Consider the following 54,309-nt stretch of genomic DNA (forward strand, 5'->3'; position numbering starts at 1 on the left):
CGTCAAGGACGTTACTCGCCGGACAGCCGGCCCGTGCGACAGCCGGGGACCGTCGATCCCTGGATAGGACGACCCTGGGTGGCGGTCGGCGACCGATCCAGGCTTGTCCACGACCGATGAGGGACACCGCCGACCTGGGAGTTGTTGTGCTCGACCTGACCGTTCCGGACCTGACTGGAAAACTCGCCGTCGTGACCGGCGGCAGCGACGGCCTGGGCCTCGGCCTGGCCACGCGGCTGGCGCGCGCCGGGGCCGAGGTGGTGCTGCCGGTCCGCAACCCGGCCAAGGGCGCCGCCGCGCTGGACGTCATTCGGGCCGCCGCGCCGGGTGCGGTCGTCTCGACCCGGAAGCTGGACCTCGCCTCGCTGGACTCGGTGGCCGCGCTGGCCGACACGCTGCTCCGCGAGGGTCGACCGATCCAGATCATGATCAACAATGCCGGCGTGATGACGCCGCCGACCCGGCACGCCACCGCCGAGGGCTTCGAGCTGCAATTCGGCACCAACCACCTCGGGCACTTCGCGCTGACCGGGCGGCTGCTGCCGCTGCTGCGGGCCGGCCACGCCCGGGTCACCACCATGTCGAGCAGCGCCGCCCGCTCCGGCCGGCTCGACTGGGACGACCTGCAGAGCACCCACCGGTACGCGGCGATCCGCGCGTACAACGCGTCCAAGCTGGCCACCCTGCACTTCGGCTTGGAGCTGGACCGACGGAGTCGGACCGGCGGCTGGGGCATCGTCAGCAACGTCGCCCATCCGGGCACCACCATGACCAACCTGTACGCGTCCGGTCCCAACCTGGGACGCAGCCGACCATCGCTGCACCACTCGATCATGAGCCGGCTGGCCCGCTGGGGCATCCTGGTGCACTCGGTGGATGCCGGGCTGCTCCCCGCCCTCTACGCCGCCACCAGCCCACAGGCGCGCGGCGGCCGGTTCTACGGCCCGGACGGGCTGGGGCAGTTCACCGGCAAACCGACCGAGCTGGCCGTCTACCGCTCCGCGCACGACACGAGTGACGCCGCACGGCTGTGGACCGTCTCGGAACGGCTGGTGGGTGTCGAGTTCGTCGGCAGCTGACCGGCGTACGCGTCCGCGTGAACGCGGCGTCAAGAATTGGTGGTGGCCCGTCGAAACGGCGTATCGGCGGGCGCACCGCCGCCCCACGGTGGTGACGATGGACCCATGAGTCCTTGGCGGATGACACGCTGGGAACGCGGAGACCTCCCACCCGGCAGCGACACCGACGGCGGCCCGGATGCGCCCGGCAGTTCCGGCGAACCGGAGCGCCGGCACGAGGCGCTGGTGAGCGTCCGGCTGGGGCCGTCCGCGCCCGGCAGTCACCTGGTGGAGTACCTGCGGCACGAGCCCTGCGCCGTCGACGCGTGGTGGATCGCCGCCGACATCGACGCCGTGGTGCGACTCTCCGCCGACAGCAGGACGGTGCTGCACCGGGCCGTGGCCGACCTGCGCCGCCGGGCCGGGGTGGAGGTGGCCGCGGCCAACTACATCCTCCGCGCGCTCGACCTGACCACGCAGGCGGAGCCGCGTACCGGGAAGGACGCCCCGGCGTGGGCGGTGTCCGCCGCATGAGCCGCCCCGCCGTTGACCGCCGGATCGTGGTGGGCGTCGACCGGTCGTTCGCCGGAATGCAGGCCCTGCGCCGCGCGATGCAGCTCGCCCGCCGCGACGGCGCCCAACTGGACGCCGTACGTGCCTGGGTCTTCGCGCCGACGTGGCGGCCCGGCACCCTGACGTGGCGTTGGCAGGACGAGTGCGACCGGGCCGCGGTGGTCTACCTGCGTGGCGTCTTCGACGCGGCGCTCGGCGGCATGCCCCGGGACGTGACCGTCCGTTTGGTGGCGACCCAGGGGTACGCCGGGCAGGTGCTCGTCGACCATGCGCACCGGGAAAGCGACCTGCTGGTCGTCGGCAGCCCGGAACGCGGGCGGTTCGGCCGGTCGCGTGGCCACGTCACCCGGTACTGCGTGACGAGGGCGGCCGTGCCGGTCGTCGCGGTGCCCGCGCCGTCCTGGGCGCGGGCCGCGACGATCCGCCGCTTCGCGCACGACCTCGAACGTTTCAGCCGATGACCTCTTCTCCCACCGCTTTCGAAAGGACCAGCCCCACCATGGACGAGGCCCCGATAATTTACGCCGTTCCGGTGCGCGACCTGCCGGGACGGCTGGTGCGGACGGTGCGGACCGGCCGTTCGCCGCAGGGCCAGCGGCTGGGCATCGCCTTCACCCGGCCGGAGCTCCTGGCCGCCGCGATGGGCGTCGATCAGCACTGGGAGGAGTTGTGCGAGTCCGCGTTGCGCGGCATGCTGCGCCCTCTCGGCATCGACGTGATCCAGGTCGACCCCCTGCTGGTGGCGCCGCCGCTGGATCCGAAGACCGTCGCCCGTCCGATCAGTCAGGCGCGGACGAAGCGCACCGCGTCCGCGACCACGTGGCCGTCGGTGTCCTCGGTGCGGATCAGTACGCTCCCGTCGGTGCCCGCCGTGAACGGGTAGGTGCCCAGCGGCACCCACTGGCCGCCGGCCTGCCGCTGGTCCACCGTGCGGGTGACCAGCCCGCCGGAGTATTCGATGTCGACAGGCACGTTCGTCGCCCGGTTCGCGTTGGCGGTCCAGCGCAACTGCACCGTCCACGACCCGGCGGCGGGCAGCGTGGGGCGGAACCGCAGCCGGTTGACGCCCTTGGCGGTGTTGCCGTCGTGCTCGTAGTCCGGGCCGTAGAAGCCGCCGACGCTCGTGCTGCGCAGCCACGTGCCGGCCCGGGTGATCCCGCTGCTCGCGGCGTTGTCCAGGATCACCTCGCTCGTCGAGCCCCACTCCAACACCGCGCCGTCCTGCCGCAGCCGAGACTGGAGGGTGGGCACGGGCACCTCCTGCACGGCGAGGTTTCCGGCGAGCGCCAGCGACGCGGCGGTGGCCGCCGCCTGCCCGAGGATCATGAACACGGGTTCCATCCGGATCGAGCCGTACGCGATGTGGCTCGCCGAGAGGCAGACCGGCACCAGCAGGTTGGCGCACTGCGCCCGGTGCGGCACGATCGCCCGGTAGCTCACCGGGTACGGCGCCGGCACCCCGATCTGCACGTCCCCCTCGTTGCGCACCTTGCCGTCGACCACCACCCGTTGACAGTTGTGCGAGTCCATCGTGTAGCTGGCCAGGCCCACCGAATCGGTGGCGCGTACCCGGCCCCGGCAGTCGGCCTCGGTCATCACGTACGCGGAGACCATCCGGCGGGCCTCGCGGATGTAGAGCAGCGGTGGCCAGCCGCCAGTGCTGGTGAACTCGTCCACCGGCAGCCCCCAGCGGGCCGTCGAGTCGCGGACCGACGCCGGCAGCCGGGGGTCGTTGGCCAGAAACCACATCAGCCCCTGCTGGTAGGTGCGGTGCTCGGCGACGATGCTCTCCCGTACGGCCCAGCTCGCCGTCGGGTACGCGTGGTTGAAGCCGATGTGGTCGGTCGACACGGCGCCGTTGTTGTTGGAGTCGGTCTTGCCGCCGCCGACCGAGTGCGTGGTGAAGTACGGCCCGGCGTAACCGGCCTGGATGTGACGCAGCAGCAGCTCGTAGCGGATCGGGTCGTAGCCGGACGGTCTGCCGAACGGGATCCGGTTGGCCGCCTGGGTCAGGCACATCCGGAAGCAGTACGCCTGGATCCGGTCGTCGGCGCTGCCCTGCGGGGCGAGCGGGGTGGCGGAGATACCCGGCAGCAGACCGCTGGTGGGCGAGCCGGCCGTCACGTACGGGTCGACGGGGTAGACGAACTGGTGGGTGTTGCGCGACTGCACCCCGTTGATCGTCTCGCCGTAGGTGTCGTTGGACTCCCGCCCGACGGTGAACCCCACCCCGGCCAGGGCCAGCAGGTCGCCCTCGTAGGTGGCGTCGACGAACATCCCGCCCCGGTAGATCGAGCCGTCCTCGGTGCGCAGCTCCGTGATCCGGTCGCCGGCGCGGCCGAGGCTGCTCAGCCGGGCGTCGACGATCACCGGCACGCCCGCCTCGGCCAGCATCTCGGCGAAGACGGCGGCGGCGACGCGCGGTTCGAAGGTCATCCGCAGCGGCGACGTCGGCGTGAGGGTTCCGCCGTGGTACTTCACGTACACCCGGCGGTAGAACTCGGCGGCGAGGCCGCCGATGGACGCCTGGACGCCGGTGTCGGTGGCGCCCAGCCCGGCGGTGCTCAGCCCGCCGACGTGGCTGGTGGGTTCCACCACCACGGCGGTGCGACCGAGTCGGCGCATGGTGATCGCGGCGGCCAGCCCGCCGGAGGTGGCGCCGTAGACGACCAGGTCGGCGGTGGTGACGGCGGCTCGGGCGGGGCCGGCGCGGAACGGGTCGGTGAGACCGGCCAGGACGAGGCCGGCGCCGCTGGCGGTCAGCAGCCGACGACGGGACAGGGGCATGGACACGGCGGGACTCCCGAGGGGTAACCGGTGGAGGGGACGGTTACAGAAGCACGCCGCTGCCACTGCTAGCGAAATTCTTCAATCTCTGCCGGCGGGTGTCAACGGGTCAGGGGCGGTAGCGGTAGCCCATTCCCGGCTCGGTGATGAGGTGGCGGGGGCGGGCCGGGTCGTCCTCCAGCTTGCGCCGTAGCTGGGCCAGGTACTGCCGCAGGTAGTTGGTCTCGTTCTGGTATTCCGGCCCCCACACGTCCTGGAGGAGCTGACGCTGGCTGACCAGCTTGCCGGGGTGGCGCAGCAGCTTCTCCAGCACGCTCCACTGGATGGGGGTCAGCTTGACCTCGGTGCCGTCGTCGCGCCGCACGCGGTGGTCGGCCAGGTCGACGGTGTGTTGGCCGATCCGCAGCGCAGGTACCGCCTCGCTGGGGCCGCCGAGACGACGGGTGACGGCACGGATGCGGGCCAGCAGCTCCTCCACCCCGAACGGCTTCGTCACGTAGTCGTCGGCGCCGGCGTCGAGGGCGGCGACCTTGTCCTCACTGCCGGCCCGGCCGGAGAGCACGATGATCGGCACGGTGGTCCAGCCGCGCAGGCCGCGGATCACCTCCACGCCGTCGATGTCGGGCAGGCCGAGGTCCAGCACCACCAGGTCGGGCGGGTGGCTGGCGGCGGCCTTCAACGCGGCGGCCCCGGTGTCGGCGACATCCACCTCGTACCGGCGGGCGCGCAGGTTGATCCGCAGGGCACGCAGGATCTGCGGTTCGTCGTCGACGACCAGGATGCGCGTCATTCCCGCGGCCCCTCCGAGCTGGTCTGGGCGGCGGCTGGCAGCCGCAACACCATGGTGAGCCCACCGCCGGGGGTGGTCTCCGGGGTGATGCTGCCACCCATCGCCTCGGCCAAACCCCGGGACAGGGCGAGTCCGAGACCGACGCCGGTCTGGTTGTCCCGGTCACCGAGGCGTTGGAACGGCAGGAAGACGTGCTCCCACTGGTCCTCCGGGATGCCCGGTCCCCGGTCGATCACCCGCAGTTCCACCTGGCCGGCGTGCGCGCTGGCGGTGATGGTGGGCGGTTGGTCGGGCGGGCTGTAGCGCAGGGCGTTGGCGATGATGTTGACGAGCACCCGTTCCAGCAGGCCCGGGTCGGCGGTGGCGGCCGGCAGGTCGGCCGGGATGTCCGTGCCGACCGTCGCGGCCGCCGGGCCAAGTTCGTCAAGCGCCAGGGGTACGGCGTCCTCCAGGCCGATCGCCGTCGCGGAAATGCCGAGGACACCGGCCTGGAGACGGCTCATGTCCAGCAGGTTGCCGACGAGCCGGGCGAGCCGGTCCAGCGACTCCTCGGCGGTCTCCAGCAACTCCTCGCGGTCGGACTCGTCGAACTCGATGTCGTGGCTGCGCAGGCTGGTCACCGCCGCCTTCGCCGAGGCGAGGGGCGTACGCAGGTCGTGGCTGACCGCGGCGAGCAGCGCGGTACGCATCCGGTCCGCGGCCGCGAGGGGCCGGGCGGTGGCGGCCTCCTCGGCGAGCCGTTCCTGGCGCAGCGCGACGGCGGCCTGGGCGGCGAACGCCTCGACGATCCGCCGGTCGGCGGCCTCCAGCCGTCGGCCGCTGAGCACGACGGTGATCCGCTCGTCGACGGGTACCGCCGTCTCGCCGCCGTCGGGCGTGCACGCCGGCTGGTCGCCGACGCTGGCCACGACACACCAGGCGTGCTCCTCGCGGGCGCGCTCCGGACGCCCGCTGGCCTCCTCGGCCAGCTCCAGCACGCTCACCGCGCGCAACCCGAACGTCTCCCGGAGCTGGTCCAGCAGGGCGGGCAGCGGGCGTTCGCCGCGCAGCACGCCACCGGCCACCGCGGCGAGGGTCTGCGCGTCGGCGGCGGCCCGCGCCGCTTCCCGGGTCCGCCGGGCGGCCACGTCGACGATCCAGCTCACGGCGAGGGCCACCCCGACGAAGACGGCCAGGGCGAGCAGGTTGTCCGCCTCGGCGATGGTCAGCGTCCGGTACGGCGGGGTGAAGAACCAGTTGAGCAGCAGCGACCCGCCGAGCGCGGCGACCAGGGCCGGCCACACCCCGCCGACAAGCGCGACCCCGACGACCCCGGCGAGGAACAGCAGGATGTCGTTGGTGAGCGTCAGGTCGGGCAGGGTCTTCAGCAGCAGGGTGAGCAGCGGCATGCCCAGCACCGCCAGGCCGAAGCCGAGCAGTCGGCGACGGCGGGACAGCGCCGCCGGCACGGCCGCCGCCCGACGGCCCTTGCCGGCCTGCTTGTGGGTGACCAGGTGCACGTCGATCGAGCCGGAGAGCGCGGTGGTGGTCACCCCGACGCCTCGGGCGAAGATCTGCGCGAGGCGACCCCGCCGGCTGGCGCCGAGCACCAGTTGGGTGGCGTTCACGCCCTGGGCGAAGTCCAGCAGCGCGGCCGGCACGTCGGTGCCGAGCACCTGGTGGTACGTGCCGCCCAGGCTCTCCACCAGCACTCGTTGCCGGGCCAGTTGGGCCGGGTCGGCGCCGGCCAGGCCGTCGCTGCGGGCCACGTGCACGGCGAGCAGGTCGGCACCCTTGCTGCGGGCCGCGACCCGGGCCGCCCGGCGGATCAGCGTCTCGCCCTCCGGGCCACCGGTCAACGCGACCACGACCCGTTCCCGGGCCTCCCAGGTGGCCGCGATGCCCTGCTGACTGCGGTAGCGGTCGAGCTGCTCGTCGACCTTGTCGGCCAGCCAGAGCAGCGCCAGCTCGCGCAGCGCGGTGAGGTTGCCGACCCGGAAGTAGTTGCCCAACGCGGCGTCGATCTTGTCGGGTCGGTAGATGTTGCCGTGCGCCATCCGCCGGCGCAGCGCCTCCGGGGTCATGTCGACGAGCTCGACCTGCTCGGCGGCGCGGACGATCTCGTCCGGCACGGTCTCCCGCTGGGTGGTGCCGGTGATCTGGGCGACGACGTCGTTCACCGACTCCAGGTGCTGCACGTTGACCGTGGACAGCACGTCGATGCCCGCGTCCAGCAGCTCCTGGACGTCCTGCCAGCGCTTGTCGTGCCGGGAACCGGGCACGTTCGTGTGCGCCAACTCGTCGACGATCGCGATCTCGGGCCGGCGGGCCAGCACCGCGTCCAGGTCCATCTCGGTGAACTCGGCGCCCCGGTAGTCCATGGTGCGGCGGGGCACCTGCTCCAGATCGCCGAGCATCCCGGCGGTCTGTTGGCGGCCGTGGGTCTCCACGAAACCGATCACCACGTCGGTGCCGCGCGCGGCCCGCCGCTGGGCCTCCTCCAACATGGCGTACGTCTTGCCGACGCCGGGGGCGGCCCCGAGATAGATGCGCAGTTCTCCGCGTGGCACGGGACCATCCTCCCTGGTCAGATCGGCGGGCGGGGCCGCGCCGGTCGGCACGGCCCCGCCCGCGACTGCGCTCAGCGCGCGGCGAACTGCTTGTCGAGGGCGATGTTGAGTTCCAACACGTTGACCCCGGGCTCGCCCATGAAGCCCAGCCCACGCCCGCCGGTGTGCTCCTGGACCAGCTCGCGGACCGCCGCCGGGTCCGCGCCGCGCTCGCGCGCGACCCGGTTCACCTGCAACTCGGCGTACGCCGGGCTGATCTGCGGGTCGAGGCCGCTCGCGCTGGCGGTGACCGCGTCGGCGGGGACCGCCGGGTCGGCGGGCGCGTCGCCACGGATCGGGGTGACCACCCCGCCGGCGGCCACGTAGTCCTCGCCCGGCTGGGCCGGCTCCACCGTCACCCCCTGGTACGAGGAGACGAACGGGGTGGCCGGGGCGGCCTGGTTGACGCTGACCACCCGGGTGACCCGGCCGGTCAGACCGTCGGCGCGGAAGACCGCGAGCACCGCGCCCACCCCGTCCTCGGTGCAGTACGGGCGTCGACCGTCGACGCCGTTCAGCTCGCCGACCGACTTGCTGCGCCCACAGACCTGGGTGAGCAGGCTCTCGCTGGACTCCTCCGGGTCGGTGGCGATGGTGTCGACGACGCTCTCCGGACCCAGGTTGCTGGCCGAGGTGGACGTCGGGTCGTAGCCGTCGCCGGCGGCGGAGGGGCGGGACTGGAAGTAGCGGGCGATCGGGTTGCCGTCCGCGTCGGTGAAGGACTGGCCGATCAGCGCGCTGCCGACGGTGTTTCCGCCCGCGGTGATCAGCGAGCCGTCGGCCTTGTCGTCGAGGCCGGGCAACTTGCCGACCGCTACCAGGGCCAGTGGGTAGACGAGGCCGAGCAGCACGGTGAAGACGAGTACGGCGCGCAGCGCGGCGAGGTGTTGGGCGATCCAGGTGGGTAGACGCATCACGAAATCCCCGGGATGAACTGGATGAGCAGGTCGATGAGTTTGATCCCGATGAACGGCACGATGATGCCGCCCAGGCCGTAGACCAGCAGGTTGCGGCCGAGCAGCTTCGACGCGGCGGCCGGCCGGTACCGCACGCCCCGCAGGGCGAGCGGGATCAGCGCGATGATCACCAGGGCGTTGAAGATGACCGCGGACAGGATCGCCGACTCCGGGCTGGACAGCCGCATGATGTTCAGCGCGTCCAGGCTCGGGTAGAGGCCGGCGAACATGGCCGGGATGATCGCGAAGTACTTCGCGATGTCGTTGGCGATGCTGAACGTGGTCAGCGCGCCCCGGGTGATCAGCAACTGCTTGCCGATCTCCACGATCTCGATCAGCTTGGTCGGGTCGGAGTCGAGGTCGACCATGTTGCCGGCCTCCTTGGCGGCCGACGTACCGGTGTTCATGGCCACCCCGACGTCGGCCTGGGCGAGCGCCGGCGCGTCGTTGGTGCCGTCACCTGTCATCGCGACCAGCCGACCACCCTCCTGCTCCCGCTTGATCAGCGCGAGCTTGTCCTCCGGCGTGGCCTCGGCCAGGAAGTCGTCCACCCCGGCCTCGTCGGCGATGGCCTTCGCGGTGCGCGGGTTGTCGCCGGTGATCATCACGGTCCGGATGCCCATCCGGCGCATCTCGTCGAACCGCTCCCGCATGCCGGACTTGACGACGTCCTTGAGGTGGATGACGCCCAGCGCGCGGGCGGGCGCACCGTCGACGTGCTCGGCGACCACGAGCGGAGTGCCACCGGTGCCGCTGATCGCGTCCACGATCTCGCCGACCTGCTCGGTCGGGTGGCCGCCGTTCTCCCGTACCCACTTCATCACCGCTGCGGCGGCGCCCTTGCGGACCCGGCGGGCCGTGCCCACCGCGCCGCCGTCCACGCTGCCGTCCGGCGTCAGGTCGACGCCGCTCATCCGGGTCTGCGCGGTGAACGGTACGAACGTGGCGTGCGGCATCACACCGGGCTCACGCTCGCGCATCCCGAACTCGTTCTTCGCCAGCACCACCACCGAGCGCCCCTCCGGGGTCTCGTCGGCCAGGCTGGACAGTTGCGCGGCGTCGGCGAGCGCCGCGGGGTCGACCCCCTCGACAGGTACGAACTCGGCGGCCTGCCGGTTGCCGAGCGTGATGGTGCCGGTCTTGTCCAGCAGCAGGGTGTTGACGTCACCGGCGGCCTCGACGGCCCGGCCGCTCATGGCCAGGACGTTGCGCTGCACCAGCCGGTCCATACCGGCGATGCCGATGGCGGAGAGCAGCGCGCCGATGGTGGTGGGGATCAGGCAGACCAGCAGCGAGATCAGCACCACCCCGGTGACGCCGGAGCCGGTGATCGCACCGCTGTCCGGTGCGGCCGCCTGGTACGCCTTGCTGAAGATCGCCAGCGGCTGGAGGGTGACCACGGCCAGCAGGAAGATGACCGTGAGCGCGGCGAGCAGGATGTTCAGCGCGATCTCGTTCGGTGTCTTCTGCCGGTTGGCGCCCTCGACCAGGGCGATCATCCGGTCGATGAAGCTCTCGCCCGGCTTCTGGGTGATCTTGACGATGATCTGGTCGGAGAGCACCTTGGTGCCGCCGGTGACCGCGCTGCGGTCACCGCCGGACTCCCGGATCACCGGAGCCGACTCGCCGGTGATGGCCGACTCGTCAACGCTGGCGATGCCCTCGACGATGTCGCCGTCGCCGGGGATGATGCCGCCGGCCTCGACGAGCACCACGTCGCCCTGGCGCAGCTCCGGCGCGGGCACCGCCTCGTCGCGGTAGGTGTTGGCCCGCGCGCCCGGCTTCCAGTCGATCAGCCGGGTGGCGATGGTGTCCTTCTTGGCCTGCCGCAGCGTGGCGGCCTGGGCCTTGCCCCGACCCTCGGCGACCGCCTCGGCCAGGTTGGCGAAGACCACCGTCAGCCAGAGCCAGACGGTGATCGCCCAGGCGAACACCGACGGGTCGAGCACCGCCAGGACGGTGGTGAAGGCCGCGCCGACCTCGACGATCAGCATCACCGGGTTGCGCCACAGCGTGCGGGGGTCGAGCTTGCGTACCGCGTCCGGCAGGGACCGGACGAGCTGCTGGGGGTCGAGCAGGCCCCCGCCGATCCGGTTGCCCTGGGTGGCGGGCGTGCCGGGGAGTTGCTCTGTTGGGGCGGACGTGACGGACATGTCCTCGTTCCTCATGATGGTCAGAGCCCCTCTGCCAGCGGACCGAGCGCGAGCGCGGGCAGGAAGGTCAGCGCGACGAGGACCACCGTGACGCCGACGACCATGCCGATGAACAGCGGTCGGTGGGTCGGCAGGGTGCCCTCGGACGCGGGGGTGGGTGCCTGGCGGGCCAGCGAGCCGGCCAACGCGAGCACGAAGATGAGCGGCAGGAAGCGGCCCAGCAGCATGCACAACCCCAGCGCGGTGTCCCACCAGGTCGTGTTGACGGTGATGCCGCCGAAGGCGGAGCCGTTGTTGTTGCTGGCCGAGGTGAACGCGTACAGCACCTCGGAGAGGCCGTGCGGGCCGACGTTGAGCGCCGTGGAGTTGTTGCCGGTGGCGAACGCGGCCGCCGTACCGACGAGCACCAGGATCGGCGTGATCAGGAAGTAGAGCGAGGCGAACTTGATCTCGCGCGACCCGATCTTCTTGCCCAGGTACTCGGGGGTGCGACCCACCATCAGGCCGGCCACGAAGACCGTGATCACCGCGAGGATGAGCAGGCCGTAGAGACCCGAACCGGTGCCCCCCGGCGCGACCTCGCCGAGCATCATGTTGACCATCGTCATCATGCCGCCGAGCGAGGTGAACGAGTCGTGGAACGAGTTCACCGCGCCGGTCGAGGTGAGCGTGGTGGCGGCGGCGAAGGTGGCCGAGTTCGACACGTCGAACCGCACCTCCTTGCCCTCCATCGCCGCGCCGACCGCCTGCGGCACCGTGCCGTGGCCGGCCAGCTCGAAGATGTTGGTGATGGCGACGCTGAGGAACGCGAGGATGCCCATCACCGCGGCGATGGCGTAGCCCTGCCGGTTCTGCCCGACCATCCGGCCGAAGACCCGGGGCAGACTGAACGGGATCAGGAAGATCAGGAAGATCTCCAGCCAGTTCGTCCAGGTGGTCGGGTTCTCGAACGGGTGCGCGCTGTTGACGTTGTAGAAGCCGCCACCGTTGGTGCCCAACTCCTTGATCACTTCCTGGCTGGCGACCGGACCACCGGTGATGGTCTGGGATCCGCCGGTCAGCGTGCTCACGTCGGTGCCGCCGGAGAGGTTCTGCACCACGCCGCCGATCATCAGCGCGATCGCGCCGAGCACGGCGATCGGCAGCAGGATCCGCAGCACGATCCGGGTCAGGTCGACCCAGAAGTTGCCGAGCTGCCCGGTGCGACTGCGGGCGAAGCCGCGGACCAGCGCCACCGCCACCGCGATGCCGACCGCCGCCGACACGAAGTTCTGCACGGCCAGACCGGCCATCTGCACCAGGTGGCCCATCGTCGACTCACCCGAGTACGACTGCCAGTTGGTGTTCGTCACGAACGACACGGCCGTGTTCCACGCGCCGTGCGGCACCACCGGGTCGAAGCCCAGGGACAGCCACAGGTGGTTCTGCACCCGCTGGAACACGTACAGGAACAGGATCGAGACCGCGGAGAACGCCAGCACACTGCGGGCGTACACGCCCCAGGTCTGCTCGGCGGCCGGGTTGACCCCGACCAGTCGGAAGATCCCCCGCTCGACCCGGGACTGCTTCGTGCCGGCGACCGCCCGGAACATGTAGTCACCGAACGGCTTGTAGACGGCGACGAGAGCCGCCACCAGCGTCACGATGAAGATGACGCCCGCTGTTGTCATGGTCATCAGAAGCGCTCCGGAAACAGCAGGGCGAACACCAGGAACGCGCCCAGGACGATCGCGAGCACCAGACCGACGGTGTTTACCGCGTTCACAGCTTCTCCACCGCCCGGACCACCAGGGCGAGCACTGCGAACAGCACCACCGTCAGGACCACGAACACCACGTCAGACACGCTGACTCCTCTTACCGGAAAGGTTCGTCGCGACCGCCTTCCGGTCGCGCCGGGCAATCAAAGCCCCAGACCCGCCGGACGGCAGGGGTCATAACGCGACCATGACGGAGCCGAACCTTTTCTTGACGTGGTTTTCACACCCGCCCACTGAACAGGTGAAATGCGGCACAGACCCCGCGCTTGTCCGGGGGTGGAGGCCATTGCGGGACCGTCCGCGGCCCGGAGCGGGCGGCGGCGCGATGCAGCGCGGGCGGAGGCGCGGGGCGGGGTCCCGGGCGGGCGGAGGTGCGGGGCCGGGTCAGGCCGGGCGGCGGGCCACCAGCACGTCGCGCATGATCGACTGGTCGACCCGGTGCCGCAGCGCGCGGTAGGGCTCGGTGTCGACCACGGTCAGGCCGGCGTCGGCCAACGCCGCCGCCGCGTCCTCGCGGCTGGCGACGTGGGTGTTCCAGGAGATCCCGAGCGCCCCGCCGGGACGCAGCAGCCGCGCCCAGACCGGCGCGGCGTCCGCGAGCAACGCCAGCGGATCGCGGGTCAGGCCCTTGTCGGCGGTACGGCTGCCGTGCTGCACGCCGTACGGCGCGTCGGCGACGACCAGGTCCACGGTCTCCGGGCGGAAGAACTCCGCCGAGCGGGCGGTGTCGGCGTTGACCACGTCCAGCAGTTGGGTCTGGCCGGCCTTGTGCTCCTCGCGGGTCGGAGCCAACTCGATCCGCACCCGCCGGCCGACCACCTTGCGCTCCCGCCGTACCGGTCCCGACTCCAGCACCCGGTGCTTGACCCGCTTCTGCTTCAGCCAGGTGGTGATGAACGCCCGGTACGCCTCGACGTCCTTCTGGTCGCGCTCGATGCCGGCGGCGTCGAACCCGTACATCAGGGCCTGGTTGAGGGTGGTGCCCCGGCCGCAGAGCGGGTCGAGTACCCGGAACCGACGGGTGGTCAGCTCGGCGGCCCAGTCCGAGGCGAGCAGGGTGACGTTGAGCAGCAGTTTGGTGAACTGCTCGTTGGTCTTGCCCGGGTACTTCTGGATGGTGAGCAGGTCGTCGTCGTAGCGGTCCAGTCGACTCCACTCGATCGGCCGCAGCAGCTCACCGACGATCTCGAAGAGCGCGTACCCGGCGGAGAGGTTGCCCAGGGCGGCCAGGTCCCGCTCGGTCAACCCGTCACCGGTGAAGGTGACGTAGGACGCCCCACCGACCACCTCGGTGTCCAGCTCGCCGATCTGGCCGTCGAGGGCCGAACGGCCGAAGATCTCCAGCTCGGCCCGGGTGAGGTCGATGGCGGAGCGGGCGTACACCCGGTTGGTTGCGGGCAGGATCAGCAGGCCGTAACGCGTCATGATCGGGCGAGTATTCCACAACAGCCTCCGGTCGCCGGGAACCGGAGCGCCTGCCGGAGCGACTACCGGTACATGGGGTGTGAGCAGTGGCGGGAGGTCCTGTCCGCGCAGTTGGACGGAGAGGAGACCGCCGCCGAACTGACGGCGGTGCAGGGACACCTGGACGGGTGTGCCGATTGTCGGGCCTGGTTCACGGCGGCGGCCGCGGTGACGCGTCGGGTTCGTACCCGATTGGTGGCCGATGTGCCCGACCGGACGGCGGCGATCCTGGCCGCCGTCGCGGCTGAGCCGGTCCGCCGGTCGTGGTGGCGACGCGCTGGCTGGGTCGCCGGGCTACGCGCGGCGTTCGGGCGCGCCGGGTTGGTCGCCGGGCTACGCGCGGCCTCCGGGCGCGCCGGGTTGGTCGCCGGGCTGCGCGCGGCGCTCGGGCTGCTCGGCGCGGTGCAGTTGGTGCTCGGGCTGGCCCAGGTGGGCCGGGGCGCGACCGCCGATCACCTGCACCCGGCCGGCCAGCACCTGTGGCACGAGTCGGCCGCGTGGAACGTGGCGGTGGGTGCCGGGTTCCTCTTCGTGGCGGTCCGCCGCAGCCCGCCGGCCGGGCTGCTGCCGATGCTCAGCGCGTTCGTCGGCACGTTGCTGCTGCTCTCGGTCAATGACCTGGCCACCGGATCGGTGGGCGGGGAGCGGCTGGTCAGTCACGGGTTCCTGGTGGTCGGCTACCTGATCACCGTGTTGCTGTCCCGGCCCGGCCTGCGCCCCGGTGGACCTTCGCCGCAGCGGCAGCCAGCACCGTCACGTTGGCGGTTCGGCACCGACGAGGTGGACCGGCCGCTGCGGGTGGTCCGCCCCGGGTCGTACCCGGCGCAGGCCGCCGACCGGTACGCGGCCCCGGCGGCGCGTGCTGATCATGCCGCTGCGGCGGCGCGTGCCGAGCGCGGTGGGCGGGCCGGCGGACGCCGCGCCGCCTGATCGCCGGCGGCGTCGACCGGCGCGTCGCCAGCCCGGCGCGGGCAGGTCAGTCCGCCTGCCGTAGGCGCGCGCGGTGGGCGCGCAGGTTGCTCGGGTACCCGCAGACGCGGACGGAGTGCCAGACGCCGCTGTTGTTCCGGGACCGGTCGTAGAACGCCACCTGGCAGCGTGGATTGCGGCAGGTCTTGATCCGACGCCCGGTGTCGGCGAGTTGCGCCTCGAACAGCGTCGCGAGCACGAGCGAGATCAGCAGTTCCGCCCCGACCCCGGCGGGGTCGAGCTGGACGGACCCGTTCCGGTCGAGTCGCAGTGTGGCACCGGCGGAACGCAGCCCGGTCGGGGCCGGCTCCTCGGCCGGGGGGAGCCCCGCTTCAGCCGTGGTGTGGACCCGGGAGTGGATCTCGTCCCGTAGGTCGTCGCGAAAGGTCCGTAGCGCCCGGAGTCCCGCCGCGTCGAGGGCGACTGCGGGCGCCGAACGCCCGGTGGTCGTCGACCATCGATCGGCGGCGTCGCGTGCCCACGCCGTGGCGCTGGTCAGCTCGTCGAGAAGGTCCGGCTGCCTCGGCGCACCGGCCGAGATCGTGTTGAGTAGATCCTGGACCAGACCGAGGCCACCCGGGGCCTGGTCCAGGTCGTATCTCGCGGTGGCGGGCCACAGCGCGGGGTGCGGTGCCGAGGACATGATCGGATCACTTGCCGATCAGGCCGAGCGCCCCGTACCACGCGGGCCCCGGGTTCACCCAGTCCGGATAGAGGCTCGTCAGCTCGTCGAAGAACTCGCGGGCTGTCGACTTCTCGGCCAACAGCCGCTCCACGTTGAGCAGGTACTGCCGGGTCTGGTCGATGCTTGCCGGATCGTCGGGCAAGTCCCGGTTCTTGTGGCCGGCGACGACCGCGCGAGGTGCGAGCGCCTCCACGCGATCGAGAGCCTTCAGCCACTCCCGCAGGCCGCCGTCGACGGTCTCCAGGAGGTACTGGTGGACGCCGTTGTAGACGACGTCACCGGCCACCACCAGGCCGATCGACGGCACGTGCAGGACGGTGGTCCGGTCGGTGTCGGTGTGCCCGGTCTCGACCGGCTGGACGAGATTGCCCTCCAGCAGGAAGCCCTCGGCCGGCACGGGCACGGCGACGACAGGCGTTTCCGGGATCAGGCCGGGGAAGACCCGGTCGAACAACTCGCTCCGCCCGACGGTGGCCTGCTGGTGCATGACCTCGATGGTGCCGGGCGTCGCGTAGCTGACGGCGTCGGGGAAGCGCTTGAGCAGCTCCCCGGTGCCGAACCAGTGGTCGCCGTGGCCGTGGGTGGCGTAGATGTAGGTCAGCCGCCGGCCCGACCGTGCGATCCAGTCACCCACCTTCGCGATCTGCTCATGGGTGAACGGCGGGTCCACCAGGAGCGCCTCCTCGGCTCCGTAGATCAAGGTCGACGAGATCGGGTTCCAGTGGATCCGCGACCCGTCCGGCATGCGCTGGTCCCCCGCCCGAACCGGGCCTTCCGAGACGAGAACGTCGTAGGACAGGGCAGATGTGCTCATGTCTCCTCCTCAGCTGGGTCGCCGCACCTTGCGACCACTGAAATAACCATAGCGCGTACGCCTATTTCAGCGGGTCTATTCTTCGGTGCTCCGCGTCACCCCCCAGCGAGATCCCGGTCCCGGGCTCCCCCGCCTCGTCGGGCTGACATTCGGGGTCGTGGGCGGCGTAGAGCAGGGTCAACTGCCGGTGAAGCTGGCGCCGTTCGTCCTCGGCGAGGGGAGCAAGAAAATCGTCCTCGGTCCGGCGCAGCACCGTGAGGGCTTCCGACAAGGTGGCCCGGCCGTCGGCGGTGACGCTGATGAGCTGCTTGCGGCGGTCGTTGGGGCTGCGTTCGCGGCGGACGTATCCGTTGCGCTCAAGTTCGTCGATGACCGCGACCATCGTGGTGCGGTCGAGTCCGGTCCGCTGACCCAGGTCGCGCTGGGACGACTCCCCGTCCGCGACGAAGGCCAGCACCCGCAGATCCCGACCGCGCAGGTGGAAGGGCAACAGCGCCTCTTCCATCCGGGCGCCGGCGAGGCCGGCCAACTTCAACAACAGGTACCCGGTGGCGGAGGCGATGGTTTCGGATGAGCGCATCACCGCAGCCTAGTCTTCCGGATCGCTGATTATCAGCTACGCTGACGATCAGCGATCCGGTCGTACTTGGAGAGCCCCATGAAGATGCGCGTCATCCTCTGCGTCGTCGGCGTGATCACGGCGACGCCCGCACTCGCCCTGCTGTGGCCGCAACTGCTGACCAGCAGCTACGGACTGACTCACCCCGACCCCATGACCACCGCGCTGCTCCAGCACCGGGGTCTCCTGCAGGCGGCTCTCGGCGCGGCCATCATCTGGGGAGCCTTCCACCTGCCGGCCAGAGTGCCGGCGGCGGCGACCGCCATCGTCACCAAGTCGGCGTTTCTCGCCCTGACCGTCGTCGACGGCGGCATGCGAGCCGACATGAACCTCATCTCGCTGGTGTTCGACCCGATCGCCATCGTCATCCTGGCCGTCGTCATCGTGCTCCAGCTCCGCGAGTCGACCCCCGCCGCCGCGCAAGTCTGAAGCCCGGCACCGGCTGCGTCGGCGGGTGGCCCGACCAACCCGACCAGAGCGGGGTCGGCCAGCTCAGGCCGGCGGCGCTGGCCGGGTCGGGCCGGCGATGGCCTGCGGGATGACCTGCTCGACGATGGTCAGCAGTGTGGTGGTGAGCAGCAGGTGCACCTGGGCGCGGGTCAACGCCCCGCGCTGGAGCCACTCCCGGGCGGTCGACGTGGCCAGCCCGCCGTACGCGCGAACCATGGCACGCAACTCCTCCCGGTGCTCGGCCTCGCCGGCCAGGCCGACGGCGACGAGCATGCGGTCCGCGGCGACCTCCTCGGCTTCGGCGAGCACCTGTTCCACGTCCGCGTCGCCGCCCATCCCCCGGGCGGTGACCGCGGCCAGCCAGGAGGTGCTGTGCCGGGACACCACGTCGAGAAACCAGGAGACGCTGGCGTCGACCCGGGTCCGCAGGTCACCCTTGGGCAACCGTTCGAGGGCCACCTCCGGAATGGTCACCATGACCCGGACGACCTCCAGGTAGAGGTCCTTCTTCGCACCGAAGTAGTGGTTGACCAGACCACGCGCGACACCAGCCTCGCGGGCGACGTCGGTGGTCGACACGTCCGCGTACGGGCGGTCGCCGAACAGCCGGACCGCACAGGCCAGGATCTGCCCGCGCCGGGCGTCCGGCTCCAGACGGCGGCGGCGCGGAGCCGTCTCGACACTCATCTGCCCGACCCTATCGACCGCTCCGCCTTCGGCCACCCGCCCTCACCTTGATCAACGGATCGGTCGTCGACGCCGAACCAGATGCCGGGCGACCTGCCCCAGGTTTGACGTCTCGGAGTAGAGCGCCGCGTTGATCGCGCCGAGGGCAACCCCGGGCGCTCGTTGCACCCGGTCCACGTCCTGAACCACCCGGCCGATCAACGTCAGGCGACAACGGAGATCGAACAACTCCCTCCGTGCGCAGCGCAACGCCGTCTCCAGTCCCCCGACCCGCTCCCGCAGCCACGCCAACTCCGTCGCCTGATCCATCGGGCTCTCCCATCACTCGCGATCGCTGCCAGGCAGCCCGGACCCCATTGGCCGGGACCGTCACCTTCACCCTCACCCATTCGAAAGGACTGCGCAAGTAGGTAGACGCAATTAGGCATGCCTGATCGCCCTACCGTCAGGTCATGGGTGAGGTCCCGGGTCCGCTGGTCGGTCCGCACGAGCTGCAGGATCTGCTCGGCGTGAGCCGGACCCGAATGCGTCAGCTCATTCGCTACCCAACCTTCCCCGCACCGTTCCAGCGCCTGCACGGCACCACGGTGTGGCTGCGCGCGGACGTGGAGGCGTGGATCGCCGAGCATCGCCCGCCGCGCCCCACGGACGGCGACGAGGCCGAGTAACGCGCCCGGCACGGGTCGGATCAGGACAGTCCCGGGACGGGGTACGCCGTTCGAGCGGCCTGCGGTGATCCACCTTCTGCTCTACCCTTGCCACGCATCAGTGACAGTCCGACCAGTGCGGCCGAAACGTCCATGCCATCGGACCGGATCAACTGGGTAAGGGAGCGAAGCCTTGGTTTCTCGACGTCGATTGTTGTCTGGCGCGGCCGGTGCGGCTGTCGGCCTCTCGGCCGCCGGCACGTTCGCCGGGTCCGCGACGGCGGCACCGTCCACCTCCACCGTGACGTCGCCGCTCGCGGCCCGCCGTGGTCGACTGATGAGCCGAACGGTGGTGACGTCCCCGGCCATCCCGTTGACCCACCTGTCCGTGGCGCACAGCGGTCCGGCGGCGGCGGTGCGCCTTCGCACCGGCAAGGGGTGGAGCGACTGGCTGGAGATCAGCGCGTGCCCGAGCGGTCGCGACGGTCGGGCGGTGTCGGCCCAGTCCGACATCGTGGTCGTCGACGGCGCCACCGGGTACGAGGTCCAGGTCGCCGATGGCTCGGCGGCCACCGTCGTCGAGCTGAACATGGTCGACGGGGCACGGCGGACGGTCACGAGCGCGGAGACGAACAACCTTCCGCTGCCGCCCGGCACCAGGCGGAAGCCGACGTACCTGCCCCGGTCCGGTTGGGGAGCTGACGAGTCGCTCCGGCTCGCCCCGAACGGCAGCCAGCTGTGGCCGACCGAGTTCTTCCCGGTGCAGACGCTGACGGTCCACCACAGTGGGGTGTACCAGCACAACGAGGACCCCGATCCGGCGGCCACGGTACGCGCCATCTACTACGACCAGTGCGTACTGCAGGAGTTCGGCGACATCGGCTACCACCTGTTGATCGACGAGGCCGGGCGGGTCTACGAGGGTCGCTATTCCGACCCGGGGCCGCAGCCGGTCTACGGCCCGGGTTTCGGCAGCGACGGTCGGCCGCTCATGGTCAACGCGGCGCACGTGAGCGGCTACAACGCGGGAAACATCGGCGTCTGCCTGCTGGGCCGGTACACGTCCCGCCTGCCCAGCCCCGCCGCACAACGGTCGCTGGCTCTCGTCCTGGCGGGTCTCAGCCTCACGAGTCGACTCAACCCCACCGGCCGGACCGGATACGTCAATCCGGTGAGCGGGGTGGGTGGCAACGTGGCAGTCATCTCGGGCCACCGGGACTGGGCGAGCATCGGGGCCGGTGCGACCGAGTGCCCCGGCGACTACTTCCACCCGTACCTCGGCCAGCTACGCCAGGACGTGGCCACGCTGGCCGGCATGCGCCCGACTCCGCCGCCGCGGCCGCCGAGGCGCTAGTTCGCAGCCCTGTCCCGCCGCCCTCCAGTCAGCGCGCCCGCCGCGCTGGTGGGGGGCGGCGTCGCATCATGCCCGCGGCGCCTCCGGGGCCGCTGATCGCGACTTATTGACATGCTGCCAACAGCGCGCGAGGGTGGTGCACATGCCGACGCCCGACGGTCCCCCCTCGCCCTGGCGCGAACCGGAGCACGACGACCTCGCCGACCTGGCCCGCGCCTTCTTCACCAAGGAGGTGCTGCCGCACACCGACCGCCTGCTGGCACAGGGCCACCCGGACCGCGAGCACTACCGCCGCGCCGGCGAGCTGGGGCTGTTGGGCCTGTCCGTCCCGGAGGAGTACGGCGGCGGGGGCGGCGGGTTCACCCACGAGGCCGTGCTGCTGCACGAGCAGGCGTACACCGGGGAGAGCAGCCTCGGGTTGGCCGTCCACAGTGGCATCGTCACCGGCTACCTGGTCGCGTACGGCAGCGAGGAACAGAAGCGGCGGTGGCTGCCCGGCCTGTGCAGCGGTGAGCTGGTCGGCGCGATCGCGATGACCGAGCCGGACGGCGGTTCCGATCTCCAGGCGATGCGCACCCGGGCGGTCCGCGACGGAGACGACTACCTGATCACCGGCGCGAAGACGTTCATCACCAACGGCGGCCTGGCCGACCTGGTCATCGTGGCCGTGAAGACCGATCCCGAGCAGCGGGCGGCCGGAGTCTCGCTGCTGGTGTGCGAGGTGGGCGGCGATCCGGAGGGCTTCCGTCGGGGCCGACTGCTGTCCAAGATCGGGCTGCACGCCAACGACACCGCCGAGCTGTTCTTCGACGGGTTCCGGGTGCCGGCGGCCAACCTGCTCGGCGACGCCGAGGGGCTGGGCTTCGTCCAGCTCATGCAGCAGCTCCCCCAGGAACGGCTGGTCATCGGCGTCGGCGCGGTCGCGGCCATGGAACGGGCGGTCGAGCTGACCGTCGCGTACGCCAAGCAGCGCACCGCCTTCGGCAAGCCACTGATGGGCCACCAGAACACCCGGATGGTGCTCGCCGAGTGCGCCACGCGTACCCGGGTCAGCCGGGTCTTCCTGGACGACTGCATCGTCCGGCACGCGCGCGGCGACCTGGACGTGGCGACCGCGGCGATGGCGAAGTCCTGGCTCACCGACGGGCAGTGCGAGGTCATCGACCGCTGTCTCCAGATCTTCGGCGGCTACGGCTACACGACGGAGTACCCGATCGCCCGGATGTACGCCGACGCCCGCGTCCAGAAGATCTACGGCGGCACCAACGAGATCATGAAGGAGCTGATCGCCCGTGCCCTCTGAGGCGTACGTCTATGACGCGGTCCGCACCCCGCGCGGACGCGGCCGGGACACCGGCGCGCTGCACGGCGTCAAGCCGATCTCGCTGGTCGTCGGCCTGATCGACGCGTTGCGCGAGCGCAACCCCGGCCTGGACGTCGGTCGGCTGGAGGACCTGCTGCTCGGCATCGTCACCCCGGTCGGGGAGCAGGGCGGCGATCTGGCGCGGGCCGCCGCGTTGCTGGCCGGGTTGCCCGACGTGGTGGGCGGGGTGCAGCTCAACCGGTTCTGCGCCTCCGGGCTGGAGGCGGTCAACTCCGCCGCCGCGCGGATCCGCTCCGGCTGGGAGCACCTGCTGCTCGCCGGCGGGGTGGAGTCGATGTCCCGGGTGCCGATGGGCTCCGACGGCGCGGCCTGGGCCACCGACCCGCAGACCGCGCTCGCCACGTCGTTCGTGCCGCAGGGCGTCAGCGCCGACCTGATCGCCACCCTGGAGGGGTTCACCCGCGACGACGTGGACGGCTACGCGCTGCGGTCGCAGGAGCGGGCCGCCAAGGCGTGGGCCGGCGGGCACTTCGCCCGCTCGGTGGTGCCGGTCCGCGACGGCAACGGGTTGGACATCCTCACCGTCGACGAGCATCCCCGCCCGGAGACCACCCGGGAGGCGCTGGCCCGGCTCACCCCGTCGTTCGCCACGATCGGCGAGGCGGCCGGTTTCGACGCGGTCGCGTTGCAGAAGTTCCACTGGCTGGAGGCCATCGAGCACGTCCACCACGCCGGCAACTCGTCCGGCATCGTGGACGGCGCCGCGCTGGTGCTGATCGGCTCGGAGCAGGTCGGGCAGGACCTCGGCCTCACCCCGCGCGCGAGGATCGCCGGCGCGGCGGTCACCGGCGCCGACCCGACGCTGATGCTCACCGGCCCGATCCCGGCCACCCACAAGGCGCTCGCCGTCGCCGGGCTGACAGTCGACGACATCGACCTGTTCGAGATCAACGAGGCGTTCGCGGCCGTGGTGCTCAAGTACGTCCGCGACCTGGGCCTCGACCCCGACCGGGTGAACGTCAACGGCGGCGCGATCGCGCTCGGGCACCCGCTGGGCGCCACCGGAGCCATGTTGCTCGGCACGGCGTTGGACGAGTTGGAGCGCCGCGACCTACGCCGTGCCCTCGTGACCCTCTGCATCGGCGGCGGCATGGGCGTCGCCACCGTTCTCGAGCGCTGCTGACCCGGGGGAAAGACACATGACCACCACCATCCGGTACGACCGCGCCGCCGACGGCATCGTCACGCTCACCCTGGACGACCCCGAGCAGTCCGCCAACACCATGAACCGGGCGTACGCCGCCTCGATGAGCGCCGCGCTGGACCGGCTGGAGGCGGAGCGCGATCTCGTCGGCGTGATCGTGACCAGCGCGAAGTCCACGTTCTTCGCCGGCGGTGACCTGCCCGAGATGATCCGGGCCACCCGCGCCGACGCGCCCGCCCTCGCCGAACTGCTCGGCACCATCAAACGGGACCTGCGGCGACTGGAGACGCTGGGCCGACCGGTGGTCGCCGCAATCAACGGCTCCGCGCTCGGCGGTGGCCTGGAGATCGCGCTCGCCTGCCACCACCGGATCGCGCTGGACGCGCCGGACAGCCGGCTCGGGCTGCCCGAGGTGACCCTGGGTCTGCTGCCCGGGGCCGGCGGCGTCACCCGGACGGTACGAATGCTCGGCCTGGCCGGTGCGCTGACCACGGTGCTGCTCACCGGTCGGCGGATGCGCCCCGCCGACGCCCTGGCCGCGGGCATCGTGGACGAGGTGGTCGCCACACCCACCGAAATGCTGGACCGCGCACGCGCCTGGATCGCGGCGAACCCGCAGCCGGCGCAGCCGTGGGACCGGCCGGACTACCGGATGCCCGGCGGCGCACCCGCCAGCCGCTCCCTGGCCACCCAGTTGCCGGCCTTCCCGGCCACCCTGCGCAAGCAGCTCAAGGGTGCCCGGCTGCCCGCACCCGAGGCGATCCTGGCGACCGCCGTCGAGGGCGCACAGGTCGACCTGGACACCGCCCTGACGGTGGAGACCCGGCACCTGATCGGCCTGCTCACCGGGCAGGTCGCCAAGAACATGATCGGCGCCTTCTTCTTCGACCTGAAGGCCGTCAACGGTGGCGCCGCCCGACCGTCCGGCGTGGACGCCCCGCCGGTGCGCCGGGTGGCCGTGCTCGGCGCCGGCATGATGGGCGCGGGCATCGCGTACGCCTGCGCCAGCGCCGGCCTGGACGTCGTGGTCCGGGACGTCACGCCGGAGGCCGCCGGCCGTGCCCGGGAGCACGCCGAACGGCTGCTCGCCCGCAGGGTGCGCAAGGGCCGCGCCACGGAGGCGGACGCCCGTGCCGTACTGGACCGGATCACCACCACCGACCAGGTGGACGCCCTCGCCGGCTGCGACGCGGTCATCGAGGCGGTCTTCGAGGACCCCGCGCTGAAGCAGGCCGTCTTCGCCGAGGTGCTGCCGGTGTTGGCACCCGACGCGTTGCTCGCGTCCAACACCTCCACCCTGCCGATCACCGGGCTGGCCGAGGGAGTGGACCGCCCGAGCGACTTCATCGGCATGCACTTCTTCTCCCCGGTGGACCGGATGCCACTACTGGAGATCGTGGTCGGCCAGCGGACCAGCGACACGGCCCTGGCGCGGGCGTTCGACCTGGGCCGGCGGATCGGCAAGACCCCGATCGTGGTCAACGACGGCCGGGGCTTCTTCACCAGCCGGGTGATCGGCCGGTTCCTCGACGAGGCGGTCGGCATGGTCGCCGAGGGTGTCCCCGCCGCGTCGGTGGAGCAGGCCGCGTTGCAGGCCGGCTACCCGACCGGGCCGCTGGCACTTGCCGACGAGGTCAGCCTCACCCTGATCCAGCGGATCCGCCGCCAGTTCGAGGCGGCCAGCGAGGAGTACCTGCCGCTGCCCGCGCACCGGCTCGTCGACGAGTTGGTCGACGCGTACGACCGGCCGGGGCGAGCGATCGGTCGCGGCTTCTACTCCTACGACGACGGCACCCGGGGCCGGCTGTGGACCGGCCTCGCCGACCTGGTCACCGACGCCGGCCGGGCGGTGCCGTTCACCGACCTCCAGGAGCGGATGCTGTTCGCCGAGGCACTGGACGCGCTGCGCTGCCTCGACGAGGGGGTGCTGCGCACCGAGACCGATGCCAACATCGGCTCGATCTTCGGCATCGGCTTCCCCGCGTGGACCGGAGGGGTGATCCGCTACGTCCGGCAGTACGCGGGCGGCCCGGCCGGGTTCGCGACCCGTGCCGCCGAACTGGCCGACAGGTACGGCGACCGGTTCACACCCCCCGCCGACCTGGTCGACAGGCTCGCCGCCCGTCCCGCCGAACCGGCTGGCGTCGCATGACGGCCTCCTGGCCGAGCCCCGGCAGACCGGGTGCGGCCAGCGACCCAGACACCGCACGGGGCGACGACCCGGGCGCCACACGGCACGACGACCCGGGCGCCACGCCGGGCGGTTCGACGCGCGGCGGGCCGCTGGCCGGGGTGCGGGTGGTCGAGTTGGCGAGCCTCGCGCCGGCCCCGTTCGGCTGCATGGTGCTCGCCGACCTCGGGGCGGACGTGGTGCGGGTGGACCGGCCGGGTGCCCCGGGCGCGGGGCGGCTGGCCGCGCCGACCGACGGGCCGTTGCAGCGCGGCCGACGGGTGACCGCACTGGACCTGAAGTCCCCGGCCGGGGTGGCCGACCTGCTGCGCCTCGTCGAACGGGCCGACGTGCTGGTCGAGGCGTACCGGCCGGGGGTCGCCGAGCGGCTCGGCTTCGGCCCGGAGGTGTGCCAGGGGCGAAACCCCGGGCTGGTGTACGCGCGGATGACCGGCTGGGGCCAGGACGGCCCGCTGGCGTCCCGGGCCGGGCACGACATCGACTACATCGCGGTGGCGGGGGCGTTGGAGCCGCTGGGTCGGACCGGCGAGCGCCCGTACGCGCCGATGAACCTGCTCGCCGACTTCGGCGGGGGCGGCATGCTGCTCGCCGTCGGCGTGTTGGCGGCGCTGCTGGAACGGGAACGCTCGGGTGTCGGCCAGGTGGTCGACGCGGCGATGGTCGACGGGTCGGCGCTGCTCACGTCGTTCCTGCACGGGCTGCTCGGCAGTGGCCGGTGGGCCGCGCCGCGCGGGCGCAACATGTTCGACGGCGGTGCGCCGTTCTACGACACGTACGCCACCGCCGACGGCGGATTCATGGCCGTCGGCGCGATGGAACCGGCCTTCTACGACGTACTCCTCACCGGCCTCGACCTGGCCGACGACCCGGACCTGCCGGCGCAGTACGACCCGAGCGGCTGGGATGAGCTGCGCCGGCGCTTCACCGAACGGTTCGCCGAGCGGACCCGGGACGAGTGGACGGCGGTCTTCACCGACCTGGACGCCTGCGTCGCGCCGGTGCTCGCCCCCGGTGAGGCGCACCAACACCCGCACAACGCCGCGCGGGGCACCTTCGTCGAGGTCGGCGGCGAGATCCAACCGGCCCCGGCACCCCGCTTCGGTCGGACGCCGACCGACCGGCCAACCCCGGCACCGGACCCGGAGCAGGACCGCCTACCGGCAGCGGAGATTCTCGCCGACTGGCCGCGGCGCAACTGACCCGACGCGGTGGCTCAGGGGCGGTTGTCTCACCGACCCGGTCCGGTGGATCCTGTCGGTGTGCCGGCGGATCTTGGCGACGTGCACGCGACGCGTCGCCGTTTCCCGGAGAGCACCGCGTACCTCGACGCCAACGGGTGGATCGCGTCGAGCCCTGACCTCGGACGATGAGGGAGCCAACGAGCATGGACCTGTGGAAGAGCCACGTCAACGGAATCCTCTATGGAGTGCAGTTCGACCAGGTGCTCGACGACGCGGTGGTGACTCGGGTGGCCGACGGGGTCACCGCTGGGCTCTACCCGGGGGACCGCGCCGAGACACGGGAGGCGCTGGGTCAGGCGCTGCGCTGTCCGGGTCCGCTGAACGACCAGGCTGAGACGCGGCACAGTGAGGAAAGCATCCGTTCGTTCCTGCACCAGCTCTCCGCCGCCCTGACCCCGCCCTCACCTCGTTGATCAAGAGGTTTGCGTCAAGGAATCGCTCTCCTCTGACGCAAACCTCTTGATCAACAAGGCAGGAGGGTGAGCGGGGTGGGGGCGGCGGCGGGAGTGGTGGGGGCGGCGGGAGTGGTACCAGGTGGCGAAGAGGGCCGTCGCGAGCAGCAGCTCGGCCAGGTCACCGCCGTAGTACATGAGCTGGGCCGCGGAACGGAACGCCTCCGGATCCCGGTCGATGAGGCGTGGTGGGAGGGTTTCGGCCTGGGCGTACAGGTACTTGGCCAGTACGGCGTGTCCGGCTGCCGCACCCAGGAGCGCGCCGACCCGTACCGCCAGGCCCGGTCGGCGCGGCGCCGGGTCCGGCCCGGCCAGGGACCAGGCGAAGAGATAACCGGCGGCCAGGTAGTGCAGGTGTACGGCGTGATGCAGCGCGGGCTGACGCTCGGCCGCCGCGTACAGCGGGGTGAGCAGCACCAGCGCCAGCCCACCCGTGCTGAGCAGCGCGGCGGTGACCGGGTGCGCGATCAGGTGCAGCGGGCGGGCGCGCAGCAACCGGCCCACCGCCCGGCGTACCGGTGGCGGCGCGACCCGCAACAGCAGGGTGACCGGGGCGCCGAGCACCAGCCCGAGCGGGGCCAGCATGCCGAGCAGCAGATGCTGCGCCAGGTGCCCGCGCGGACCGCCGGGAAGCTGGGCCAACGGCCCGACGGCGACCGCCAGCATTCCGCACCCGACCAGCCAGGCGGCGGTCCGGCGATGATCCCAACCCCGGGGGTCGCGCGCGGCGGCCAGCAGATAGCCGCCGGTCAGCAGCGCGACCGGGAGCAGCGGCAGCCAGGACGACGCATCCGCCGCCTGCCCGCCGTGCGCGATCGGCGGAACGGACCAGGCGGGCGGAGCCGGCAGCGGCACCGTCATCGACGGCCGTCGCGCGACCGGGCACGCCAGATCAGCAGGGCGCCGGCCAGCAGCAGGGCCGCGCCGGCCACGTTCCACACCACGTCGTACGGCACGAGGTGCACCCCGTAACGGATCTGGTGCAGCCGGAGGACCTTGTGGTCGACCAGCCCGTCGAAGAGCTGGAACCCCCCGGCGCCGAGCAGGAGGCCACCCCAGGCGAGCCGGGCCGACAGGGCGTGTCGCCGGCGCAGGTCGGCGAACCAGAAGAACCCGCCGACCAGGGCGATCACCTCCGCCGCGTGCAGCAGCCCGTCGGAGAGCAGCGCCACCGACGGCGTCGACCTGTCGTAGAAGTGGTGCCAGGCCAGCAACTGATGGAAGACGATCTCGTCCACCGCGGCCATGATCGCGATGCCGATCAGGACGCCGGCGAGGATGGAGGCCCGCACGTCGACGGTGCGTGCCCTCGGCAGACTCGACTCGGCCACCACACACCTCGCATCCACCGGTCGTGGCAAAAATACCCCCAAACACAATGAATCCCGGCCACCAAAGCCGGCGTGGCGACACGCCCACCCCCAAGGTCAACACGAGATCGGCGAACTCGGCGGGTCCGACCGGGTGGGATGCCGCGCTATCAAGGACCCCGTGTTGATCAAGCGCAGGCGCGGCGGTCAAGGCCGCCGAACGGGCACGCCGGACGGTCAAGCCCGCCGAACGGGCACGCCGGGCGGGCAAGGCCGCCGAACGGGCACGCCGGGCGGGCAAGGCCGCCGGACGGGCGCCGCGCACGGCCGGCACCGCGCACGGCCGGCACCGCGCACGGCCGGCACCGCGCACGGCGGCAACATCCCCGTTTCGCGCCTTCGGGGCCTCGCGCGGCATGATCATGGAGCTGGGGCGGGTCGGGCAGCCTCGCCCGCAGCGGAACCCGAGAAGGAGGTGCCAGTGCCGGACGCGGACGAACTCGTCGCCAACGCGCTCGCGGCGGTGCGCGGCACCGACGTACGGAAGGCCGAACGGCAGCTGGACCAACTGATGGTCGGCACCGGCGCCGCGGACGGCACCACGGCGGTGGACGCGGCGTTGCTGCGCCGCCTGGTCCGTGGCCTGGCGCGGCTCTGGCCGCGCGGCTGGCAGCCCGTCGACGTGGACCGGATCACCGGGCGGCGGCTCGACGGCCGCGCGGCGCGACTGGTCCGGGACGCGATGGCCGTGCAGCGGCGCGAGCAGTCGGATCCGGTCCCGGCCTGGTTCGACGAGCAGTTGCGGGCGTTGGCCGCCGAGGTGCGGGCGGACGACGACCGGGTGTTGTCCGGCTGGTCCGCCCGGGAGGCGCTGGACCGGGTCGACGCGCTCCGTACGGCCGTGGACGTCCTCGCGCTGGTGGAGAGCCTGCCACCGATCGCGGTGCTGCGCCCGCCACCCGGGTCGAGCGGGGCGGCGACCGCCCGGTCGGCCGGTCCGGCGCGCAGCGGGTCGCCGATGCTGGACCGGGTCCGGGCGCTGCTGGCCAAGGCCGAGTCGACGACCTTCCCGGCCGAGGCGGAGGCGCTTACCGGTAAGGCGCAGGAGCTGATCGCCCGGCACAGCATCGACGAGGCGTTGCTGGCCGCCGGGGCGGAGCGCGGCGACGTGCCCGGCGGGGTACGCCTGAGCACCGACACCCCGTACGCGGGCGCGAAGGCACTGCTGGTGCAGGAGGTGGCGGCGGCGAACAGGTGCGAGGCGGTCTGGTCCGACGATCTCGGCTTCGCCACCGTGCTGGGCTGGCCGGCCGACCTGGTGGCGGTGGAGTTGCTCTACACCTCGCTGCTGGTCCAGGCCACCGCCGCCATGCTGCGCGGGCGGGTCGAGCGGCGGCAGGGGTCGGGGCGGCGGACAAAGGTCTGGGACGAGTCGTTCCTCAACGCGTTCGCGCTGCGGATCGGCGAACGGCTGCGCGCGGCCACCGAGGCGGCAACCGACGCGGCGGACCAGGCGGCGGCCGAGACGGCCGGGGCGGAGCGACTGTTGCCGGTGCTCGCCGCCCGGGGCGAGGCGGTCCGGGAGCGGCTGGACACGCTCTTTCCCGGCGTCACCCGCCACCGACTCAGCGTGCGCGACGCCGAGGGCTGGTCGTCGGGCACCTCGGCCGCCGACCGGGCGTCGCTGGACGTCGGCGGCGGGCGGAAGCCCCGCCAGGTGCCGGGCCGACCTGATCGGCGCTGAACCGCCCGGCGTGGGACCACCACCGGCGGCGATATCTGCGATTTTCTGCGCTACGCCGTAGGGAACGGATTGTCGGCTCCGACCCTCCGGTGAGTCGCGCCCCGACCGGGGTGCGACACGAGTCTGAGGAGCGTCGCCATGAAGTACATGCTGCTGATCTGGAACCGGCCCGGCTTCACCGAGGAGCTTTCCGAGCAGGACCGCACCGCCCTGTTCGGCGAGGTCGACGAGATCATGAAGGAGTTGACCGAGACCGGCGAGCTGATCGGCGGCCAGGCGCTGGCCAACCCGTCGCAGACGTTGACGGTTCGGGCCGTCGACGGCCGGGCCGAGGTCATCGACGGGCCGTTCATGGAGAGCAAGGAGCAGTTCGCCGGTTACCTGGCGGTCGACTGCGACAGCCCGCAACGGGCCGCCGAGATCGCCGCCCGCTGGCCGGACGTGCGCTTCGGCGGCGCCATGGAGGTTCGCCCGATCATGGACGAGTCCGGAGCGGAGATGTGACCGACGACCGGACGGTCGAGGATCTGCTGCGCACGGTCGCGCCGCAGGTCCTCGGCCTGCTGGTTCGCCGGCACGGCCAGTTCGACAGGTGCGAGGACGCGGTCCAGGAGGCGCTGCTCGCCGCCGCGACGCAGTGGCCCACGCAGGGCGTACCGGACAGTCCGCGCGCGTGGCTGCTCACCGTGGCCACCCGCCGGCTCACCGACGAGTGGCGCAGCGAGAACGCCCGCCGGGACCGCGAGCTGGCGGTGACGCTGCGCGAGCCGGCGTACGCCGGGGTGGCACCGGCGGCCGACGCGGAGCCCGCGGTGGCGGACGCCGACGACACCCTCACCCTGCTGTTTCTCTGTTGCCATCCGGCGCTGACCGGATCGGCGCAGGTGGCGCTCACCCTGCGCGCGGTCGGCGGCCTCAGCACCGCCCAGATCGCCCGGGCGCACCTGCTGCCGGAGGCGACGATGAGCCAACGGATCCGCCGGGCCAAGCAGCGGATCGAGGCCGCCGGAGCCCGGTTCACCATGCCCGGTCCGGCGGAACGGGACGAGCGGCTGCGCACGGTGCTCCGCGTGCTCTACCTGATCTTCAACGAGGGCTACACCGCGTCCAGTGGCCCGGATCTGCACCGGGCCGAGCTGACCGGCGAGGCGATCCGGCTGGCGCGCATCCTGCACGGACTGCTGCCCGACGACGGCGAGGTGAGCGGGCTGCTGGCGTTGATGCTGCTCACCGACGCGCACCGGGCGGCCCGGCTCGGCCCGGACGGGGAGTTGGTGCCGCTCGCCGAGCAGGACCGCACCCGGTGGGACGTCGCCGCCAGCACCGAGGGGATCGCGCTGATCACGGACGCGTTGACCTGGTCGCCACCCGGGCCGTACCAACTCCAGGCGGCGATCGCCGCGGTGCACGCCGAGGCCCGGACAGCGGCCGAGACGGACTGGCGGCAGATCGTCGCGCTCTACCGGCTGCTGGCCCGGATCGCGCCGAACCCGCTGGTCACCCTCAACCAGGCGGTGGCGGTGGCCATGGTGGACGGGCCCCGGGCCGGGCTGGCCCTGCTCACGGCCCTGGACGCCGACGAGCGCACCGCCGGGCACCACCGGCTCGCCGCCGTCCGGGCGCACCTGTTGGAGCTGGCCGGGGACGCCGGTGCGGCGCGGGAGGCGTACCTGGCGGCGGCCCGGGGCACCACGAGTCGGCCCGAGCAGCGGTACCTGGAGCTGAGGGCCGCCCGACTGGCGGGAGTGCGACGGCCGCCGGCCGCCGGGCAGGTCTGACCCCGGCGGCCGGCAGCGCGCGGTCACACGTCGGGGTCGACGGCCGGGCAGGTGGCGCCCCGGACCGGCACCACCTGGTGGATCAAATAGGCGTCGACGGCCCGCTCGACACACGGGCTGGTGGTGTAGCTGCCGTGCCCCCAGCCCGCGTAGGTGAGCAGCACGCCGTGCCTGCCCAACTGCCGCGCCACGTTCGTGGCCCAGTTGTACCCGCTGGCCGGGTCGTGCACGGTGGCGGCGATCAGCAACGGCACGTCGGTGCGCACCCGCAGCCGGTGCTGCGGATTGGCGATCGGCGTCGGGGTGCCGAGGCAGGTCGCGAGGGCGAACACCGCCGTCGGGTACCGCAGGTCGGGCGCGAGCCGGGCCACCCGGCGCAGGTGTTCGTCGTACTCCCGGTAGTCGCGGACCGGCAGGCTCCAGTCCTGGCAGAAGACCGCGAAGGGGTACGGCGCCACCGCGTCACCCGTCGACGGGGCGGCGCTTCGCACCGTGGCGGGGGCTTCCATCCCGTCCAGCCACTCGGCGAGCCCCGGCCAGCGCCAGGTGTCGTAGAACTCCCGGTGGGTGAGCCGGCTCAACTCGAACGGGGTCAGCACCACACCTGGCCGTTTCGGGTCGGTGAGCGTGCCGGCCTCGGCGCGGGCGCGCAGCCCCTCCCAGAGGGCCCGGAAGTCCCGCCCGTGCAGGGCGCAGGCGGCGGACCTGTCGCACCAGGCGACGAACTCGTCGAACGCGTCCTCCGAGGTGACGGCCTGGGTGTCCAGGAAGGCGCGGGTGCCGACGCTGTGGTCCACCGCGGCCTCCAGCACCATGGCCCGGACGCGGTGCGGGAACAGTTCGGCGTACTGCTCACCGAGCAGGGTGCCGTACGAGCTGCCGTGGAAGGTGAGCTGCCGCTCGCCGAGCGCGGCGCGGATCGCGTCCAGGTCGCGGGCGGCGCTGATCGTGTCCACGTGGTCGTAGAGCGGCCCGGTGCGCGCCCGGCAGTCGGCCCGCAGCAGCTCGTTGCCGGCCAGCGTGGCGTCGAACTGGGCCTGGTCGGCGATCAGTTGCGGCTGCTGGGCGAGCAGGGCCCGGGAGCAGACCACCGGGTTGCTGCCGCCGGTGCCGCGCGGGTCGAAGCTGACGATGTCGAACCGGCGGCGCAGGTCGGCGCTGAACCGGGAGCTGCCGTCGACCACCCGGTCGACGCCACTGTCGCCCGGCCCGCCGGGGCCGAAGACCAGCGTGCCCTCGCGGGTGGCCGGCTTGGCGACCCGGCGGGCCAGCGCGAGGTCGAAGCGCTCCCCCCGGGGCCGGTCCCAGTCGACCGGCAGTGACAGGGTGCCGCACTCGGCGGAGTCGTCGGCGGCACAGGGCTGCCAGTCGATCGTGGGCTGGGCGGCGGCCGGGCTCGCCGGGGTCAGGCCGGCTGCCGTGAGGGCCAGGGCGACCGCCCAGGCGACGGCGGATTTGCGGACGTGCGGCATGAGGTGCTGTCCTCTCCGTGAAGGAGCGTTGCCGGTGAAACTCGCCCACCGGGCGAGGTGATGCTGCTTCCACCCGGGCCGTCGAGTAGCCGCTCGACGGCCCGGGGCCTTCGTCAGCGGTCAGTCGACCTCGACCAGGACGCGTTCGACGGTTGTCATCCGGGTCTCCATCCCGGCGAGCCGGCCGTCCATCGCCGCGAGCAGCCGGGCGTTCTCCGCCTGGGCCTGAGCGGCCTGCTCGGCGAGCCTGCGGTAGTCGTCCGCGCGGGACGCCTCGTACCGGGCCCGCCGGGTCTTGGCGAGCTGCACGATGGTCACCGTGACCACGCTGACCAGGAAGGCGAAGATGCCGATCGCGCCGACCACCTCGGTCCAGTCGTGGTCGCTCATTCCGGTCATCGGTTCCCTCCTGGTTGCTCGACCGAGTCGGGCACGGTCAGCGTCTCGGCCGCCGCCGCGATGATCTCGGGGGTGAGGGTGAGCACGAACGGCTGCACCTCGTAGTAGTTCATGGCTTTCCCGTCCTCCGACAACTCCAGGCTCGCGGTGACCAGCCCGGCCGCCGCCAGCTTCCGTAGGTGGACCTGCAACAGCGCTCGGCTGATCCCCAGTTGCCGGGCCAGCCCGCTGACGTAGGCACGCTCGCGGGCCAGCGCGGCGATGATCCGCAGCCGGTGCGGGTTGGCCAACGAGGCCAGCACCCGTACCAGGTCGTCGCCGATCGGCGATGGAGCGCTGCTCACAACCGGCCCTCGCACATGCAAAGAGAAGTTAGCAGGTATGCCGACGCGGCGATACGGACCGAGGGCGGAATCAGGGGGTTCTCAGGGTCGCGGAACGGGGCCGGACACACACAGACACGCCGGGCCGGTGAGTGATCACCGGCCCGGCGTGCGGGTTACGTCGTACGTCAGCTCTTGAAGGCGTCCTTGATCTTCTCGCCGGCCTGCTTGAGCTTGGCCGTGGACTGGTCCGCGCGACCCTCGGCCTCGAGCTGCTCGTTATCGGTGGCGCGACCAGCGCCTTCCTTCAGCTTGCCGGTCGCGTCCTCGGTGGCGTTGTTGATCTTGTCGTCGAATCCCATTGCCAACCTCCATTGCAAGCGTCGCTGCTACAACACCACCAGTACCCCCACCGTCACCGGTCCAACCATTGCCGCCGTCACAGTCCGCGACCGACAGCGGCCGGGCGGAACCGGCGCAGCCGCAGGCTGTTCGCCACCACGAAGACCGAGGACAGCGCCATCGTTGCGCCGGCGATCATCGGGTTGAGCAGCCCGGCGGCCGCCAGCGGCAGGGCCGCCACGTTGTAACCGAACGCCCAGAACAGGTTGCCCCGGATGATGCCCAGCGTGCGGCGGGACAACCGGATGGCGTCGACGGCGGCGTCCAGGTCGCCCCGGACGAGGGTGAGGTCGGACGCCTCGATCGCCACGTCGGTGCCGGTGCCCATCGCCAACCCCAGGTCGGCCTGGGCCAGAGCCGGGGCGTCGTTGACCCCGTCACCGACCATCGCCACCGACCGCCCCTGCGCCTGCAGCCGCTTGACCACGTCGACCTTGCCGGCCGGCAGCACCTCGGCGATCACCTCGTCGATGCCCACCTCGGCGGCGATCGCGCGGGCCACCGTGGCGTTGTCCCCGGTCAGCAGGACCGGAGTGAGCCCCAGTGCCCGCAGCCGGGCCACCGCCGCCCGGCTGGTCGGCCGGACCACGTCGGCGACCGCGAGCACGCCCCGGGCGCGCCCGTCCCAGGCCGCGACGATCGCCGTACGGCCGGCGGCCTCCGCGTCGCGGACGGCCCACTCGACCTCCGGCGGTACGTCGATTTCCCGCTCCCGCAGCAGCCGGATCCGACCGATGAGCACGGTCCTTCCGTCGACGGTGCCGGTCACGCCCAGCCCTTCGAGGTTGCCGAAGCCCGTCACCGGGGGCAGCGATCCCTCCTCGGCGGCGCCCGCCGCGACCGCGCGGGCGATCGGATGTTCGGAGGCGGCCTCCACCGCACCGGCGAGCCGGAGCAGCTCGCCCCGATCCGCGCCACTCGTCGGGACCACGTCCACCAGGGTCATCCGGCCGGTCGTCACGGTGCCGGTCTTGTCCAGCACGACGGTGTCCACCCGGCGGGTCGACTCCAGCGCCTCCGGACCCTTGATCAGCACACCGAGTTGGGCGCCCCGACCGGTGCCGACCAGCAGCGCGGTCGGGGTGGCCAGGCCCAGCGCGCAGGGGCAGGCGATGATCAACACGGCGACGGCGGCGGTGAACGCGGCGGTCGGGCCGGCCCCGGTGCCGAGCCACCAGCCGAGCGTGCCCACGGCGAGGGTGATGACGATCGGTACGAAGACACCGGAGATCCGGTCCGCGAGGCGCTGCACGGCGGCCTTGCCGCTCTGCGCCTGCTCGACCAGGTCGGCCATGCGGGCGAGTTGGGTGTCCGCGCCGACCCGGGTGGCGCTGACGATCAGCCGTCCGCCCGCGTTGATGGTGGCGCCGACCACGCCGTCGCCGGGACCGACCTCGACCGGCACCGACTCACCGGTGAGCATGCTGGCGTCGACGGCGGAGGTGCCCTCGTCGACCACCCCGTCGGTGGCGATCTTCTCCCCGGGACGCACCACGAACCGGTCACCGACGGCGAGCCGGTCCACCGGGATCAGGGTCTCCACCCCGTCGCGCAGCACCGCCACCTCCTTGGCGCCGAGGTCGAGCAGGGCGCGCAGGGCCGCACCGGCGGTCCGCTTGGACCGGGCCTCGAAGTAGCGGCCGGCCAGGATGAACACCGTCACCCCGGCGGCCGCCTCCAGGTAGATGGTGCCGGCGCCGTCGGTGCGGGTGATGTCGAAGCGGAACGGGTGCGTCATCCCGGGCATGCCGGCGTCACCCAGGAAGAGCGCCCAGAGCGACCAGCCGAACGCGGCCAGGGTGCCGAGTGAGACAAGCGTGTCCATGGTGGCCGCGCCATGGCGCAGGTTGGTCCAGGCGGCCCGGTGGAACGGCAGCCCACCCCAGACCACCACCGGGGCCGCGAGGGTCAGCGACAGCCACTGCCAGTAGTCGAACTGCCAGGCGGGGACCATGGCCAGCAGGACCACCGGCACGCTGAGCGCCACCGAGACCCAGAGCCGGGTACGCGGGCCGCGCAGCGGATCCGCGGGCTCCTCGGCCGTCGGCGGGGCCGGCAGCGCGGCCGTGTACCCGGTCTTGCGCACGGTCTCGATCAGGTCGTCCGGCGTGACGCCGTCGGCGTACCGGACGGTGGCCTTCTCGGTGGCGTAGTTGACGGCGGCGCTCACGCCGTCCATCCGGTTGAGCTTCTTCTCGATCCGGGCGGCGCAGGCGGCGCAGGTCATCCCGCCGATCGCCAACTCGATCCGGTTGGGCGCCGCGGGCAGCGGTCTGCTGGTGGTGGTCATCGTGTGGTCCCGTCAGTTGTGCCCGTGTCCGGGGGTGCCGTGGTCGGCGCCCCCGCTCGGCGCGGGTCCGCTCGGGTTGGTGCCGGTCGGCGGGGTGTCGGTCGGCGGGGTGCCGGCGACGACGGTGAACTCGGCGGTGTGCACCGTCCCGCCGTGCTGGAAGTCGAGGTAGAGCCGGTAACTGCCGGCCGAGGGCACCTCGGCGAGGAAGCTGACGGCCGGGCCGGGCCGGGTCCGCCCGTCGCCCGGCGTCCCGTCCGGATGCACGTGCAGGTACGCGAGGTCACCCCGGCGCAGTGCCACCAGGTGCCCGTACGCGCCCAGGTAGGGCTCCAGGTCGGTGACCGGTCGACCGTCCCGGCTGACGGTGAACGTGAGCGGGGCGGTGCGGCCGGGCCGCGGCGAGCCGGTCAGGGCTACCGTGTAGCCGTCGACGGTGGTGCTGGTCGCCGGGGCGGGCAGCTGTCGTTCGGTCAGCTCACCGGGGACTGTCACGTCGACGCCGAGCGTCAGCGGCTCACCCCCGGTCGGGGCGAAGTCGGCGAACGCCCGCCACTGCCCGGGGCCGGCCAGCGGCGTGCCGACCCGCCAGGTGCCGTCCGGAGCCAGGTCGGGGTGCACGTGCCGGAAACCGGAGAGGTCCCGTCGGACCACGATCAGGTGCATCCTCTTGTCGTGCGCCACGTCGTACCGGGTCACCGGTTGGCCGTCCGGACCGGTGATCCGGAAGGCGAACTCGTCGGCCGGGGCGTCGACCGGGTCGAGGGTGTAGCCGCGGTCGGAGACGAGCAGCCCACCGGGAATCCGGTCGGCCGGGTCGCCACCCTCTCCGGTCGCCGGGACGGCGTCACTGTCGTGCCGGCTCTCGGTGCCCCCGTCGTGCCGGCTCTCGGCGACCGGGGCGCGGTCGGCCACCCGGCCGATGCCGTACGCCGCTCCGAAGATCGCCGCGAGGCCGACAGCGAATCCGACAAGTCTCGTCCCGGTACGCATGTCGGCCCCTCCGCTCACGCGTCGACGAGGTCGTAGCCGGCCTCGTCGACAGCGGCCCGGACGACCTGAACGTCCAGCGGCTGCTCGCTGCTCACGGTGACCTGCCCGGTCGCGAGGTCGACCTGGACGTCGCGGACTCCCGCGATGGCGCCGACCTCGGCGCTCACCGCGCTGACGCAGTGCCCACAGGTCATTCCCTGCACCTGGAACGTCGTGTTGACCATCGGATCGTCTCCTTCGCCGTACCGGTACCCGGTGGGGGTATCACCACCGGACTGCACCGTACCATACCCCCCAGGGGTAGGCTATCCTGGTCGGCATGAGCGCACCCACTCCGATCCGCGGGTACACCGCCAGCAAGGACCAGCTGCTCGCGCGCCTCCGCCGAGTCGAGGGTCAGGTCCGCGGCATCGAGAAGATGGTCGACGACGACCGTTACTGCATCGACGTGCTCACCCAGATCTCCGCGATCCAGGCCGCCCTGGACAAGGTGGCGCTGGGGCTGCTCGACGGGCACGCCCGGCACTGCATGCACGAGGGGGCCGCCGAGGGTCGGGCCGACGAGATGGCCACCGAGATGATGGCGGCGGTCGGCCGGCTGATGAAGCGCGGTTGACGACACGCCCGCGGGTGCCGGCACCCGCGGGCGCGAGGTCCGGGCAACCGGGGCCGGGCACTGACCGTCCGTGATCGCGTGGTCGTCGGTCCGCGATCCGCCGCGCCTCGCGCCGCCTTTCGGCGAGGACACTGAACCGCGCGGCGCGCTGACACGTATCCCGCACCGGATCGTTGGGAGTCTCGACTTGGGTTCCGACCATGCCCGTCCCGCTCCGTCCGCCCCGCCCCGGGTGCGACGGATCCTCGTCATGACCGTGGTGCCCCTCTTCGTCGCCACCGTGGTCGCCGCGGCGCTGCTCTGGCCGCGCGGAGGAGAACCGCAGACCGACGGCGGAGCGGACGTGCCGCGCTACGCCGGCACGGTGACGCGGGTGGTGACCGAGCCGTGCCCGCCGCTGCCGGAGAGCCCCGAGGGCACACCCAGAGTCGGCACCGGGCCGTGCGGCACTGTCGACGTCCGCGTGGACGAGGGACCCGCCGCCGGCCAGCAGGTGCAGACACCGGTGCCCGACGGGCCGGGCGCGCCACGTGTCGACGTCGGCGACGAGATCATCCTGGTCGAGTTGACCGATCCGACCGATCCCACGGTCAGCAACTGGAACATCGCCGAGCATCAGCGCGGCACCCCGCTGGTGTGGCTGGCGGTGGTCTTCGCCGCCGCGATCGTCGCGTTCGGCCGGTGGCGGGGGTTGGCCGCGCTCGCCGGGTTGGCGGCCAGCTTCGCCATCCTGCTCACCTTCGTGCTGCCGGGCATCGGCGCCGGCCGGTCACCGCTCCTGGTGGCGGTGGTCGGTGCCGCCCTGATCATGTTCGTGGTGCTCTATCTGACCCACGGCGTCACCGCGCAGACCTCGGTCGCGGTGCTCGGCACCCTGGGCAGCCTGGTGCTGACCGGCGCGCTCGCCACCGTCGCCACCGCGGCGACCCACCTCACCGGCTTCGGCAGTGAGGACGCCACGACACTGTCGATGTTCCAGGGTGACGTGGACCTGCACGGCCTGCTGCTCGCCGGGATCATCATCGGTTCGCTCGGGGTGCTCGACGACGTGACGGTCACCCAGGCGGCCACCGTCACCGAGCTGTCGAACGCCAATCCCGGGCTGACCCGCTTGCAGCTGTACCGCGCGGCGACCCGCGTCGGCCGGGCGCACATCGCCTCCACTGTCAACACCATCGTGCTGGCGTACGCGGGCGCGTCGCTGCCCCTGCTGCTCCTGCTCACCGCCGACGCGCGGCCGATCGGGCAGTTGCTCACCAGCGAGTTCCTCGCGCAGGAGATCGTCCGCAGCGCGGTCGCCACCCTCGGGCTGATCGCCGCCGTGCCACTGACCACCGGGCTGGCCGCGATCGTGACCGCCGCCGGGCGCACCGAGACCACGCCGCCCGCCGAGGTCGCTCGGCCGCGCCCCCAGGCCGACCGGGCGGAGGCGCTGGCCGCCCTCAGCTCACCGCGCACCTCTCGACCCGACGAGCCGGACCAGACGCGGACCCCGCCCCCATCCACCGCCACCGACGGGTGGCCGGAGTCGAACAGGAGCACGGATACGGCATGGTGACACTCCTCAGCGTGACCAGATCGGGCCTCCCCCCTGAGAACCGCGTCACTGGTCACCCAACGCTATGGCGAAATGACACTTTTGGTCGGCATCCAGGCGTAGCTCACCCAGTCGACTCTCGGGTAACCTCGCTGCCGGTTACCGATGAAGGCGCGAAGCGGCGCCTGCGGTGCCACCGCCCAATCGCCAACCGGCGAGCCGGGGACCCAGGTGTGTGGGGTGAATCCGCGTCAGCGGTAGGGGCCACTTCCGCCCCGAACCCGTCAGCTAACCCGGTCGGCGGTCGACGGAAGGGAACATTGTGACGGCACCCCTACGCCGCTGGCTGACACCCGTGGTGGCCGTGATCGCCGCACTGACCGTGCTCGCCGGCCCCCTCCCGGCCCACGCCGCCCCGACGACCCCCACACCGTCCGGGCACGAGGAGGACGACGAGCCCAAGCTGCTCAACGACGTCATCGAGCAGGTGAACCGCGACTACTCCGCCGCCAAGTCCAAACTGGACAAGTCCAAGAAACGGCAGTTGGAGTTGGCGCTGGAGGTGGACCGGGCCAAGGCCGACCTGGACGCGCTGGCGCCACAGGTCGGGCAGATCGCCTCCCAGTCGTACCGGACCGGTCGGATCGGTGCGCTGGCGATGCTGCTCGAGAGCAACGCCCCGGACACGTTCGTGCAGCGCGCCGCGATGCTCGACGAGATCAACATGGTGAACGAGAACAAGCTCGCCGAGGTCAACGCGGTGAAGGCCCGTGCCGAGCAGGCCAAACTGCTCCTCGACACCGAGGTCCGCGAGCAGCAGAAGCAGACCGCCGTGATGGCCAAGCGCAAGAGCGAGGCCGACAAGGCGCTCGCCCTGGTCGGCGGCAAGGGCTTCACCGGCGGCCTGGTGGACGCCACCTCGCCGGTCGCCAAGATCGGCCCGGGTCGCACCGCCGACGGCGACTGGAAGGCGCAGTCCTGTAGCGAGAAGGACCCCACCACGTCCGGCTGCGTCACGCCGCGCACACTGCACGCGTACAAGGAGGTCAGGCGGGCCGGCTTCACCCGGTTCGTCGGCTGTCACCGCAATGGTGGACCGTACGAGCACCCGAAGGGCCGCGCCTGCGACTGGTCGCTCCAGAAGAGCGGCTTCTCACCCTGGCACAACGAGGACACCCGGACGTACGGCAACAACGTCGCCGCGTTCCTCATCCGCAACGCGGACCGGCTCGGCATCTACTACGTGATCTGGAACCGGCAGATCTGGTTCCCGGCGACCGGCTGGAAGTCGTACAGCGGGCCGTCGAACCACACCGACCACGTGCACATGTCGATGCTCTGACCCGCAGCATCCTTCGTCGAGGGCCGTTCCGCGTCGCGCGGGGCGGCCCTCGACGCGTCAGGCGGCCGCGACCGGTTCGGCTGACGCGGTCGGCACGCCGAGCGCCGCGAAGCCGGCCGGCACGGCGGCCACCGGGCGCACCACCCCGGCGGCGAGCCGGTACGACACACCCACCACCGCGCACCGTCCCTGCGCCACCTCGGCGGCCAGCACGGGCGACTGCCCGAGCAGCGCCTCGACGGTCTGCGCGATGTGGATGTCGACGATCCCGTCGATGTCGTCCACGCCCTCGGTCTCGGCCCGGCGCAGGCTGGGCAGCACGGCATCGACGACCGCGCCCAGGTGCCCGGGGGGCTGGGTGCCGGTCGCGACGGTCTCCCGCGCCGCCTGCACCGCCCCGCACGAGTCGTGGCCGAGCACCACCACCAGCGGGGTGCCGAGGACGGTCACCGCGTACTCCACGCTGCCGAGCACCTCCGGACCGGCCGTGTGCCCGGCCGTGCGGACCACGAACAGGTCACCCAGCCCCCGGTCGAAGATGATCTCGGCGGCCAGCCGGGAGTCGGAGCAGCCGACGATCACCGCGAACGGATGCTGCCCGTCGGCCACGGCGGACCGGCGCCCGGCGTCCTGGTTGGGGTGGCGCGGGACCCCGCTGACGAAGCGCTGGTTGCCGGCGGTCAGCTCGGCGTACGCCCGGGCCGGCTCGGTGGGTGCGGACGCCTGGTCGGCGATCCGCTGCGAACCCGGCTGGCCGCCGGGAGTTCCAGGACGACTCATCCCCGCACCTCGTCTTCATGCGTCTGACCTGGTCAGAGGGCTTATCAGCGGGCCGGCGGCGGCGCTGGCTCGGGCTCCACCGTCACACGCACCGTAAGATGCGTCAAGGTATGCGTGATTTAGATTTCATACGTTGACACCGGTTCGACCCCTGGGTGCCGCACCGGACGCACGACGGGCGAGACTCCCGGGGGCAGGGCGGACGCCCGGAGAGGCGGTCACACGATGGCGAGCACGGCGACGGGTGCCACCGGCGGCGGGCGGAACTGGACGTTCCTCACCAACCACGGGCACGTGCTGCTGGCCATCGCCCGCGACCCCACCGCCCGGCTACGCGACGTCGCTGCGGAGGTCGGGGTGACCGAACGGGCCGCGCAGGCGATCGTCGCCGACCTGGAGGCGGAGGGTTACCTGCACCGCACCCGCGTCGGACGGCGCAACGAGTACACCCTCAACCCGGCCGGTCGGTTCCGGCACCCCGCCGAGGCCGACCGCCAGGTCGGTGACCTGCTCGCGCTGTTCGCCGAAACGCCCACCACGGAGGTCGCCCCCGAGGTCTGACCCACGCGACACCCACCCTCCACAGTGCACATGGTGGTGGCGGTCACGCCGACCCGGGCCGTCGCCGTGCTGCGCCACGGCAGAGCAGGCGTTAGGTTGGTCGGGTGTCGTCCGCAGTGTTGATCCGCCCGGCCCGTTGGGCTGTGCTGCGGTCACTGCGTGAGCTGACCCGACTGGCGATCACCGCGCTGGTGCTCGCGGTCGGCCTGGGCGGCGCCCTCGCCGCGACCCCACCGCCCGCCTCGACGCAGCTACGGCCCAGTGCCGTGAGCAGCCGGGTGGCGAGTGTCCGTCCCGATGCCGCGCCGGCCACCGAGCGGACGGCCCAGCCCGCTGCCGCCCGGCCGGCTGACCCGGCGGGCACCACCGCGCTGACCTCGCCGATCGCGGAGAGCCGGGGTCAGGCCCCGGCCATCGATCCCGGCCGTGGCACCCCCGCGCGACGCGGGCCACCCGTCCGCTGAGCCTGGCCCGGTGATCCCCGGGGGCCTTGCCCGGCCCCGGGTAGTCCGTCGCAGCAGCTGAGTCGCCCCGACGGGATGACCCGTCGCCCGCTGCCGTCGGGCTCCTCCTGCCACCCGTCGATACCCGCCTTCGACCGCGAGGTGCTGATCATGCAAACCGTTCTCTCCGCCGCCCTGCCCGACCTGTCCCGAGCCGCCGTCATCTGGCTGAGCCTGCTCGGGTTCGTCGGCGTCGCCGTCGCCGCTCTTCTGCTACGGCCCGGCCGGCTCCGCCTCGACCCGGGTGCCCGGATCCGCCGCGCGGCCATGCCGAGCCAACTCGAACAGGCGCAGGAGGAACGGGAGCAGAGCCGCTACGCGCAGGAGGTAGCCGTGGCCGCGACGCGGGCGACCACCACCGCTCAGCGCCGCCGAACGGAGTGGGTGGCCGCGCAGGAGGCGGTCGAGGCAGCCTGGCAGACGTACGAGGCGGCCGAGGCGGCCGTCCGGCGACTCGACGCGGCAGCCGCCATGCCCCTGCCGCAGACCGCCCGCACCCCCGCCGAGTACGCGGACCGCGAGCGCTACCTGCACCGTGCCGCGCTGGACGCGTACTGGCGGCGGGAGTTGTCGGTGGAGCAGCTCAGCGACGTCTTCGCGCACCGCGACGGCTGGGACCCGCGGCTGCACCCGGTCGCACAGGAGCTGGTGCTGCGGCGGGCGATTCGCGACAACCTGGCGGCCCGGCACGCCGCGGCCCGCGAGCAGGAGCAGGTTGCCTGGCGGGCGGCCGAGTTGGCCGTCGCGGCGGCCCGCAGTCTGCGCGAGGAGGCCCACGCGGCCACCGGGCGACGGGTCGCGGAGTCGGCGTCGGTGCTGCCGCTGAGCGAGGTGGTCAAGCCGTCGGTCGAGCAGACCCGGGAAAACACGGTGACCGCTCGCGGCCGCGCGGCGGTGCCCGCGTTCTGAGCCGCGCGGTTCCCGGTGGGTTAGCGTGACGGCATGTCCCGAGAGGCGTGGGTCCTCGTGGTGATCGCCGGCATCCTGGCCATCGCCACACTTGTCGGTGCCGTGGTGCTGGCGGTACGGGTGGTGCGTACGCGGCGGATGTTGACCGGGCTCGGCACCGGCGGCAAGGTCGCCTTCTACGGCGCGCTGATCTACACGATCTTCCCGATCGACGTCCTTCCGGACCCGATCTACCTGGACGACATGGGTGTCCTGGCCGGCGCGCTGATCTACCTCACCCGGCTGGTGCACAAGCGCCGGGCGGCCGCCCACCAACTGCCCGGCCAGCCCGATTCGTCGACCGATCGGGAGCGGGCACGCCGTCAGGTGCCATGATCGGGGTCGGTTCGGTGAACAGGGGACGGGCATGGCGGGCGATCATCGGTTGGACGTGCACGACGAGCGTGTCGTCGCCTTCTGCGCGGAACGGCACCTCGCGACCCTGACCACCATTCGTGCGGACGGGACCCCACACGTCGTACCGGTCGGGGTGACCCTCGACCCGGCGGCCGGGCTGGCCCGGGTCATCACCTCCGGCAGCTCCCGCAAGGCCCGTCAGGTGGCCGCCGCCGGTGCGGCGGGCGCGGCGGTGGCGGTCTGCCACGTGGACGGCCGCCGCTGGCTGACCATCGAGGGCCGGGCGGTGCTGCGATCGGATCGGGCCGCCGTGGCGGAGGCGGAGCGACGCTACGCCGAGCGGTATCGCACCCCGCGTCCTAATCCGGAACGCGTCGTCATCGAGATCACCGTCACCGGGCTGCTCGGGAGCCTCTGACCCCGAGGTACGCAGGAATCCCGCCCGGCCGGCCGTCGTTGCACCCTCTCGCGACGCCCGTACCTCCGCGGCCGGCGGAATGCCCGCCGGAGCAGGGCCGTTACGTCCCCGGTACGGCAGCGGCCCAGACCGCCGCTGGTCGTCGCCCCCGGTGCTGAGCCGAGCGCCATTCCCGGTGCTGCGCCCTCCGCCAGTTGGAGGCGCCAACCCCCGAACGGAGACTCGACCATGAACCCGATCATCCAGAAGAGCGGGCTGTCCGTCGTCGGCATGCTGGTCGCCGGCGGTTGTGCCCTCGGCCCGGCGATGGCCGCCCAGGCCGCACCGGCTCCGGCCGCGCCGACCTCGTCGAGCCAGAGCGACCGGTCCGCCGAGCGGGTCCTGAGCGTCGACTACCAGGCGCAGCCGAACTTCTTCTACTGCGGCCCGGCCGCGACGCGGATCGCGCTGTCCGCCCAGGGCAAGGCGCTCTCCCAGGACGAGGTGGCCACGCTGCTCGGCACCACCGAGGCGGGCACCCCGTCGGCTCTGGACACCACCCGGGTGCTGAACGAGCTGACCGGCGGTAAGTACCGGACCACCGAGATTCGTGACTCGGTGGCCCGCCCGGACCAGGTCGAGCAGCTACGCCGGGACGTGCGGGCCGCGGTGGACGCCGGCCGACCGGTGGTCGCCAACATCAAGGGCACCACCGTGGACACCGCCGGCAACCCGCACTCGTACGAGGGTGGCCACTACGTGGCCCTCGTCGGCTACGGCGACGGTGGCGACACCATCCGGGTCGCCGACCCGGCCGACCCGGCGCTCGGCGAGTACTGGATGAGCCTGCCGAAGGTCGCCAACTGGATCGCCGAGCGCGGCTACTCCTCCTGACCAACCCGAACCGCTCACCGGGCCGGTCGCTCCCTCGCGGGGCGGCCGGCCCGGCTGTCGTCGCGCATCCGGGCGGCCAGGTGCGCACGACGACGAACCCGGGCGGCCCGGGTCGGACGGATCCGCCGCAGTTGTCGCCGCACCGGCGGGTGGACTTCGGCCATGCCGACGCCGGCCGCCCGGCGCACGATCCGGTTGGCGTCGTCGGCTTCGCAGCCGCACGCCCGGAGCAGGTCGCTCGCCGACGTCCGCAACCCGGTAACGAGCGCTTCGCCGAACGACCTGACCCCGCTCGCGGAGGCTCGCCCGGCCAACTCGGCGCTCTCCTCGACCAGCTGGCGGGTGCGCCGGGGATCATCACCCACCCGGTACTCCCTGCGCATCTCTGCCACCGCCTGACCCAGGCGGCCCATCGCGTCCGGCAACTCGCGCGGGATCGGCTCGTCGTACTGGAGTGCGGTCGACGCCCAGCGAGCCAGTGCGCGGGTGTCCAGCAGCAGCCGCTCCAGGTGATCCGCGCTGCGGGCGTACCTGTGGTACTGCTCGCGGCGGTGCCAGCGGGCCGGCGCGATCGTCACCACCTCCTCCGCGCCGCTGAGCGCGTCGTGGAGCCGCCCCAGGTCGGCGTCGGTGCCACGCAGCCGATCCAGGACGCGCAACGTCCCGTCGCCGTCGCGCGCCCGCAACGCCGTCGCCAGATCGGCCAGTTGCGCGCAGAGGGTCGCGTAGATCGGCGCCGCGGCCCGGTCCAGCACTCGCATCGGGTTGATCGGCAACAGCAGCGCCACCACCACCAGACCCACCACCCCGCCGACGAGCGCGTCGAAGATCCGGGGCACCTCCAGCCCTCGCTCCATCGGGGCCAGCGTGGCGATCAGCACGGCCGTACCGCCGGCCTGACCGACGAGCGGGCCGCCCTTGCCGGCCACCAGCAACGCGGCGGCGATGGCCAGCGCGACCACCACGCCGGTCTGCCACGGGCCGGAGCCGAGCAGGAAACGCAGCGTGTCGCCGATGACGATGCCGAGGGCCACTCCGGCCAGCAGCGCGAAGGTGCGCCTCGCCCGCTGCCCGATGGCGGTGGCGATCGTACCGACGGCGGCGGCGGGGGCGAAGACGTGCGATCCGGGGCCGAGCAGATTCTTGGCGAGCAGCGCGGCGATCGCGGCGGCCAACCCGGCCTGGAGTGAGATCACCAGGGTGACCTCCCACTGTCGGGCCCGGATCCGGCCCGCCTGCCCGCTGCGGTGTCGCACCCGTCGGACCGCCCGGCCGCTCCGCTTGGCGGCGTCGTCGAGCCGCGACTGCTCGCGGTCGGCGGGTGGGCGCTCGTCGGTCATGGCGGCGGTTACCCCGGCATCGGCCACGCAATCGTGCCGGTCGCGCCCCACCGACACCACCGGCACCGTGCAGCCCATCGGCATCCGTAGGTTTGCGCAGCCCCGTGGGGGTACCAGGGGCCACACACCTCCCACCGATCCGCAACCGGTAAGGGGCCGTGACATGACCAACCCACCGACCACCGACCAGGACGTCGTCGACATCCTGGTCGCCGACCACCGTGAGGTCGAGACACTCTTCGTCGAGCTGGAAACCCGGCAGGGCACCCCGGAGTACCGCCGCCAACTCGTCGACGTGGTGATCGCCGAGCTCGTCCGACACGCCGTCGCCGAGGAGGCGTACGTCTACCCGACGGCACGCAAGACACTCCCCGACGGCGACGAGATCGCCGATCACGAGATCACCGAACACGCCGACGCCGAGAGGACCATGAAGGACCTGGAGTCGCTCGACCCGTCCGACCCTCGCTTCGACGAGTTGCTCGCCCACCTGACGAGCACCATCCGGCACCACGTGCAGGACGAGGAGAACGAGTTGTTCCCCCGGCTGCGTGCCGCCACGGCCCGAGAGGAGCTCGTCGAGCTGGCCGGCAAGGTGACGGCGTTCAAGAAGGTCGCGCCCACCCGGCCACACCCGGACGCACCGGACCACCCGCCGGCGAACAAGCTGCTCAACCCGGGCACCGGGATGATCGACCGGTTACGCGACGCGCTGAGCGGCCGACCGACCTCGATGAGCGAGCTGCGCGAGAAGCAGCAGCGCTGACCGCGCCCGGTCCGGAACGGACACTCCCGGGTCGCCGAGCTGTCGGCGGCCCGGGAGGTGTGGGGTACGTCAGCGGACCTGATCGCCCTCGCCGGTACGTGCCTGAGCCTGGTCGACGCCCTTGTCGATCTGGTCGTCGTACTTGCCACCGGTGCGCTTGTCGGCCATGTCACCGGCCTTTTCCACACCCTGGTCGACCTGCTTGTCGTGCTTGTCCGTGAAGTCTTTGGCCTTGTCCATGAAGTCACCCACGGCGATCCTCCTCGAATTCGTCTTTCTCCCCCGTTCCCTGGGTCAGCCAGCACAAACGCCGACGGCAACCGGGGCAACACCAGCAAGCCGTACGCGATCACGGCCAACGAGTCCTGACGCGGGGTGTCGGCGTGCGCCCGGGCGGGTACCGACTCGCCGAGATCGAGGAGGACCGACATGGCGGCAGAGGATTCCGGGGCGGGCACCGGGGAGACAACGGACGGCGCCGGACCACGCCACTCGTGGGCGGCGCTGCCCTGGCTGGTCCGGACGGCCGTGCTGTGGAGCGCCTGCCTGGTGGTGATCATCGCCGGGCTCTACCTGTTGGGCCGCATCGCCGTCCTGCTGGCACCGCTGGCCATCGCGCTGGCCGCCACCATCTTCCTCACCGCGCTGCTCGACCCCGTGCTGCTCCTGCTCCGTCGGCTACGCCTGCCGGCGGCGCTGGCCGCGCTGTGCACCGTACTTCTGCTGCTCGGCATCCTGGTCGGTGTCGGCGCCCTGGTCTGGAACCTGACCGCCAGCCAGTTCGACCAGCTCAGCCAGGAACTGACGCAGGGGGTCGAGCGCAGCCGGGACTTCGTGACGTCCACGTTGCCGGTCAGCGAAGCACAGCTGGACCGGCTGGTCGACCAGGCCCGGCAGGGACTCAGCGGCAGCTCGCCGGACCCGGTGGCCGGTGCCCGGACCGCCACCGAGGTGTTCGGCTCCGCGCTGCTCGCCCTGGTGCTGCTCTTCTTCCTGCTCAAGGACGGCCGGTCGATGTGGCGCTGGGTGCTGTCCCGGGTGTCCGGCCCGAACCAGCCGGTGCTGGCGGAGGCCGGTCGGGCCGGTTGGCACACGTTGGGCGCGTACAGCCGGGGCACCATGTTCATCGCCGCCATCGACGCGCTGGGCATCGGGTTGGCGCTCGTGGTGCTGCGGGTGCCGCTCGCCCTGCCACTGGCGCTGATCACCTTCCTCGGCGGTTTCGTGCCGATCATCGGGGCGACGGTGGCCGGCGCAGTCGCCGTGCTGGTGGCACTCGCCGCGAACGGCCCCACCACCGCCCTGCTCACCCTGGCCGCCGTGATCGCCGTGCAGCAGATCGAGGGCAACCTGCTGGAGCCGCTGGTCATGAAGCGGCAGGTCCGGTTGCACCCGGCGGTGATCCTGGTGGCGGTCACCGCCGGCACGCTGATCGCGGGGATCGCTGGCGCGTTCGTCAGCGTCCCGATCACCGCGGTCCTCTGGCGCGTCATCGACACCGTCCAACAGCGTCGCGCCGCCTCGGCCCTCACGTCCTGAGGGTGATCGTCAGCGCAGCCGCGTGGTGAACCACGCGCCAGCCTGCTCGGCGACCTGCTCCAGGGTGCCGGGCTCCTCGAAGAGGTGGGTGGCGCCGGGGATCACCCGCAGCTCACCGATCTTCCCCAACTCCGCGAGCGCCCGCTCGTTCAGCGTGATCACTTCCTCATCCAGACCGCCCACCAGCAGCAATGTCGGGGTACGCACCTGGGCCAGCGCGGCACCGGCCAGGTCCGGCCGGCCGCCCCGGCTGACCACGGCACCCACCCGATCCGCGCGGGACGCCGCCGCGACCAGGGCGGCGGCGGCTCCCGTGCTGGCCCCGAACAAACCAATCGGAACGTCACCGGCGGGACGCTCGACCGCCAACCAGTCGATGATCCCGGCCAGCCGGCTGGCCAGCAGCCCGATGTCGAACCGCAGCTCGGCGGTACGGGCGTCCACCTCGTCCTCGGCGGGGCTGAGCAGGTCCACCAGCACCGTCCCGAGCCCGCGGCCGTGCAGCGTACGGGCCACCGCCACGTTGCGCGGGCTGTGCCGGGAACTGCCGCTGCCATGCGCGAAGAGCACCACGCCGACCGGCTGGGCGGGCAGCATCAGGTCGGCGGGGAGCTGAACGTCCCCGATCGGGATGGTCACCGTGCCGCGCTGCTCGTCCATGCCCACCTCCGGAGCGCTCGTCTGCCGCCCCGGATACCCCACCCACCGCACCGCACGCACCCGAGCGACAGCCGCCGTCGGCCCCGTTTGCCAGACGGACCATCGGGTAGGCGACGAACGACCGCAGACCGTGTCGGCGCAACCGCGCCCCGACGGATCGCGAGGATCGCCATGGCCAAGCAGCAGATTTCTCAGCAGCAGCAGCAGACGACCGAGCAGGCCCGGCGTGAACAGGACGCCGAGCGCGACCCGGACTTCGGCGACCAGGCCGCCTCGGCCCGCCTGCCCGACGATCCGAAGGCCGCGGCGCCCCGAGACGCGATCGGGCGGCCGGCGACCGGCGAACCCGTCTGACGTGACGTGGTGGTGACGGTCGGGGCGGGACCACTCCGCCCCGGCCGTCACTGCTCGTTCGTACGCTCGGGCAACCGCAGCAGTGGTGACCTGCCCGGTGGCTGCTCGGGTGGCGGCCCGGACGGCTCGGCCTCCGGCACCGGCACCGTCACCGGTTCGTCGCAGGTCACCCGCAGCACCTGGTCGTGGTGGCGCAGTTCCACCACGTCGTCCGGACCGCCGTGCCGCAGCGAGTACGTGGTCTGGTGCGGGCGGACATCCACCCGCAGCGCCAGTCCTCGCCACTGCAGGGAGAACTCCAGTCGGCTGAGTCGGCTGGAGAGCCGGGGCGCGAAGGACAACTCGCCATCGTGGTCCCGGAGCCCGCCGAGCCCACTGACCAGGGCGAGCCAGGCGCCGGCCAACGACGCCATGTGCACGCCGTCGCGGGTGTTCTCGTTGAGGTCGTGCAGGTCCATGAGGGCGGCCTCACGCAGGTAGCTGTGCGCGAGTTCCGGGTGGCCCACCTCGGCGGCGAGCACCGCCTGCGTGCAGGCCGACAACGACGAGTCGCGTACGGTGCGGCGCTCGTAGTAGAGGAAGTTGCGGACCTTCTGCTCGGGGGTGAACGCGTCCCCTCGCCAGTGCATGGCGAGGACGAGGTCGGCCTGCTTGACCACCTGCTTGCGGTACAGCTCGAAGTACGGGTAGTGCAGCAGCAGCGGATACTTCTCCGCCGGGGTGTGCGGGAAGTCCCACTCCTGTAGCCGGGTGAAACCCTCCACCTGCTGGTGCACGTCGAGTTCCTCGTCGTACGGGACGTGCATGGAGGTGGCGGCATCCCGCCAACTCGCCGCCTCCTCGTCGGTGACCCCGAGGTGGAACGCCTCGTCCCGGTAGCGCATCACCACGTCGGCGGCCGCGAGCAGGTTCCGCTGTGCCATCAGGTTGGTGTAGATGTTGTCGTTCTTCACGGCGGTGTACTCGTCCGGGCCGGTGACACCGTCGATGTGGAACTGGCCGTGCCGGTCGTGGTGGCCGATCGAACGCCACAGCCGGGCGGTCTCCACCAGCAACTCCAGCCCGATGTCCCGCTCGAACTGGGTGTCTCCGGTGACCATCACGTAGCGGCGCGCGGCGTCGGCGATGTCGGCGGCGATGTGGAAGGCCGCCGTGCCGGCCGGCCAGTAGCCGGATGACTCCGGCCCCTCGATGGTCCGCCAAGGGAACGCGGCACCCCTGAGGTTGAGCGTCTCGGCACGCTCCCGCGCCGAGTCCAGCGTGCTGTGCCGCCACTGCAACGCGCTGCGCACCGCGCTCGGCTGGGTGTACGTGAGCACCGGAAGCACGAACATCTCGGTGTCCCAGAAGGCGTGCCCGTCGTAACCGGGACCGGTGAGCCCCTTCGCCGAGATCGGCCGCTGCTCGGCCCGCGCGCCGGCCTGAAGCACGTGGAAGAGACCGAACCGGACCGCCTGCTGCACCTCCGGGTCGCCCTCGACCAGCACGTCGGACGCGTCCCAGAACGCGTCGAGGTAGGTGCGTTGCTCCCGGTGCAGGCCGTCCCAGCCGTCGAGGCGGGCGCCGGCCAGTGCCGCGCCGACCTGGTCGCGCAGTGCGGGCAGGGACCGCCGACTCGACCAGCTGTACGTCAGATACTTGATCACCCGCAGCTTCTCGCCGGGTTTGAGCACACAGGCGATCGTGGTGCGCACCCAGTCCTGGTAGCCCTCGGACTCGATGGTGGTGTGGTCCGGGCCGTGCACCTCGTGCTCCATCGCGGCGGCGACCCGCAGCCCGGAGACCTTGGTGCGGTGGATCAACTGCCCCCCGTCCGGGGTGGTCAGCTCCTCCTCCGCCTGTAGGGGTGACTCCAACACCGCGGCGACCCGGGGGTCCTTGCTCTGCGCGGGCAGCGACTCGTTGGCCACCAGCTCGGACTGCACGATCAGCCGAAGCGGGCCGTCGACGGCCTCCACCTCGTAGCTGATCGCGGCGACCGAGCGCTGGGTGAACGAGACCAGGCGGGTGCTGCGGACCTTGACCTCCCGGCCGGCGGGCGAGCGCCAGTGCAGCTCCCGGTGCAGGGTGCCGGCCCGCATGTCGAGGATCCGCTCGTGGGCCAGCAGTTCCCCGTACCGCACGTCGAGTGGTTCGTCGTCGACGAGCAGCCGCATCAGCTTGCCGTTGGTGACGTTGACGATCGTCTGCCCGGACTCGGGGAAGCCGTAGCCGGCCTCCGCGTACGGCAGCGGGCGCAACTCGTAGAACGAGTTGAGGTAGGTGCCGGGCAGGCCGTGCGGCTCGCCCTCGTCGAGGTTGCCGCGCAGCCCGACGTGCCCGTTGGAGAGCGCGAAGACCGACTCCGACTGGGCCAGCACGTCCATGTCGAGCCGGGTCTCGCGGACGTGCCACGGCTCGACCGGATAGGCCCTCTCCCGGATCACGTCTGGTCCCGTGTGGCGCTCGGCTGGTGCGGGGCGGCGGTGCGCGCCGGCGCCGGCGGATCGGCGGCGTCGAGCAGGTCGGCCAGGTCCTGCACCACGACGTCCGCGCCGTGCGCGAGCAACTCGTCGGCCTGCCCGACCCGGTCGACGCCGACCACGTAACCGAAGCCGCCCGCTCGGCCGGCGGCCACCCCGGAGAGCGCGTCCTCGAAGACGGCGGCCTGTGTCGGGTCCACGCCGAGCAGCCTGGCCCCGGCGAGGAAGGTGTCCGGTTCGGGTTTTCCGCGCAGCCCCTGCGCACGAGCGACCAGCCCGTCGACCCGGGCCTCCAGCAGCGGCTCGAACCCGGCGGCGGCGACCACCTCGGCTCCGTTGGCGCTCGCGGTCACCACTGCCCGGCGCAGCCCGGCGGCGGTCGCCGCCTGCAGGTAGCGCACCGAGCCCGGGTAGACCTCGACGCCGCTGTCGCGGAGGCGCTGAAGCAGCAGCACGTTCTTGCGGTTGCCCACGCCGTTGACGGTGTCGGCGTCCGGGGGGTCGTCCGGGCTGCCCTCGGGGAGCACGATGCCGCGGGAGGCGAGGAACGTCCGGACGCCGTCGGCGCGGGGTCGGCCGTCGACGTAGCGGTTGTAGTCCGGCCCGGGATCGAAGGGTTGGAACGGTTCGCCGGAGACGGTGGCGCGCTGCCGGAGAAACTCGTCGAACGTCTGCGTCCAGGCGGCGTTGTGCACGCGGGCGGTCTGCGTCAGCACACCGTCCAGATCGAAGAGACAGGCGGTCACGTGAGCAGGTAGGCCCAGCACGGTACGAATCTATCCACCCCGCTGGGCCCGCAAACCCGTTTCGGCCTCGTTGGCACGGTTTCAGTTGGGTCGCAGCGTCCAGATCACCGTCAGGGCCGAGGTCGGCGTGCCGTCTTCGGTCGCGATCTCCACGTCGACCCCGAACTCCGGCCGCCGGCCGGACTCGAACTCCTCGATCACGTCGAGGGCCGGCCGGCCGAGCCGCGCGGTGGCCCGCACCGGACCCATGGCGAGCTTGCGGTAGGCGATCTCGGCTCGGACGGCGAGCGGCACGGCCCGGTCGAGCAGGTGCCCGAAGGCCGCCAGCACGACCGCGCCGGAGGCCGTCTCGCCGAGGGTGAAGAGGGCGCCCGCGTGCGGGCCGCCGACGTGGTTGTGGGTGGCCGGCGAGTCGGGCATCCGGACGACTGCCCGGACCCCGCCCGCCGCCTCGGGCGCCACCTCGACGAATTCGAGCCCGAGCGTACGGGCGAAGGGCACCGCTTCGAGCATGCCGGCCGCCACCTGGCGGGAGTCGATGGTCATGAGCCGACGTTACTAGCCGGTAACCAGGGCGGCAACAGGCGTTTTTCTCACCTTCGGCAAGGCTCAGAGGTTGGCGATCGTGCGCAGGATCTCGGCGTAGAAGTTGCCGTCGATGCTGCGGAAGAAGGCGAAATCCTGACCCGGGTCGCCGAAGAAGGGGCGCAGCGTCCACGCCAGTTGGGTGCCGACGAAGCCGAAGAGCAGGATCCAGATGTAGAGCAGGGTCATGCTCGCCGGCCGCTGCGTCGGTTCGCCCCGTCGAATCGAGCGGTCGTTCCACGAGTGCGGGTAACCGGGCGGCAGCGTGCTCACCTGAGGCGCACCGGCGGCCTGGCCACTCCCCTGCGCCGGAACATGCGCCGGCGCGGCGGTCGCGCCGTTCGGTGCGGGCTCGGCCACCGCGACCGCGGCCGGTACGGTCGCCGGCGCGGCACCCGCACCGACGGCCGGGGCGGCTGCCGGCGCCGAGACGGTGGGCACCAGGG

General features: G+C 72.2%; 58 protein-coding genes and 1 riboswitch (1 of these 59 running past the window's edge). Of the genes, 28 read left to right on the forward strand and 30 right to left on the reverse strand.

Going from position 1 to position 54,309, the window contains the following annotated elements:
* The first annotated feature begins 116 nt into the window (after positions 1-116).
* The 4 genes from AB0O48_RS04545 (at position 117) to AB0O48_RS04560 (ending at position 2,514) form a co-directional block, all read left to right on the forward strand.
* On the forward strand, positions 117-1,079 hold the full coding sequence (locus tag AB0O48_RS04545) for an SDR family oxidoreductase (protein WP_365062933.1): 963 nt from the start codon (positions 117-119) through the stop codon (positions 1,077-1,079).
* 105 nt (positions 1,080-1,184) lie between these two features.
* Positions 1,185-1,592 carry a hypothetical protein gene (locus AB0O48_RS04550; RefSeq protein ID WP_365062936.1) on the forward strand — a complete coding sequence of 136 codons (408 nt, stop codon included), beginning with the start codon at positions 1,185-1,187 and terminating at the stop codon, positions 1,590-1,592.
* Positions 1,589-2,092 (forward strand): universal stress protein, encoded by a 504-nt coding sequence (locus AB0O48_RS04555; protein WP_365062939.1) that lies wholly within the window; start codon positions 1,589-1,591, stop codon positions 2,090-2,092. The genes AB0O48_RS04550 and AB0O48_RS04555 overlap by 4 nt, the downstream gene beginning before the upstream one ends.
* A 38-nt stretch (positions 2,093-2,130) precedes the next feature.
* Positions 2,131-2,514 carry an SAV_915 family protein gene (locus AB0O48_RS04560; RefSeq protein ID WP_357240756.1) on the forward strand — a complete coding sequence of 128 codons (384 nt, stop codon included), beginning with the start codon at positions 2,131-2,133 and terminating at the stop codon, positions 2,512-2,514.
* Here the strand turns inward: AB0O48_RS04560 and AB0O48_RS04565 are convergent.
* From AB0O48_RS04565 to AB0O48_RS04600, 8 genes are all read right to left on the reverse strand, one after another.
* On the reverse strand, positions 2,415-4,418 hold the full coding sequence (locus tag AB0O48_RS04565; protein ID WP_365063271.1) for an FAD-dependent oxidoreductase: 2,004 nt from the start codon (positions 4,416-4,418) through the stop codon (positions 2,415-2,417). The two genes, AB0O48_RS04560 and AB0O48_RS04565, sit on opposite strands and share 100 nt — an antisense overlap.
* A 109-nt stretch (positions 4,419-4,527) precedes the next feature.
* Entirely contained in the window at positions 4,528-5,208 is a 681-nt protein-coding gene (locus AB0O48_RS04570) for a response regulator (protein ID WP_365062943.1), read from the reverse strand.
* Positions 5,205-7,757: a DUF4118 domain-containing protein gene (locus tag AB0O48_RS04575; RefSeq protein ID WP_365062946.1), complete on the reverse strand. Its 2,553-nt coding sequence runs from the start codon at positions 7,755-7,757 to the stop codon at positions 5,205-5,207. The genes AB0O48_RS04570 and AB0O48_RS04575 overlap by 4 nt, the downstream gene beginning before the upstream one ends.
* 71 nt (positions 7,758-7,828) lie before the next feature.
* On the reverse strand, positions 7,829-8,710 hold the full coding sequence (locus tag AB0O48_RS04580; RefSeq protein WP_357240744.1) for a potassium-transporting ATPase subunit C: 882 nt from the start codon (positions 8,708-8,710) through the stop codon (positions 7,829-7,831).
* Positions 8,710-10,905, reverse strand: coding sequence for a potassium-transporting ATPase subunit KdpB (gene kdpB / locus AB0O48_RS04585; RefSeq protein WP_357240741.1), 2,196 nt, complete (start codon positions 10,903-10,905; stop codon positions 8,710-8,712). The genes AB0O48_RS04580 and kdpB overlap by 1 nt, the downstream gene beginning before the upstream one ends.
* Positions 10,906-10,925: 20 nt before the next feature.
* Positions 10,926-12,581 carry a potassium-transporting ATPase subunit KdpA gene (gene kdpA / locus AB0O48_RS04590; protein WP_357240738.1) on the reverse strand — a complete coding sequence of 552 codons (1,656 nt, stop codon included), beginning with the start codon at positions 12,579-12,581 and terminating at the stop codon, positions 10,926-10,928.
* Positions 12,581-12,670, reverse strand: coding sequence for a K(+)-transporting ATPase subunit F (gene kdpF, locus AB0O48_RS04595; protein WP_357572009.1), 90 nt, complete (start codon positions 12,668-12,670; stop codon positions 12,581-12,583). Before kdpF ends, kdpA begins: the two co-directional genes overlap by 1 nt.
* Before the next feature lie 378 nt (positions 12,671-13,048).
* Positions 13,049-14,089: an SAM-dependent methyltransferase gene (locus AB0O48_RS04600; RefSeq protein WP_357572008.1), complete on the reverse strand. Its 1,041-nt coding sequence runs from the start codon at positions 14,087-14,089 to the stop codon at positions 13,049-13,051.
* A 72-nt stretch (positions 14,090-14,161) separates the two neighbouring features.
* Here AB0O48_RS04600 and AB0O48_RS04605 point away from each other — a divergent pair, with 72 nt between their 5' ends.
* Positions 14,162-15,058, forward strand: coding sequence for a zf-HC2 domain-containing protein (locus AB0O48_RS04605; protein ID WP_357572007.1), 897 nt, complete (start codon positions 14,162-14,164; stop codon positions 15,056-15,058).
* Positions 15,059-15,104: 46 nt separating this feature from the next.
* On the opposite strand, the gene AB0O48_RS04610 is transcribed toward AB0O48_RS04605, so the two are convergent.
* From AB0O48_RS04610 to AB0O48_RS04620, 3 genes are all read right to left on the reverse strand, one after another.
* Positions 15,105-15,740 (reverse strand): CGNR zinc finger domain-containing protein, encoded by a 636-nt coding sequence (locus AB0O48_RS04610; RefSeq protein WP_357572006.1) that lies wholly within the window; start codon positions 15,738-15,740, stop codon positions 15,105-15,107.
* Between the two features lie 7 nt (positions 15,741-15,747).
* On the reverse strand, positions 15,748-16,596 hold the full coding sequence (locus AB0O48_RS04615) for an MBL fold metallo-hydrolase (protein ID WP_357240726.1): 849 nt from the start codon (positions 16,594-16,596) through the stop codon (positions 15,748-15,750).
* 61 nt (positions 16,597-16,657) lie between these two features.
* Positions 16,658-17,176, reverse strand: coding sequence for a MarR family transcriptional regulator (locus tag AB0O48_RS04620; protein WP_357572005.1), 519 nt, complete (start codon positions 17,174-17,176; stop codon positions 16,658-16,660).
* A gap of 78 nt (positions 17,177-17,254) precedes the next feature.
* Between AB0O48_RS04620 and AB0O48_RS04625 the strand changes: the two genes are divergently transcribed.
* The gene (locus AB0O48_RS04625) at positions 17,255-17,644 is read left to right on the forward strand and encodes a hypothetical protein (RefSeq protein WP_357572004.1); all 390 of its coding nucleotides are present in this window, start codon (positions 17,255-17,257) and stop codon (positions 17,642-17,644) included.
* Positions 17,645-17,707: 63 nt separating this feature from the next.
* Here the strand turns inward: AB0O48_RS04625 and AB0O48_RS04630 are convergent, their stop codons facing one another.
* Both AB0O48_RS04630 and AB0O48_RS04635 read right to left on the reverse strand, forming a co-directional pair.
* The gene (locus tag AB0O48_RS04630; RefSeq protein ID WP_357572003.1) at positions 17,708-18,352 is read right to left on the reverse strand and encodes a TetR/AcrR family transcriptional regulator; all 645 of its coding nucleotides are present in this window, start codon (positions 18,350-18,352) and stop codon (positions 17,708-17,710) included.
* 51 nt (positions 18,353-18,403) lie between these two features.
* A complete protein-coding gene (locus AB0O48_RS04635; RefSeq protein ID WP_357240714.1) occupies positions 18,404-18,661 on the reverse strand; it encodes a hypothetical protein in 258 nt (85 codons plus the stop codon).
* A gap of 143 nt (positions 18,662-18,804) precedes the next feature.
* On the opposite strand from AB0O48_RS04635, the gene AB0O48_RS04640 reads away from it, so the two are divergent.
* From AB0O48_RS04640 to AB0O48_RS04670, 7 genes are all read left to right on the forward strand, one after another.
* Positions 18,805-19,020 (forward strand): helix-turn-helix domain-containing protein, encoded by a 216-nt coding sequence (locus AB0O48_RS04640; RefSeq protein ID WP_112621205.1) that lies wholly within the window; start codon positions 18,805-18,807, stop codon positions 19,018-19,020.
* A 316-nt stretch (positions 19,021-19,336) separates the two neighbouring features.
* The gene (locus tag AB0O48_RS04645; RefSeq protein WP_357572002.1) at positions 19,337-20,353 is read left to right on the forward strand and encodes a peptidoglycan recognition family protein; all 1,017 of its coding nucleotides are present in this window, start codon (positions 19,337-19,339) and stop codon (positions 20,351-20,353) included.
* Positions 20,354-20,495: 142 nt separating this feature from the next.
* Positions 20,496-21,656 (forward strand): acyl-CoA dehydrogenase family protein, encoded by a 1,161-nt coding sequence (locus AB0O48_RS04650; RefSeq protein WP_357240707.1) that lies wholly within the window; start codon positions 20,496-20,498, stop codon positions 21,654-21,656.
* The gene (locus tag AB0O48_RS04655; protein ID WP_357572001.1) at positions 21,646-22,860 is read left to right on the forward strand and encodes an acetyl-CoA C-acetyltransferase; all 1,215 of its coding nucleotides are present in this window, start codon (positions 21,646-21,648) and stop codon (positions 22,858-22,860) included. The genes AB0O48_RS04650 and AB0O48_RS04655 overlap by 11 nt, the downstream gene beginning before the upstream one ends.
* A 16-nt stretch (positions 22,861-22,876) precedes the next feature.
* Positions 22,877-25,033 carry a 3-hydroxyacyl-CoA dehydrogenase NAD-binding domain-containing protein gene (locus AB0O48_RS04660; protein ID WP_357572000.1) on the forward strand — a complete coding sequence of 719 codons (2,157 nt, stop codon included), beginning with the start codon at positions 22,877-22,879 and terminating at the stop codon, positions 25,031-25,033.
* Entirely contained in the window at positions 25,030-26,271 is a 1,242-nt protein-coding gene (locus AB0O48_RS04665; protein ID WP_357240698.1) for a CaiB/BaiF CoA-transferase family protein, read from the forward strand. The genes AB0O48_RS04660 and AB0O48_RS04665 overlap by 4 nt, the downstream gene beginning before the upstream one ends.
* 185 nt (positions 26,272-26,456) lie before the next feature.
* Positions 26,457-26,726, forward strand: coding sequence for a hypothetical protein (locus AB0O48_RS04670; RefSeq protein ID WP_357240695.1), 270 nt, complete (start codon positions 26,457-26,459; stop codon positions 26,724-26,726).
* On the opposite strand, the gene AB0O48_RS04675 is transcribed toward AB0O48_RS04670, so the two are convergent.
* Together AB0O48_RS04675 and AB0O48_RS04680 are read right to left on the reverse strand one after the other, a co-directional pair.
* A complete protein-coding gene (locus AB0O48_RS04675) occupies positions 26,727-27,626 on the reverse strand; it encodes a cytochrome c oxidase assembly protein (protein ID WP_357571999.1) in 900 nt (299 codons plus the stop codon).
* A complete protein-coding gene (locus AB0O48_RS04680) occupies positions 27,623-28,096 on the reverse strand; it encodes a DUF2243 domain-containing protein (protein ID WP_357571998.1) in 474 nt (157 codons plus the stop codon). The genes AB0O48_RS04675 and AB0O48_RS04680 overlap by 4 nt, the downstream gene beginning before the upstream one ends.
* Positions 28,097-28,556: 460 nt before the next feature.
* Here AB0O48_RS04680 and AB0O48_RS04685 point away from each other — a divergent pair, with 460 nt between their 5' ends.
* The 3 genes from AB0O48_RS04685 (at position 28,557) to AB0O48_RS04695 (ending at position 31,597) form a co-directional block, all read left to right on the forward strand.
* The gene (locus AB0O48_RS04685) at positions 28,557-29,819 is read left to right on the forward strand and encodes a DUF2786 domain-containing protein (protein ID WP_357252020.1); all 1,263 of its coding nucleotides are present in this window, start codon (positions 28,557-28,559) and stop codon (positions 29,817-29,819) included.
* A gap of 138 nt (positions 29,820-29,957) precedes the next feature.
* Entirely contained in the window at positions 29,958-30,323 is a 366-nt protein-coding gene (locus tag AB0O48_RS04690; RefSeq protein WP_357252017.1) for a YciI family protein, read from the forward strand.
* Complete coding sequence (locus AB0O48_RS04695) at positions 30,320-31,597, forward strand: DUF6596 domain-containing protein (RefSeq protein WP_357571997.1); 1,278 nt, start codon at positions 30,320-30,322, stop codon at positions 31,595-31,597. The genes AB0O48_RS04690 and AB0O48_RS04695 overlap by 4 nt, the downstream gene beginning before the upstream one ends.
* A gap of 23 nt (positions 31,598-31,620) precedes the next feature.
* Here AB0O48_RS04695 and AB0O48_RS04700 read toward each other — a convergent pair whose 3' ends face one another.
* The 7 genes from AB0O48_RS04700 to AB0O48_RS04730 all read right to left on the reverse strand — a co-directional run bounded on the left by AB0O48_RS04700 (position 31,621) and on the right by AB0O48_RS04730 (position 37,700).
* A complete protein-coding gene (locus AB0O48_RS04700; protein ID WP_357571996.1) occupies positions 31,621-33,069 on the reverse strand; it encodes an alpha/beta hydrolase in 1,449 nt (482 codons plus the stop codon).
* Between the two features lie 120 nt (positions 33,070-33,189).
* Positions 33,190-33,468 (reverse strand): hypothetical protein, encoded by a 279-nt coding sequence (locus AB0O48_RS04705; RefSeq protein ID WP_357571995.1) that lies wholly within the window; start codon positions 33,466-33,468, stop codon positions 33,190-33,192.
* Positions 33,465-33,812 carry an ArsR family transcriptional regulator gene (locus AB0O48_RS04710; RefSeq protein WP_357252006.1) on the reverse strand — a complete coding sequence of 116 codons (348 nt, stop codon included), beginning with the start codon at positions 33,810-33,812 and terminating at the stop codon, positions 33,465-33,467. The genes AB0O48_RS04705 and AB0O48_RS04710 overlap by 4 nt, the downstream gene beginning before the upstream one ends.
* A gap of 167 nt (positions 33,813-33,979) precedes the next feature.
* Complete coding sequence (locus tag AB0O48_RS04715) at positions 33,980-34,153, reverse strand: CsbD family protein (protein ID WP_036410891.1); 174 nt, start codon at positions 34,151-34,153, stop codon at positions 33,980-33,982.
* Positions 34,154-34,230: 77 nt separating this feature from the next.
* Positions 34,231-36,483, reverse strand: coding sequence for a heavy metal translocating P-type ATPase (locus AB0O48_RS04720; RefSeq protein WP_357252003.1), 2,253 nt, complete (start codon positions 36,481-36,483; stop codon positions 34,231-34,233).
* Positions 36,484-36,495: 12 nt separating this feature from the next.
* Positions 36,496-37,476: a hypothetical protein gene (locus AB0O48_RS04725; protein ID WP_357571994.1), complete on the reverse strand. Its 981-nt coding sequence runs from the start codon at positions 37,474-37,476 to the stop codon at positions 36,496-36,498.
* Positions 37,477-37,490: 14 nt separating this feature from the next.
* A complete protein-coding gene (locus AB0O48_RS04730; RefSeq protein WP_355027246.1) occupies positions 37,491-37,700 on the reverse strand; it encodes a copper ion binding protein in 210 nt (69 codons plus the stop codon).
* 95 nt (positions 37,701-37,795) lie between these two features.
* On the opposite strand from AB0O48_RS04730, the gene AB0O48_RS04735 reads away from it, so the two are divergent.
* The 3 genes from AB0O48_RS04735 (at position 37,796) to AB0O48_RS04745 (ending at position 40,971) form a co-directional block, all read left to right on the forward strand.
* Complete coding sequence (locus AB0O48_RS04735; protein WP_355027247.1) at positions 37,796-38,092, forward strand: metal-sensitive transcriptional regulator; 297 nt, start codon at positions 37,796-37,798, stop codon at positions 38,090-38,092.
* A 187-nt stretch (positions 38,093-38,279) separates the two neighbouring features.
* Complete coding sequence (locus AB0O48_RS04740; protein WP_357571993.1) at positions 38,280-39,650, forward strand: YibE/F family protein; 1,371 nt, start codon at positions 38,280-38,282, stop codon at positions 39,648-39,650.
* A 166-nt stretch (positions 39,651-39,816) separates the two neighbouring features.
* Positions 39,817-39,947: riboswitch (cyclic di-AMP (ydaO/yuaA leader) on the forward strand.
* Positions 39,948-39,951: 4 nt separating this feature from the next.
* Complete coding sequence (locus tag AB0O48_RS04745) at positions 39,952-40,971, forward strand: hypothetical protein (RefSeq protein ID WP_357251993.1); 1,020 nt, start codon at positions 39,952-39,954, stop codon at positions 40,969-40,971.
* Positions 40,972-41,028: 57 nt separating this feature from the next.
* On the opposite strand, the gene AB0O48_RS04750 is transcribed toward AB0O48_RS04745, so the two are convergent.
* Positions 41,029-41,751, reverse strand: coding sequence for a carbonic anhydrase (locus AB0O48_RS04750; protein WP_357251990.1), 723 nt, complete (start codon positions 41,749-41,751; stop codon positions 41,029-41,031).
* Between the two features lie 225 nt (positions 41,752-41,976).
* On the opposite strand from AB0O48_RS04750, the gene AB0O48_RS04755 reads away from it, so the two are divergent.
* From AB0O48_RS04755 to AB0O48_RS04780, 6 genes are all read left to right on the forward strand, one after another.
* Complete coding sequence (locus AB0O48_RS04755) at positions 41,977-42,312, forward strand: MarR family winged helix-turn-helix transcriptional regulator (protein ID WP_357571992.1); 336 nt, start codon at positions 41,977-41,979, stop codon at positions 42,310-42,312.
* A gap of 104 nt (positions 42,313-42,416) precedes the next feature.
* Positions 42,417-42,776, forward strand: a complete 360-nt coding sequence (locus tag AB0O48_RS04760) for a hypothetical protein (RefSeq protein ID WP_357251983.1) — start codon at positions 42,417-42,419, stop codon at positions 42,774-42,776.
* Positions 42,777-42,926: 150 nt separating this feature from the next.
* Positions 42,927-43,724 (forward strand): hypothetical protein, encoded by a 798-nt coding sequence (locus AB0O48_RS04765; RefSeq protein ID WP_357251980.1) that lies wholly within the window; start codon positions 42,927-42,929, stop codon positions 43,722-43,724.
* Positions 43,725-43,757: 33 nt separating this feature from the next.
* Positions 43,758-44,099, forward strand: coding sequence for a YkvA family protein (locus tag AB0O48_RS04770; RefSeq protein ID WP_357251977.1), 342 nt, complete (start codon positions 43,758-43,760; stop codon positions 44,097-44,099).
* Positions 44,100-44,130: 31 nt separating this feature from the next.
* Positions 44,131-44,538 (forward strand): TIGR03618 family F420-dependent PPOX class oxidoreductase, encoded by a 408-nt coding sequence (locus tag AB0O48_RS04775; protein ID WP_357251974.1) that lies wholly within the window; start codon positions 44,131-44,133, stop codon positions 44,536-44,538.
* A gap of 228 nt (positions 44,539-44,766) precedes the next feature.
* Positions 44,767-45,411 carry a C39 family peptidase gene (locus AB0O48_RS04780; protein ID WP_357251971.1) on the forward strand — a complete coding sequence of 215 codons (645 nt, stop codon included), beginning with the start codon at positions 44,767-44,769 and terminating at the stop codon, positions 45,409-45,411.
* A 14-nt stretch (positions 45,412-45,425) separates the two neighbouring features.
* Here the strand turns inward: AB0O48_RS04780 and AB0O48_RS04785 are convergent, their stop codons facing one another.
* Positions 45,426-46,751 (reverse strand): FUSC family protein, encoded by a 1,326-nt coding sequence (locus tag AB0O48_RS04785; protein ID WP_357571991.1) that lies wholly within the window; start codon positions 46,749-46,751, stop codon positions 45,426-45,428.
* A gap of 163 nt (positions 46,752-46,914) precedes the next feature.
* On the opposite strand from AB0O48_RS04785, the gene AB0O48_RS04790 reads away from it, so the two are divergent.
* Positions 46,915-47,517: a hemerythrin domain-containing protein gene (locus tag AB0O48_RS04790; protein ID WP_357571990.1), complete on the forward strand. Its 603-nt coding sequence runs from the start codon at positions 46,915-46,917 to the stop codon at positions 47,515-47,517.
* A 69-nt stretch (positions 47,518-47,586) separates the two neighbouring features.
* On the opposite strand, the gene AB0O48_RS04795 is transcribed toward AB0O48_RS04790, so the two are convergent.
* Entirely contained in the window at positions 47,587-47,769 is a 183-nt protein-coding gene (locus AB0O48_RS04795; RefSeq protein WP_357251962.1) for an antitoxin, read from the reverse strand.
* A 177-nt stretch (positions 47,770-47,946) separates the two neighbouring features.
* Between AB0O48_RS04795 and AB0O48_RS04800 the strand changes: the two genes are divergently transcribed.
* Positions 47,947-49,056, forward strand: a complete 1,110-nt coding sequence (locus AB0O48_RS04800) for an AI-2E family transporter (RefSeq protein WP_357571989.1) — start codon at positions 47,947-47,949, stop codon at positions 49,054-49,056.
* A 9-nt stretch (positions 49,057-49,065) separates the two neighbouring features.
* Here the strand turns inward: AB0O48_RS04800 and AB0O48_RS04805 are convergent, their stop codons facing one another.
* Positions 49,066-49,716 carry a dienelactone hydrolase family protein gene (locus tag AB0O48_RS04805; protein ID WP_357571988.1) on the reverse strand — a complete coding sequence of 217 codons (651 nt, stop codon included), beginning with the start codon at positions 49,714-49,716 and terminating at the stop codon, positions 49,066-49,068.
* 171 nt (positions 49,717-49,887) lie between these two features.
* Here AB0O48_RS04805 and AB0O48_RS04810 point away from each other — a divergent pair, with 171 nt between their 5' ends.
* A complete protein-coding gene (locus tag AB0O48_RS04810; RefSeq protein WP_357571987.1) occupies positions 49,888-50,070 on the forward strand; it encodes a hypothetical protein in 183 nt (60 codons plus the stop codon).
* A 47-nt stretch (positions 50,071-50,117) separates the two neighbouring features.
* Here AB0O48_RS04810 and AB0O48_RS04815 read toward each other — a convergent pair whose 3' ends face one another.
* The 4 genes from AB0O48_RS04815 to AB0O48_RS04830 all read right to left on the reverse strand — a co-directional run.
* Positions 50,118-52,496: a glycosyl hydrolase family 65 protein gene (locus AB0O48_RS04815; RefSeq protein WP_357251950.1), complete on the reverse strand. Its 2,379-nt coding sequence runs from the start codon at positions 52,494-52,496 to the stop codon at positions 50,118-50,120.
* Entirely contained in the window at positions 52,493-53,299 is an 807-nt protein-coding gene (locus AB0O48_RS04820) for a beta-phosphoglucomutase family hydrolase (RefSeq protein ID WP_357571986.1), read from the reverse strand. The genes AB0O48_RS04815 and AB0O48_RS04820 overlap by 4 nt, the downstream gene beginning before the upstream one ends.
* Positions 53,300-53,359: 60 nt before the next feature.
* The gene (locus AB0O48_RS04825) at positions 53,360-53,824 is read right to left on the reverse strand and encodes a DUF4442 domain-containing protein (RefSeq protein ID WP_357251944.1); all 465 of its coding nucleotides are present in this window, start codon (positions 53,822-53,824) and stop codon (positions 53,360-53,362) included.
* Between the two features lie 63 nt (positions 53,825-53,887).
* On the reverse strand, positions 53,888-54,309 hold the end of the coding sequence (locus AB0O48_RS04830) for a hypothetical protein (RefSeq protein ID WP_357571985.1). The gene runs 568 nt beyond the window's last position; 422 of the gene's 990 nt are visible here — the last part of the coding sequence; the start codon falls outside the window, past its right edge; the stop codon is at positions 53,888-53,890.

The organism is Micromonospora sp. NPDC085948 (genome assembly GCF_040686315.1).
Lineage (GTDB): Bacteria > Actinomycetota > Actinomycetes > Mycobacteriales > Micromonosporaceae > Micromonospora.

Excerpts from the sequence above, each read along its gene's own strand:
- AB0O48_RS04545 (WP_365062933.1), top strand. The coding sequence starts at position 117 with ATGAGGGACACCGCCGACCTGGGAGTTGTTGTGCTCGACCTGACCGTT.
- AB0O48_RS04550 (WP_365062936.1), top strand. The coding sequence starts at position 1,185 with ATGAGTCCTTGGCGGATGACACGCTGGGAACGCGGAGACCTCCCACCC.
- AB0O48_RS04555 (WP_365062939.1), top strand. The coding sequence starts at position 1,589 with ATGAGCCGCCCCGCCGTTGACCGCCGGATCGTGGTGGGCGTCGACCGG.
- AB0O48_RS04560 (WP_357240756.1), top strand. The coding sequence starts at position 2,131 with ATGGACGAGGCCCCGATAATTTACGCCGTTCCGGTGCGCGACCTGCCG.
- AB0O48_RS04565 (WP_365063271.1), bottom strand. The coding sequence starts at position 4,418 with ATGCCCCTGTCCCGTCGTCGGCTGCTGACCGCCAGCGGCGCCGGCCTC.
- AB0O48_RS04570 (WP_365062943.1), bottom strand. The coding sequence starts at position 5,208 with ATGACGCGCATCCTGGTCGTCGACGACGAACCGCAGATCCTGCGTGCC.
- AB0O48_RS04580 (WP_357240744.1), bottom strand. The coding sequence starts at position 8,710 with ATGCGTCTACCCACCTGGATCGCCCAACACCTCGCCGCGCTGCGCGCC.
- kdpB (WP_357240741.1), bottom strand. The coding sequence starts at position 10,905 with ATGTCCGTCACGTCCGCCCCAACAGAGCAACTCCCCGGCACGCCCGCC.
- kdpA (WP_357240738.1), bottom strand. The coding sequence starts at position 12,581 with ATGACCATGACAACAGCGGGCGTCATCTTCATCGTGACGCTGGTGGCG.
- AB0O48_RS04600 (WP_357572008.1), bottom strand. The coding sequence starts at position 14,089 with ATGACGCGTTACGGCCTGCTGATCCTGCCCGCAACCAACCGGGTGTAC.
- AB0O48_RS04605 (WP_357572007.1), top strand. The coding sequence starts at position 14,162 with ATGGGGTGTGAGCAGTGGCGGGAGGTCCTGTCCGCGCAGTTGGACGGA.
- AB0O48_RS04610 (WP_357572006.1), bottom strand. The coding sequence starts at position 15,740 with ATGTCCTCGGCACCGCACCCCGCGCTGTGGCCCGCCACCGCGAGATAC.
- AB0O48_RS04615 (WP_357240726.1), bottom strand. The coding sequence starts at position 16,596 with ATGAGCACATCTGCCCTGTCCTACGACGTTCTCGTCTCGGAAGGCCCG.
- AB0O48_RS04620 (WP_357572005.1), bottom strand. The coding sequence starts at position 17,176 with ATGCGCTCATCCGAAACCATCGCCTCCGCCACCGGGTACCTGTTGTTG.
- AB0O48_RS04625 (WP_357572004.1), top strand. The coding sequence starts at position 17,255 with ATGAAGATGCGCGTCATCCTCTGCGTCGTCGGCGTGATCACGGCGACG.
- AB0O48_RS04630 (WP_357572003.1), bottom strand. The coding sequence starts at position 18,352 with ATGAGTGTCGAGACGGCTCCGCGCCGCCGCCGTCTGGAGCCGGACGCC.
- AB0O48_RS04635 (WP_357240714.1), bottom strand. The coding sequence starts at position 18,661 with ATGGATCAGGCGACGGAGTTGGCGTGGCTGCGGGAGCGGGTCGGGGGA.
- AB0O48_RS04640 (WP_112621205.1), top strand. The coding sequence starts at position 18,805 with ATGGGTGAGGTCCCGGGTCCGCTGGTCGGTCCGCACGAGCTGCAGGAT.
- AB0O48_RS04645 (WP_357572002.1), top strand. The coding sequence starts at position 19,337 with ATGAGCCGAACGGTGGTGACGTCCCCGGCCATCCCGTTGACCCACCTG.
- AB0O48_RS04650 (WP_357240707.1), top strand. The coding sequence starts at position 20,496 with ATGCCGACGCCCGACGGTCCCCCCTCGCCCTGGCGCGAACCGGAGCAC.
- AB0O48_RS04660 (WP_357572000.1), top strand. The coding sequence starts at position 22,877 with ATGACCACCACCATCCGGTACGACCGCGCCGCCGACGGCATCGTCACG.
- AB0O48_RS04665 (WP_357240698.1), top strand. The coding sequence starts at position 25,030 with ATGACGGCCTCCTGGCCGAGCCCCGGCAGACCGGGTGCGGCCAGCGAC.
- AB0O48_RS04670 (WP_357240695.1), top strand. The coding sequence starts at position 26,457 with ATGGACCTGTGGAAGAGCCACGTCAACGGAATCCTCTATGGAGTGCAG.
- AB0O48_RS04675 (WP_357571999.1), bottom strand. The coding sequence starts at position 27,626 with ATGACGGTGCCGCTGCCGGCTCCGCCCGCCTGGTCCGTTCCGCCGATC.
- AB0O48_RS04690 (WP_357252017.1), top strand. The coding sequence starts at position 29,958 with ATGAAGTACATGCTGCTGATCTGGAACCGGCCCGGCTTCACCGAGGAG.
- AB0O48_RS04700 (WP_357571996.1), bottom strand. The coding sequence starts at position 33,069 with ATGCCGCACGTCCGCAAATCCGCCGTCGCCTGGGCGGTCGCCCTGGCC.
- AB0O48_RS04705 (WP_357571995.1), bottom strand. The coding sequence starts at position 33,468 with ATGACCGGAATGAGCGACCACGACTGGACCGAGGTGGTCGGCGCGATC.
- AB0O48_RS04715 (WP_036410891.1), bottom strand. The coding sequence starts at position 34,153 with ATGGGATTCGACGACAAGATCAACAACGCCACCGAGGACGCGACCGGC.
- AB0O48_RS04720 (WP_357252003.1), bottom strand. The coding sequence starts at position 36,483 with ATGACCACCACCAGCAGACCGCTGCCCGCGGCGCCCAACCGGATCGAG.
- AB0O48_RS04725 (WP_357571994.1), bottom strand. The coding sequence starts at position 37,476 with ATGCGTACCGGGACGAGACTTGTCGGATTCGCTGTCGGCCTCGCGGCG.
- AB0O48_RS04730 (WP_355027246.1), bottom strand. The coding sequence starts at position 37,700 with ATGGTCAACACGACGTTCCAGGTGCAGGGAATGACCTGTGGGCACTGC.
- AB0O48_RS04735 (WP_355027247.1), top strand. The coding sequence starts at position 37,796 with ATGAGCGCACCCACTCCGATCCGCGGGTACACCGCCAGCAAGGACCAG.
- AB0O48_RS04750 (WP_357251990.1), bottom strand. The coding sequence starts at position 41,751 with ATGAGTCGTCCTGGAACTCCCGGCGGCCAGCCGGGTTCGCAGCGGATC.
- AB0O48_RS04755 (WP_357571992.1), top strand. The coding sequence starts at position 41,977 with ATGGCGAGCACGGCGACGGGTGCCACCGGCGGCGGGCGGAACTGGACG.
- AB0O48_RS04765 (WP_357251980.1), top strand. The coding sequence starts at position 42,927 with ATGCAAACCGTTCTCTCCGCCGCCCTGCCCGACCTGTCCCGAGCCGCC.
- AB0O48_RS04770 (WP_357251977.1), top strand. The coding sequence starts at position 43,758 with ATGTCCCGAGAGGCGTGGGTCCTCGTGGTGATCGCCGGCATCCTGGCC.
- AB0O48_RS04775 (WP_357251974.1), top strand. The coding sequence starts at position 44,131 with ATGGCGGGCGATCATCGGTTGGACGTGCACGACGAGCGTGTCGTCGCC.
- AB0O48_RS04780 (WP_357251971.1), top strand. The coding sequence starts at position 44,767 with ATGAACCCGATCATCCAGAAGAGCGGGCTGTCCGTCGTCGGCATGCTG.
- AB0O48_RS04785 (WP_357571991.1), bottom strand. The coding sequence starts at position 46,751 with ATGACCGACGAGCGCCCACCCGCCGACCGCGAGCAGTCGCGGCTCGAC.
- AB0O48_RS04790 (WP_357571990.1), top strand. The coding sequence starts at position 46,915 with ATGACCAACCCACCGACCACCGACCAGGACGTCGTCGACATCCTGGTC.
- AB0O48_RS04800 (WP_357571989.1), top strand. The coding sequence starts at position 47,947 with ATGGCGGCAGAGGATTCCGGGGCGGGCACCGGGGAGACAACGGACGGC.
- AB0O48_RS04805 (WP_357571988.1), bottom strand. The coding sequence starts at position 49,716 with ATGGACGAGCAGCGCGGCACGGTGACCATCCCGATCGGGGACGTTCAG.
- AB0O48_RS04810 (WP_357571987.1), top strand. The coding sequence starts at position 49,888 with ATGGCCAAGCAGCAGATTTCTCAGCAGCAGCAGCAGACGACCGAGCAG.
- AB0O48_RS04825 (WP_357251944.1), bottom strand. The coding sequence starts at position 53,824 with ATGACCATCGACTCCCGCCAGGTGGCGGCCGGCATGCTCGAAGCGGTG.